Source organism: Arthrobacter sp. 05T442, assembly GCF_056395945.1.
In genome coordinates, this window is the sequence record NZ_JBFTKM010000001.1 from 1 (window position 1) to 56,665 (window position 56,665).

Sequence of the window (56,665 nt, forward strand, 5' to 3'; positions counted from 1 at the left end):
TGTCGCGCCGGACGGTCATGAGGGACACTCCGAGCATCCGGGCGAGGTCCGCGACCCGGACGATGCGTTCGCGCTGGACCTCCGCGAGGATGGCGGAGTGGCGGGCTGCGGCTAACATCTTTTCATCCTTCGTGGCCGGACTGGCGTGACAGGCGTGCAGGGGTGCGGGGGGGACCGGACGACGGCGACCGTCGAACTTTCCCTTTGAAGAGCCTAATCTTCCGCACGACTGTTCAAAACCACCGGATGATTGAATATGTGCTCTATTGTTTGAAAATGTTTTTTAGTGTAAAAATGAAGGCATGACACAAACCACGGCAACCCGGCTGGCCGACGGCCGGGAAATCCTCTACTTTGACGACGCCGGGTCGTCCCGGCGGCCGCCCGCGTCCCTGGTCGATCACCGCGTGCTCCCGGCCCGTGCCGGGTCCGGCCAGCTGCGCTTCGATGCGCTCAGCCGGGAATGGGTCGCCGTGGCCGCGCACCGGCAGCAACGCACCCACCTGCCGCCGGCCGACCAGTGCCCCATCTGCCCGACGACGCCGGCCAACCTCACGGAAATTCCGGCGTCGAACTACGACGTGGCCGTCTTCGAGAACCGCTTCCCCTCGCTCGGTCCGGACACGAACCCGATCCCCGACTCGCCAGCCTGGGGGACCACAGCCGCCGCGGCCGGCCGGTGCGAAGTGGTCGCGTTCACCACGGAGCACACCGGGTCCTTCGCCGACCTCGGCTGGCGCCGCACCCGGACAGTGATCGATGCCTGGGCCCACCGGACCGCGGCCCTCAGTTCCTTGCCCGGCATCCAACAGGTCTTCCCGTTCGAAAACCGCGGCGCTGAAATCGGCGTCACCCTGCACCACCCGCACGGGCAGATCTACGCCTACCCCTACGTGACACCCCGTGCCGCTGTCCTGGCTGCGGCGGCCGGCGAATTCTTCGACAACTCCGGCGGCACCGCGACGCTCGCCTCCTCCTTGCTGCGGGCAGAGCGCAGCGACGGCAGCCGCATGGTCATCGAAGGCGAGCACTTCAGCGCCTACGTCCCGTTTGCCTCGCGCTGGCCGCTGGAAGTCCACCTCGTCCCGCACCGCCAGGTCCCGGATCTTGCCGCCCTCGACGGGGCCGAGCGCGACGAGCTGGCGGAGCTCTACCCCGAACTCCTGAAGCGCTTCGACGCGCTGTACCCGACGCCGACCCCCTACATCGCGGCCTGGCACCAGGCTCCGGTGGAGCCGGGCATGCGGCAGGCCGGTCAGTTGCACCTGCAGCTGACCTCGCCCCGCCGCGCCGCCGACAAGCTCAAGTACCTGGCCGGCTCCGAAGCCGCCATGGGCGCCTTCATCAATGACACCACCCCCGAATCCGTCGCGGTCCGGCTGCGCGAAGCCGCCGGCGTCGGGACCCCCACCACCCTGACCCCTGCCACCCTGACCCCGGAAGGCGCCCGCGCATGAACACGACATCCCGCACCGACGCGGCCGCCGGCACCGATGCGGCGGCCCGCAGCCTGTCGGACCGCTTCCAGGCCACGTTCGGCGCGGCGCCGCACGGCGTCTGGGCCGCCCCCGGGCGGGTGAACCTGATCGGCGAGCATACCGACTACAACGAGGGCTTCGTCCTGCCCTTCGCCATCGACAAGCGGGCCCGGACCGCCGTCCGGCTCCGCACTGACAACACTGTGCGGCTGTTGTCGACCGTGGGCGACCAGGAACTCGTCGAAGCCGACGCCGCCGCCCTGGCACCGGGCACCGTCACCGGCTGGGCCAAGTACCCGCTGGGCGTGGTCTGGGCTTTGCGGCAGCACGGCATTGAGGTCCCCGGCTTCGACCTCCTCCTTGACTCCGACGTCCCGCCCGGCGCGGGGCTGTCCTCCTCGCACGCGATTGAATGCGCCGTCATCACGGCCCTGAACGATCTCACCGGGGCCGGTCTGGCCGCCGAGGAGATGGTCCGGCTGACCCAGCACGCGGAAAACGCCTTTGTCGGCGCCCCGACCGGCATCATGGACCAGTCGGCCTCGCTCCGCGGCGCCACCGGACATGCCGTCTTCCTCGATTGCAGGGACCAGGCCGTGCAACTCGTGCCGTTCGAGGCGCAGAAGGCAGGACTCGTGCTCCTGGTCATCGACACGAAGGTCTCGCACTCGCACGCCGACGGCGGCTACGCATCCCGCCGTGCCTCGTGCGAGCTCGGCGCCGGGGTCCTCAGCGTGAGCGCCCTGCGGGACGTCGCCGTCGCCGACCTTGAGAAAGCTCGCGGGCTGCTCGATCCGGTGACGTTCCGGCGCGTCCGCCACATCGTCACCGAAAACGACCGCGTGCTGCAGACGGTGGACACCCTCCGCAGCAAGGGCCCCGCCCACATCGGCAATTTCCTCGACGCCAGCCACGCCTCCATGCGGGACGACTTCGAGATCTCCTGCCCTGAGCTCGACCTCGCTGTGGACACGGCCCGAAGCCACGGCGCCATCGGCGCGCGCATGACCGGCGGCGGCTTCGGCGGCTCGGCCATCGCCCTGACGCCGGTACAGGACGAACGGCAGGTCCGCGACGCCGTCGTCCGTGCCTTCGAGGAAGCCGGCTTCACACGGCCGGACATTTTCACCGTCACGCCGGCGGCAGGAGCCGGACGCATCCGATGAGGACGTCCCGCATGAGTCCGGCGAGCGCCATCGCCGGGCAAGCGGTGCCGTGGTCAGGCTGCGGGGCGGCCGCATCCGCAGGACTGCCTGATCCGCAGCTGCGTCGGGAAGATCCGCTGCTCCGGCGCCTGGCCGCGGGACGAGCCCACCAGGGCACTGACCGCCGCCTCCGCCATGACCCGGACCGGCTGTTCCACCGTGGTCAGCGCCGGCCAGCAGTATTCGGCCTCGGCCGAGCCGTCGAAGGACGTCATGGCGATGTCACCAGGGACGTTGAGCCCGGCCTCGTGCAGGGCCCGCAAAATACCGATGCCCTGCATGTCCGAGCTGGAAAAGATCGCCGTCGGCCGGTTCGGTGAGGCGAGCAGCCGTTGCCCCGCCGCGTACCCGCCGGCGCGGGTGAAGTCCCCGCGCACAATGGGGCCCTCTGGCAGTCCGGCCTCGGTGAGCGCCTGGAGCCAGCCTTTTTCTCGGAGGTCGAAGTCGTTGGCTACGTTGGTGCCCATGGCCAGTGCGATATTCGTGTGTCCGTGCCCGATCAGATGCTCCACCGCGATTTTGGCCCCGGCGGCCAGGTCAACGCCCACGCTGTTGAAGCCGGGGGCGCTGCCGCTGTGGTTCAGGAGCACCGCGGGGATCTCGGCTGATTCGAGGGCCGCCAGATCCGGTTCGAAGAGAACGCTGGCGAGGACAACCCCGTCCACCTGGCGCGAGGCGAGGTTGCGGATGTTGCGGCGCTCCTTGGCCAGGTTGCCGTCCGAGTTGGTCAGCAGCAGGGCGTAGCCGAGTTCGGCGGCGGCGTCCTCCACGGCGTGGGCCAGCAGGGAGAAGAACGGGTTCGAGTTGTCCGGGATGACCAGGCCTATGGTCTCGCTGGAACCCAGCTTCAGCGCGCGGGCGGCCGCGTTCGGGCGGTACCCCAGCACGCGGATGGCATCCTGGACCTTGGCCTCGGTAGCCGGGGCCACCTTCTTCGGGCCGCCGTTGACGACATAACTGACGACGGCGGTGCTCACCCCGGCGTAGCGGGCAACGTCCTTGCGGGTCACCGGGCCGCGGGGGGTGTGCACTGCCGAAGTCGTCATGGAGTACATGCTAGCTAGCTGCCGGACGGTGCATCGCCAAAATCGTGGATCGGCAGGCGTTCCCCGTTGCGCTGGGCCGAGGCGTGCGCCACGATGCCGGGCAGGGTGAAGCGCGCGGCCACCCAGGCATTGACCGGCGGCAGTGCCCCGCTGTTGACCGCCGTCACGAAATCGTCCACCAGGAACTGGTGGCTTCCTTCGTGTCCGTTCGGTGCGCCGCGGAACTCATCGGGGAGACGGCCGGCGTCGTGCACTGGCGCCAGCCCGGAAATGAAGGCGTCCCGCAACTCGGGGGCGATACCGGCCAGGGACGGGTCGTCGAGGGGAATGCTGGGCCGGGTTTCCAGCTGCCCGGAGACATCCTGGACGTCCTTCTTGTCCTGCCAGACGCTCACGGTGGCGAGCTGTTCAAAACTGGCCTCGGTGCCGAAGAAGCGGAAGCGCGATTCGCGGATGTGCGAGGGGTAGCCCACCCGGCGCATCTCGTTGGTGCGCATCACTCCGCCGTCGTTCAGTTCAAAGAGCGCGCTGGCGTTGGAGAAATCGTTGCCGAAGAGACTGACGTCCTTGTCGAAGATGCCGTCCGGGCGGTCGTCCTTGACGCCGACGCAGCTGACGCTCACGGCGTGCGCGGGCACGGCGCCTAGCACGCCGCCGATCGCGTGGGTGGGGTAGAGCATGGGCGGGTAGCTGGCCGTTTCCTTCCAGCGCTCGCCCCCGCTGTACTGGTAGGCCTCGTAGAAGCCGAGATCCATGTCGTGGACGTAATCACCCTCGGTGTAGAAAATCCGCCCGAAGTTGCCGGCGGCGTGCCGGTCCCGCACGTACACCGTGGCCGGGTTGTAGTAGCTGGTCTCGCCCATGGCGTACACCAGTCCGGTCTCGCGGACTGCGTCAATGATCCGCCCGATCTCCTCCTCGGAAACGGCCATGGGGACCGCCGAATAGACGTGCTTTCCGGCCCGCAGTGCCCGGACAACGAGCGGGCCGTGGGTCCAGCGCTGGGTGAAAATGGCGACGGCGTCGACGTCGGAAGCCAGGAGTTCCTCGAAGCTGTCCATGGTGCCGTCCAGTGCCCACTGCTCCCGCGCGGCGGCCGCCCGTTCGGGACGCTCGTCGACGGCGTAGACCGCGCTGACGCCGGGATGGAGGTTGAAGAGATGGGCGAAATGGCCACCGAACTGGCCGACACCGACAACTCCGATTGAAAACGTCATTCTTGCCTCTTCCGATCTGCCCGGACAGCCGGACTCCGCGCCCGTGCGGGCTTCCGCAACAGCGTCCCACGGGAATCTACTCGAGTCAATAGTTACTGGTGAGTACCAGAAAAATACCGAAGACAAAGGAAATTAGGCTTGCACGCCAATATCTACTCGTGTAGATTCATGCCCAGCTGTTACCCACATCACATCATCAGGAAGGGTCAACGATGACCACCATCACCAAGCTCCCGGACCCCGTGGCCGGCGGAATAAAACCCGGACGCCGCGGAAGGTCCGAGAAGGCGGGCCGGGGCCGCCGCCTCGGCGACCTCCGGATCGCGCTGCTGTTCATCCTGCCGGCCCTGGTCGGCTTCGTCGCGTTCTTTCTGGTCCCTACGATCCGCGGCATCTACCTCAGCTTCACCGAGTACAGCATCCTGGGGGATCCCACCTGGATTGGTGCCAAGAACTACACGGCAATCTTCGGCGATGAGCTGTTCTGGAATGCCATGGGTGTCACCCTTCAGTACGTCGCCCTGAACATCGGCTTCCAGACCGTCATCGCCCTCGGGCTGGCGCTCCTGATGTACCGGGTGGCCAAGTCCACCTTCATCCGCGGCGCCCTGCTGCTGCCGTTCCTGGTGGCCAACGTGGTCGTGGCCCTGCTGTGGTTCTGGATGCTCGACTACCAGATCGGAATCGTCAACGAAATCATCAGCTGGCTGGGCCTGCCCCGCGTAGCCTTCTTCGGCAGCGAGCAGTGGGCGATTCCCACCATCGCCTTCGTCAACGTCTGGCGCCACATGGGCTACACGGCCCTGCTGATCTTCGCCGGACTGCAGTCCATCCCCAACCACGTCTACGAGGTCGCGTCCCTCGACGGCGCGTCTCCCACCCGGACCTTCTGGAGCATCACCATGCCGCTCCTGCGGCCCGTGCTGGTGCTGGTCCTGGTGGTCACCGTGATCGGGTCCTTCCAGGTCTTCGACACCGTCGCAGTGACCACCGGCGGCGGCCCCGTCAACGCCTCCCGTGTCATCCAGATGTACATCTACCAGAAGGCCTTCGGCGAATCCGATTTCGGCTACGCCTCCGCGCTGTCCGTCATTCTCTTCGTCATTCTCGCTCTTGTGGCCTTCATCCAGATGAAGTTCCTCAAGGGCAACGAGTCGGATCTGGACTAAGGAACCCACCGCCATGAGCACCTCCACCGTTTCCCGCAAAAAGCCCGTCAACTGGCGCCGCGTCGGCGCCTGGACCCTCGTCGCCGTCGCCGTCGCCGTAACAGTGGCGCCCTTCCTCTGGATGCTCCGCACTGCACTCTCCAGCAACCATTCCCTCGCCGCCAACGCCGGCAGCCTGCTGCCCGCAGACTTCAGCTGGGGCGCCTTCAAACGGGTGCTGGGGATGCAGAGCCCCGAAGAGGCAATCGCCGAGGGCGGCTCCGGTGCCGCCATCAACTTCTGGCTCTACCTGCGCAACTCGGTGGTCTTCGCAACCCTCACCACCGCCGGTCAGGTTTTCTTCAGCGCGATGGCCGCTTACGCCTTCGCCCGGCTCCGCTGGCCGGGCCGGAACCAGGTGTTCGGCCTGTTCCTGGCCACGATGATGGTTCCGCCGATCTTCACCGCGCTTCCGAACTTCCTCATGATCAAGAACCTGGGCCTGCTCAACACTTTCGCCGGCATGGCCCTTCCTTTCCTGTTCATGACGCCGTTCGCCATCTTCTTCCTCCGCCAGTTCTTCCTGAGCATGTCCCGGGAAGTGGAGGAGGCGGCCATGCTCGACGGCGCCAAGCACCTTCGGATCTTCTTCCAGATCGTGCTGCCCAATGCCGCCGCGCCGCTGGCCACCCTGGCCCTGCTGACGTTCATTGGCCAGTGGAACGAGTATTTCTGGCCGCTGCTCGTGGGGCAGGACGAGAACGTCCGCGTGCTCACCGTCGGCCTGGGCGTCTTCAAGTCCCAGTCCCCGCAGGGTGCCCCAGACTGGGCCGGCCTGATGGCCGCGACGCTCGTCGCCGCCCTGCCCGTACTCCTGCTCTTCATCGCCTTCGGCAAGCGGGTGGTCAATTCCATCGGCTTCTCCGGCATCAAATAGCTCCCCATCAACACGCACTTCGCCCCTGTCAAGCACGTCCACGAAAGGTCCACCATGAAGAAGCCCCTCGGCATCGCCGCTGCCGCCGCAGCCATCGCCCTCTCCCTCTCCGCCTGCGGCGGTTCCGCCCCGGTATCCTCGGAAGCCAAGGGCGAGATCAACTACTGGCTCTGGGACGCCAACCAGCTCCCGGCCTACCAGCAGTGCGCTGACGACTTCACCAAGGCAAACCCGGACATCAAGGTCAAGATCACCCAGCGCGGCTGGGACGACTACTGGACCACCCTGACCAACGGCTTCGTCGCCGGAACGGCGCCGGACGTCTTCACCGACCACCTGTCCAAGTTCCCCGAGTACGCCGCGAAAAAGCAGCTGCTGTCCCTGGACGACGCCGTGGCCAAAGACGGTATCAAGCTCGACAGCTACTCCAAGGGCCTCCCCGAGCTCTGGGTCGGCCAGGACGGGAAACGCTACGGCCTGCCCAAGGACTGGGACACCGTAGGCCTGTTCTACAACAAGGCGATGACGGACTCGGCCGGCCTCACGGCCGAGCAGATGGCCAACCTGGACTGGAACCCCAAGGACGGCGGAAGCTACGAGAAGGCCATCGCCCACCTGACCGTGGACAAGAGCGGCAAGCGCGGGGATGAAGCCGGGTTCGACAAGAACAACGTTGCCGTCTACGGACTCGGCCTGGCGGGCAGCGGCTCCGGCCAGGGCCAGACTGAGTGGAGCTTCCTGAGCGCCACCACCGGCTGGACCCACACCGACAAGAACCCGTGGGGGACCAAGTTCAACTACGACGATCCCAAATTCCAGGAGACGATTTCCTGGTGGGCCGGCCTGATCGACAAGGGCTACATGCCCAAGCTTGAGACCACCGTGGGCGCCAGCCTGGCGGACAACTTCGGTGCCGGCAAGGCCGCCATCAACACCACCGGAGACTGGCTGATCGGCCAGTACCAGAGCTACAAGGGCGTGCAGACGGGCATCGCCCCCACCCCGAAGGGCACGGACGGCAAGCGCGCCAGCATGTTCAACGGCCTGGCCGACTCCATCTGGGCGGGCACGAAGAACCCGGCCGCCTCGGTCAAGTGGGTCGAATACCTCGCATCCACCGCATGCCAGGACTCCGTGGCCAAGAAGGCAGTCGTCTTCCCGGCCATCACCAGCTCCGCCGACATTGCCGCCAAGGCCTTCACCGACAAGGGCACTGACGTCTCGGCCTTCACCACGCAGGTCAAGGACGGCACCACGTTCCTGTTCCCGATCGCGGACAAGGCGGCCAAGGTTGACGGCATCATGAAGCCGGCCATGGACGCCGTCCTCTCCGGCAGCAAGCCTGCCAGCTCACTGACCGAGGCTAACGACAAGGTCAACGCCCTCTTCAAGTAGGCACACACCGTGGCTGCAGGCGCCCCCGGCCGCCACACGCTCCGGATGCCGCCGCTGCCCCCGGCCGCGGCGGCATCCGGAGCCCTCCCTCCCCGTCCCAAGGAATCCCGCGTTCCTGAACACGCGCCGAACCACCGAAAGAGACCTGCCATGGATCCCCTTTACCTCCGCTCCGCCAACACCAGCCTGGTGATCAGCTTCGACAGGGGGGAGGCCGAGGTCATCCACTGGGGCGCCGACCTGGGCGAATCCCTTCCCGACCTCGCCATCCTCGGCGGGCCCGTCCCGCACTCGGCGGTCGACGTCGCCGTCCCCGCCGGGCTGCTGCCCCAGACCTCCTCGAGCTGGCAGGGCCGTCCTGCCCTGCGCGGACACAGGATCGCCGACGGCGTTCCCGGCCATGACTTCTCCGTCCGCCTTCGCGTGGCGGATGTGACGCGGGACGGTGACGGCGCCGTCGTGATCATCCAGGAAGATGCCGACGCGGGCATCAGTGTGGCATCCACCCTCAGGCTGCATGGCGGGGGCCTGCTGGAATTGCGGCACACCGTCACGAACACCGGCACCTCGCCGTACCAGCTCGATGAGCTGGCCACGGTGCTGCCGGTGGCGCCGGACGCCGTCGAACTCCTGGACCTCACCGGCCGGTGGTGCCGGGAACGCCACCCGCAGCGCCGGACGATCCAGCAGGGGACCTGGGTGCGGACGGGCCGACACGGCCGCACCGGACATGACTCCTCACTGCTTTTCGCGGCAGGCACCGCCGGCTTCGGCAACCGGCACGGCAAGGTCTGGGCCACCCATCTGGCCTGGAGCGGCAACCACGAACAGTTCGCGGACAGCCTGGCGGACGGGCGGACCATGATCGGGGGATCCGAGCTGCTTGGCCCGGCGGAGGTTCTCCTCCCGGCCGGCGGCAGCTACACCACGCCTGCGCTCTTCGCCGCGTACTCGGGCCGCGGACTCGATGGCGTCAGCGAAGCGTTCTACGCCTGGTTCCGGGACCGGCCGCACCACGTGCTGCCCGCGCCGGCAGCAAATGCCGGCCCCGGCAAATCCCGTCCGGTAGTGCTCAACACCTGGGAAGCCGTGTACTTCGACCACAACCTCACCACCCTGATCGAGCTCGCCGACTCCGCGGCCGAGCTCGGCGTCGAACGCTTCGTGCTCGACGACGGCTGGTTCCGCGGGCGCCGCGACGATCACGCAGGCCTGGGCGACTGGTACGTGGACGAGGCGCTCTGGCCGTCCGGGCTCACGCCGCTGATCGACGCCGTGACGTCCCGCGGGATGGAATTCGGGCTGTGGGTGGAGCCGGAAATGGTCAACCTGGACTCCGATGTTGTCCGCGCCCACCCGGACTGGATCGTCGGACCTTCCGTTGAGAGCTTCAAGGATGGCGGCCGCCTTCCGCTGGAATGGCGCCACCAGCACGTGATCGACCTCGTCAATCCGGACGCGTGGCGGTACATCTACGACCGGATCGACGCGCTGCTGCGTGCCAACGACATCAGCTACCTCAAGTGGGACCAGAACCGGGACCTGACGGAACACGGCCACGCCGGGCGCGCCTCCGTCCACGAACAGACCCTCGCCGCCTACCGGCTCTTCGATGAACTCCGTGCGGCCCATCCGGGCGTCGAGATTGAAAGCTGCTCTTCAGGCGGTGCACGGGTGGACCTCGGGATCCTGGAGCGCACCGACCGGATCTGGGCTTCGGACTGCAACGATGCCCTGGAGCGCCAGAGCATCCAGCGCTGGACAGGCCTGGTGGTTCCGCCGGAGCTTGTGGGCGGCCACATCGGCCCCACGACATCGCATACGACCGCCCGCACCCACGACCTCTCCTTCCGCGCCATCACAGCACTCTTCGGCCACTTCGGCATGGAATGGGACGTCCGGCAGGTGCAGGGCGCGGAACGTGAGGAGCTCAAGCGCTTCATCGGGCTGTACAAGGAGCACCGCGGGCTGATCCACAGCGGCCGGATGGTCCGCGCGGACGTGCCCGACGATTCCCTGATGCTGCACGGTGTGGTCGCCGCTGAAGGGCTTGGCGACGGTGCCGTGCCGGGCCCGGCGGCGGCGCTCTACGCCCTGGTGAGCACCAGGACCTCGTTCTCGGAGCAGCCTGGACGGATCACCCTTCCGGGCCTGGGCGCCGGCACGAGCTATCTGGTGGAGCCCATCTTCCCCGCGCCGGGCGATGCCGACTACGCCCGGACCTTTACGCAGGTCCAGCCTCCGGCCTGGCTGGAATCCGGGGCCAGGGCGAGCGGGCGCTTCCTGGCGGAGGTGGGGCTGCCCATGCCCGTACTCAACCCCGAGCACGCGCTGCTGCTCAAAGTGACAACCACCGGCGCCTAGCGGCTTCAGCCCGGAGCCGTGTTCCACGGGTCACGCGAGAAAGGTCATGCACATGCCACATCAGCCCACCAACCGTGCAGTCGCTGCTGCCGCCCGCGTCTCCACGGGAACCGTTTCCAACGTCCTTCACCGGCCGCACGCCGTCGCCGGTGAAACCCGGGAACGGGTGGAACGGGCCATGCTGGAGCTGGGCTTCCAGCAAGACGAGCGGCCTGCGCGAAGGCGCCGCTGGCACCCGGTGTCGGGCCAAGGCCGGACGGCACCGGAACATCCGGAAGCGTCGGACTCGGCGTCGGACAACCGCTCCCTGCATGACTTTCCGCTCCACGGGAAAGTCACAGTGCTCCGGCATGGGGCCGTCATGGCCTCGGGCCTGTTTGAGTGTTCGATGCAGGACGGTTCCGGGGCTTGGGTCCGGTTTGACGACGGACGGGGCCGGATTCTGCTGACCCGGGACGAAGGCTACGAGCTCCGGCCGGCAGCTGTGGCCCGCTAGCGGCCTTGGTGCGGAAGCGGTGTCGGCGGCGCTGGCACCGGCGCTACGCAAAATACCCTGCGCTACGCAAAGAATCCTGTGCTACGCAAAATACCCTGCGCAACAGGAATACCCCTAGCGCAGGGTATTTTGCGCCGCGAGGGCGCAGTTGCGCAGCGAAAACCACGCCGGTCAACCCCGGGGCAGCTGCAGCACAGCCGTGGCCGCCAGCAGATGCGGCACGGGGTCCGGCTCCGTCCCGGCCGCCCACTGCATCCAAGCCTCAAACGTCGCGCCCAGATAGGCCGCGCACAAGTACCGCGCGGAGTCTTTGCTGACCCCTTGCGCCAGGAGGTATCGCAGGGCCCGTTCGCGCTGGGGCGCCAGGGAGGCGTAACTCCGGCCTGCCAGTTCGGGGTGTTCGGCGATCAGGCGCAGGCGTCCGCGCGTCACGGCGAGATCCGGGATGGCCGCCACCCCGGCGATCGCGGCCGCGCGCAGGCCGGCCAGGATGCCGTCGTCGGGCGCGTCTTCCCGGCGGGTCTCCTCCAACACGCGTCCGGAGGCTTCCACCACGGCCTCCATGCCGCCCCAGACGAGGTCGGCCTTGCTGGCGAAGTAGCGGTACAGGCTCTTGCGCCCGATCCCTGCCGCACGCGCGATGTCCTCCATAGAGGTCTGTTCGTAGCCGTTCTCGGCAAACAGGCGCAGTGCGATGCCGGGGACAGCGTCCGGATCGATCGACGCCGGACGCCCGGCGGCACGGGCTGCGGGGGTGCCCTGGTCGTTCGCAGGCAGTCCACCAGTATTCACCCTTACATAATGACACAGGGTGTCATAAGGTGGGCCCTGTCACCGTTTTTCACCGTCTGGAAGGACATCATGGGCAACGACGCTTCATGGCAGGAAATCACCACCGCGGGCCGTTTCGCCGGCAAGACCGTCGTTGTCACCGGCGCGGGCTCGGGCGTCGGACTGGCCACGGCCCTCCGGGTCGCCCATGAGGGCGGCCGGGTCATCGCCGCCGACATGAGCAAGGAACGCCTCGATGCCCTTGTGGCGGAAAACGGCGGCCTGGACCTGGTCCCGGTAGCCGGTGACATCTCGGCCGAGGAAACAGTTGCCGCCGTCGTCGCTGCCGCGGGCGGCCGGGTGGATGCCCTCGCCAACGTCGCAGGCATCATGGACCACTTCGCCCCGGTCCATGAGGTGGACGACGCCACGTGGGAGCGGGTCTTCCGTACTAACGTCACCGCCCTCATGCGCCTGACCCGTGCCGTCGTGCCCCTCATGCTCGAGGCCGGCGCCGGATCCGTGGTCAACGTCTCCTCCGAGGCCGGGCTGCGCGGTTCCGCTGCCGGCGCAGCCTACACGGCGTCCAAGCACGCCGTCGTCGGTCTGACCAAGAACTCCGCCGTCATGTACGGGCCGAAGGGCCTGCGCTTCAATGCCGTCGCCCCCGGCGCCACCATCACCAACATCGTGGCGACGTGGGGGTCCGAGCTGGCCGCCGAGCGGCTCGGCCCGCTGATGGGAGCGAACATTCCGACCCCCGCCACAGCCGCGCAGTTGGCCGCTTCCATCACGTTCCTGCTCAGCGACGACGGCACCAACATCAACGGCGCCGTCCTCGCCTCCGACGGCGGCTGGTCCGCCCTCTAAGCACCCGTCTAACCACCCGTTGCGCTATCAGACCTAACGGCTGTCGTCGCCGACTGACGACTAGGACCGACAGCGCATCCAGGCAGGGCTGGTTTCCGGTGCTGCCGCCCGACAACCGCAGGACGACGACGGCGGGAGGCTCCCGCCGTCGTCGTCCGTGTGCGATCTAGTCAGGGCGTAATCTAGTAGGCTTTCACCCGCTGTTCGACGATGAGGTGGATTAGGGCGAACACGCCGTCCTTGTCGATGGCGGCCAGCGCGGCCTCGAGGGCGGCGGCCACGTCATTGTCCTCAGTGACAGTGATGCCGAAACCGCCGAAGGCCCGGGCCATCATGCCGAAATCGGGGTTCTTCAGCTGCGTCCCCGACACCCGGGACGGGTAGTGGCGTTCCTGATGGGTGCGGATGGTGCCGTATTCCTGGTTGTCCATCACGATGATGAGCGGCGTGGCCCCGTACTGGGCGGCCGTGGCCAGCTCCTGGCCGTTCATCAGGAATTCCCCGTCGCCGGCGATGGTGACCACCCTGCGCTTCGGGCTGGCCAGCGAGGCGGCGATGGCCGAGGGCACCGAGTACCCCATGGAGCCGTTCCGGGCGCTGATCATCGAGGCGTAGCGCCGAGTGGGGAAGTACCGGTGGGCCCAGTTGGTGTGCTCGCCCGCCCCGAACGTCACCATGGCGTCCTCCGGCAGCAGCGGGACGAGGTTCGCCATGAGGGTGTCCATCTTCGCGGGCCCCTCGTCCGGGGTCGACGGCGGAAGGCTGGCGAAGGACTGCTGCTCGGCACGCATCCGGGCCGTCCACGCCTTCCACTCCTCCTTGACCGGGAGGTCGATGTTCACCAGATCCCGGACGAACGCCTCCGGCTTGGCCAGGATCTGGCGGGAGACGGGGCCGGAGCGGCCGCGCAGCGAGGGATCGATGGTGACCAGGAAGTTCTTCTTGTTCCAGTCCTGCCTGCAGACAAAGCCGTCCGTGATCACGTCTCCCGGGACCGTCCCGACGAACACGAGCAAGTCGGTTTCCTCAAGCAGATCGTAGGTGGGGCGGGGCCGGCCGTAGCCGATCGGTCCCACATAGCTGGGGGAGTCGAAGGAGACGGTTCCCTGCGTGCGCCATTCCGCCGCGGCCGGGATGTGGTGCTCTTCCAGCCATTCCGTGAGTACCCGGGCCGCGTCTTGGGTCCAGTCGTTCCCGCCGGTGACAAAGAGCGGCTTATTGGATTGTGCGAGGGCTTCGGCGAGGGCGCCGGCATCCGTGCTGCTCATGCCGCCCGCGGCCACCGGAATGGCCGGATGCAGGGCCGGATCAATCCGGGCGCGGATGATGTCCTCCGGAAGGCCCACCACCACGGGGCCAGGGCGGCCGCTCATGGCGGCGAACATTGCCTCGGCGACGATCTCGGAGGCCCGCTCGGGGTGGTCCAGGACCATCACGCGCTTGGCTCCCGTGTCGAACCACGCCTTGATATCGAATTCCTGGAACGCCTCGCGGTCCCGGTGCGCGAATGGAATCAGCCCGACAAAGAGCAGCATCGGGGTGGAGTCCTGCCAGGCGGTGTGCAGGCCAACGTGGGCGTTGGCTGCCCCGGGCCCGCGGGTGACCATGGCGACGCCGGGACGCTGGTTCATTTTGCCGTCGGCCTCGGCCATATACGCGGCGCCGCCCTCGTGCCGGCAGACCACGGTCTCGATTTCAGAGCTGTGCAGCCCGTCGAGGACGTCCAGGAAGCTTTCCCCCGGGACGACGAAGGTGCGTTCAACCCCGTGCGCCACGAGCGAATCAACAATCACGTGGCCGGCGGACTTGAGCGTCCCGCTGCCGTTGATGCTATCCAAAATAGCCGCTGGGACCGTCTGTAGGGTGTCGCCTTCGACTGGGTGCGTATCGGTTTCGGTCATGGTGGATGCAGACTCCGTATTCATCACTACTTGTCTTCTTGGGTATGGTGGGCGGGCATGGCATGTCCTCTGAATCCAGCGGAGCGGTCGTGGGTGCCTAGTCTGTTTCCGGTCCGGTGCAGAAGAAGCAGCTGTCCTCGCAACTGTCGTTCGACGCCGGCGGGTTGCCTCTGTGTGCGGCCGACGGGCGGAGATCCTGCAGAGCAATGGGGTGGCTGGGACTCAGCCGGGTTCGTGGTTTCATGGGCGCCTTCAGGTTGTATGTCGGGTTGGAGGACGGGCCTGCATCAGGATGTTCCATTAGCGGATTGGGGTCCGGTTGGCCAGCACGGGCGCGGCGCCCGTGAAGCCGTCGCGGGTTTCGGCGATGTCGTGGATCTGTTTCCGGCAGGCGTACCAGCCGCCTACCATCAGCGCGCAGGCCACCAGGGTCACCAGCAGCGTGAGCGGGGAGTCGATGAAGACCATGACAAGCACGCCGAGCAGGAACACAAGGGAGAGATATCCGGTGTAGGGGGCGCCGAACATCCGGAAAGAGGGGCGTTCGAGCCAGCCTTTGTCTGCCCACCGTTTGAGCTGCATCTGGCAGAGCACGATGGTGGCCCAGGTGACAACGATGCCTACGGAGGCGACGTTCAGGACGATCTCGAACGCCTGGCCCGGTACAAGGTAGTTCAGCGGGACCCCGAGGAGGGAGACGCCGGCGGTGATGGCGATGCCCCCGTAAGGGACGCCGGCCTTGTTCATCCGCCGAGCAAACTTCGGGGCCGATCCGGCCACTGACATGGAGCGCAGGATGCGGCCGGTGGAGTACAGACCAGCGTTCAGCGAGGACAGGGCGGCCGTGAGGACGACGAGGTTCATGATGACGTCCACACCCTGGATGCCGATGGATCCGAAGAACGTCACAAAGGGGCTGACACCTTTTTGGTACGAGGTGTACGGCAGCAGCAGCGCGAGCAGGATGACGGAGCCGACGTAGAAGACGGCGATACGGAAGACCACGGAGTTGATGGCCTTGGGCATGATCCGCTCGGGGTTTTCGGTTTCGCCGGCGGCCGTACCGATCAGTTCGATCGAGGCGTAGGCGAACAGGACGCCCTGCATGAGGATGATCATGGGCAGCAGGCCGTTGGGAAAGATGCCGCCGTTGTCGGAGATAAGGCTGAAGCCGACTTCCTGGCCTTCCACGGGGGTGCCGAACATGACGAAGTAGGTGCCGACCAGCAGGAACGCGACGAGGGCTGCGACTTTGATCAAGGCGAACCAGAACTCGAGTTCGCCGAACACCTTGACGGAGACGAGGTTCAGGCAAAGGACCACGATGAGGGCGATCAGCGCCCACGCCCACTGCGGTACGGCCCCCATCCAGGGGACGTACTTGCCGAAGAAGTTCATGTAAAGGGCCGCAGCGGTGATGTCCACGATGGTGGTGGTGGCCCAGTTGATCCAGTAGAACCACCCGGAGATGAACGCTGCTTTCTCTCCGTAGAATTCGCGGGCGTAGGACACAAACGATCCTGACGAGGGCCGGTGCAGGACCAGTTCCCCCAGGGCGCGCAGGATCAGGAACGCGAAGAAGCCGCAGACGGCGTAGGCGATGACCAGTGACGGGCCGGCAGCGTTGAGCCGGCCGCCGGCGCCCAGGAACAGGCCGGTTCCGATGGCGCCGCCGATCGCGATCATCTGGATCTGCCGGGGTTTAAGGCTCTTGTGGTAGCCCGAGTCCTCAGCGTGGATTAGGACATCCGAAGCGTGGGCGTGGCCACCATCGGCCTGGTACAAGCCAACCTCGTCATTGGGGTTGTTAGACATGGGGAATCCTTTCGACCTGTCAGAGATCTAAATGGGTTATGGGAAAGATGTGGGGGACAGCCAGGCGTCAGATCAGAAGATCGACCACCCGGTCCGGTCCGACAGGTCAGCGAGAGCCGCCGTGCCTGCCAGGGAATTTCCTTTGGAATCCAACCGCGGGCTCCAGACGCAGATGGTGCACTCGCCGGGGACGATGGCCAGGATGCCGCCGCCCACGCCGCTTTTCCCCGGAAGTCCGACGCGGTAGGCAAACTCGCCGGCTGCGTCATACATGCCGCAGGTCAGCATGATGGAGCCGATGCGCTTGGCCTCGCTCCTGGAGATCACCGCGCCTTGCGCTCCGCGGCCATCCCGTGCAAGAAAAAGGGCCGCCTTGGCCACCTCCACGCAGCTCATCATGATGGAGCACTGCCTGACGTAGTTCTCTACGACGGCCTGTGCGGGCCGCCGCAGGTTGCCGAATTCCTTCAGGAAGTGGGCGAGGGCCAGGTTACGGCTGCTGCTGGAGAGTTCACTCGTTGCGGCGATCTCGTCGATGAAAGGACCCTGTCTTCCATGCTGGTGCCCCACCTGGCCGGCGAGGAAGCGCAGGACCTGAGTGGCGGCGTCGGGAGAGCTTTCCATCAGATGGTCGGTGACCACCAGTGCGCCCGAATTGATGAAGGGGTTCCGTGGGATCCCGTGCTCGACTTCAAGCTGGACCAGGGAGTTGAAGGACGTCCCCGACGGCTCGCGGAGGACCCTGGACCACAACGAGCCGGAGTCATCGGCGCCGAGCGCCATCGCCAGGGTGAAGACCTTGGAGATGCTCTGGATCGAGAACGAAAGGTCCGCGTCGCCGGAACTGAATACTTCCCCGGACGTCGTGGCAACCGCGATGCCGAAGCGGTCGAACGGCAGGGACCGTAGGTGCGGAATATTTGCGGGAGCTGAGCCCGCCTCCGTCCGGGGCCGGTGGCGTCGGACAATGTCATCCAATACCGGGCCAAGCGGCGGCGAATCGAGTGCTGTCTTCATTTTCTGCCCAGGTGCTCCTTCTGCGTGCCTGCCCACTCCTGAACATGAAGCAGGGCGACCAACGAATCGCGGGGATTGCTGAAGGTCAGACCGGTGACCCGGCTGACCTTTCCGATCCGGTAGTAGACGGTGTTCTTATGCAGCTGCATCCGCTTCGCACACTCGGCCACGTCCAGAGACGCGTCGAAAAATGCACGCAGGGTTTCGGCCAGTTCTGCGTCGTCACGAAGCAGGGCCCACAGGCTGCGGTGCCGGAAGGCCGCCGTCGTGAAGTTCTCCACGGCGTCGTGGAAGAGGATCTCTGCCTCGAAGTCGTCCACCGTGGCCACCGGCGCTTCGCCGGACCGGCGCATGCACCCCAGCAGGGCTTCGGATATTCCGGTCGCGGAATGGAGCGAGAGCAGGTCGGGAACAACGGGTCCTACGGCGGCAAAGGGGCTGATGCCGAGGTGCCTGTTGGCGTCCTTGACGATTGCCTCGGCCAGGCTCCGCAGCCCGGCGTCGGCATTGGAGGACTGGAGCCCGGGAACGACCACGGCGGTGTCGCCGTGAAACTGTCCAACGATGGCGGACGGTTTGTAGGCGGCCGCGTGGATCGAGGCGAGGTTGGCCAGCTCCCCATGCTTGAGCGCCGCGTCGTCTTCCTGGGCTTCAGTGGCTGACAGACCAATCAGGATCAGGGCCGAGGGACGGTCCGCGGGGATCTTCTCGCTGTGCGCGCTCGCCGCAGCTTCCGCCGGACCCGAAAGGAGGCGCGCAATCCGGTCCTCGCGCATTTGCACGGACTGCTGGTTGCGGTAGCGGATCAGCTCGGCTGAGGCCCGCGCGGCGGATCCTGTGAGCACGTAGTCGACGTCGTCGCCGAAGCCGGCGCCGGTTTCCTGGAGCCAGATGTAGCCCATGATGCGGTTGCCGGCGAACAAGGTGATGGCGACGCGTTCCCGCAGACCATCTTGGGGCCGCGCGGGAACCCGGACCGGCAGCCGGGTCCGGTGCAGCTCGCGGTAGGCGCCAAGGTCCTTGAGCAGGAGTTCGTATTTGCGCGGACCGCGCCGGGCCAGGATCGACGCCTTGCGTAGTTCGTCAATGGCGTTTGAGACCGTGGAGTAAGCCAGGACCTTGTTGGCTGCGTCCTCTATCACCACGTGGCTGGAGGTCAGGCGGGCCGTGGTCTGGGCGATGGCGAAGAGATCTTCTTCTAGCAGCGTCAGCACTTCGCGCTGGTAGCTGGGCGGCTGGATCCGGTCTTTGGCGATGGACAGCAGGCGGTCCCAGTCCGCGGCCGGATCCACCAGCAGCAGACCGGTTCCGGCGGCGCGCAGCAGCTCTTCGGCTTCCGCCAGTTCCTCCGGACTGCCCTTGACGGCCAGGACCAGGGGCGGGTTCTTCAAGAGGCGCCGCACTGCCGGCAACGCGGAGCGTCCGCGAACGCCTATCAGCAGGACAAAAGCAGCCGCGCCGTCGGAGATCTCGTCGTCAGCGTCGACGATCACGAAGCGTTCGATCGCCACATCCGTGCGGGAAGGCCGGAGCGCAAGGCTGGCGAAACCCAGAGGGAGATCCGCGAGGATGTCGTCCACCGTAGCTGCGGGCATGGGCTTCCTTCTGACATTGGCACCCGCCCGGACGGCTCTGTCCGGACACTTCATGCTACCGAGCTGGCATCCCCAAAAGTATGGAAGCTAGCCTAAATTACGTGGCCCGCCTTAGGTCTGCGAACCAAAAGCAGTGCCGACGCCGCGGCCCATTAGCTCTGACTGCACTCGAATGACGTTGCGGCTCTCTGACCGGTCTGAGCGCCCCGCGATGATGTCGGTGAGGCGCTCGTGGCATTTGATCTGGTGCTGCCAGCCGCGCCTCCCAGCCAAGGCGTCTGCGAGGACACAGTCATGGTGTCCAAACGCCATGGTATTGAGGCTGCACGCGGCGTAACCTGACCCCTAAGCGGGTGACTCGGCCACCCCTCCCCCTTCATTCGTGAGCAGGAAGTTGGGAGCGTCCATGAAGAAGAGCCGGACAGGCCACGGCGGTTCGCGGTACCCGGCCGCTTCGGTGCGGGCAGAGCGCCCGCCGATTGAGGGAAACCAGCTTCGCCTCGCAGCGACGCTGCTTTTCGCCGGCGTCGTGGTGTCGCTGGGGGCGGGCCTGTTCCATGCCGACTCTGCCGACGCGAACGACCACCCGGCGACCTTCGCCGAATACGCCCGCAGCAGCATCTGGATCGGCGTCCACCTCGGCCAGTTCGCCGGGATGGCGCTGCTTATCGCCGGACTGCTGGCCTTGTGGTTCGCCCTCGACGTCCGGCACGGGGCGCTGGCGTGGACAGCCAGGTTCGCCGCGGTGTCCTCAATGGTGGCCCTCGCCCTCTACGGCGGGCTTCAGGCCGTGGACGGCGTGGCGCTCAAGCATGCCGTGGATGCGTGGGCGGCAGCAGCCGGCCCCGAGAAGACCCTCCGGTTCGCCGCCGCAGAGGACATCAGGTGGCTGGAGTGGGGAATGCGGAGCTACCAGAGCCTGGTGCTGGGCACTGCCCTTGTCCTGTTCGGCATTGTCATCGCGGCCACCCGCCGCCTCTCCCGCGTGATCGGCGCCCTCATGGGATTGTCCGGGCTCGCGTACATGGCGCAGGGTTGGATCATCGGGGCAGAAGGCTTCGCACCCTCAAACGCCCTGCCGACGCTGGCGGGGATCGCACTGATAGCCGTGTGGACAGTGTGGCTCCTCATCAGCGCGTGGCGAACGGCTCCCGGGACGTCGGCCTCAGGCGGGGGCCTGCCGCCAGGCACCTGATTCGCCCCGGCCGCCACTTCGCGAAATGATGTGACCATGGCGAACACTGACTTGCAGCCCTGGGTGAAGAATTACCAGCCGGGCGTCCCGGCCGAGATCGAGGCGCCCACGGAGTCGCTCGTCGCGATGCTGGAGCGGTCCGTGGCCGAGGCCGGCAGCGCGCCCGCACTGGAGTTCTTCGGCCGACGGACCAGCTACACCGAGCTCGGCGAAAAGGTGGACCGGGCCGCTGAAGGCCTTCGCCGGCTTGGTGTGCGCGCGGGGGACCGGGTGGCCCTCGTCCTGCCGAACTGCCCTCAGCACGTCGTGGCGTTCTACGCTGTGCTGCGCTTGGGCGCCGTCGTCGTCGAACACAACCCGCTGTACACCTCACGGGAGCTCCGCCACCAGTTCGAGGACCATCAGGCGAGGATCGTCATCGCCTGGGACAAGGCCGCAGCCGCCATCCGCGGTTTCCCGGCCGACGTCGAGATTGACCACGTCGTCTCGGTCAACCTCCTCGAGGCGTTCCCCGCCCTCAAACGTCTTGCCCTGACGCTGCCGGTGAAGAAGCTTCGTGCGACGCGGGATTCGCTGACCGTCCCGGCGCCTGGCACCATGCCCTGGAAGGAGCTCCTCAGCCACGGCCGGATCAGGCCGGACCACGCGCGGCCGTCGGTGCAGGACCTCGCCGCCATCCAGTACACCTCCGGCACCACCGGTCGCCCCAAGGGCGTCATGCTGACGCACTACAATCTGTATTCCAATGCGCTGCAGGGCGAGGCCTGGATGGAAGGGGCCGAGTACCGCAAGGAGATCTTCTACGCGATCCTGCCGATGTTCCATGCGTTCGGCATGACGCTGTACCTCACCTACGGCGTCCTCAAGCAGGGGCTGCTGGTGCTTTTCCCGAAGTTCGATCCCGACCTCGTGCTCCGAGCCATGAAGAAGTCTCCCGCCACGGTCTACTGCGCCGTCCCGCCGATCTACGAGCGCACCGCGATGGCCGCGAAGGAGAAGGGCATCTCGCTGCGGTCCTGCAAGTACTGCATCTCAGGCGCCATGAACCTGCCGCGCCACGTGGTGGAGCTGTGGGAATCCGTGTCAGGCGGGCTGCTGGTGGAAGGCTACGGAATGACCGAGTCCTCCCCGGTGGCCCTTGGCAACCCCTTCCACCCCACCCGCCGCACCGGGACCATCGGTGTGCCGTTCCCTTCGACCCTGATGAAGGTCGTGGATCTGGACGACCCCACTGCCGAGGTGCCGCAGGGCCAGCCGGGGGAGCTGCTGATCAAGGGCCCGCAGGTGTTCCAGGGGTACTGGAACAACCCGGAGGAAACCGCTAAAGCCCTGACGCCCGACGGTTGGCTGCGCACAGGCGACGTCGTCACCGTGGATGAGGACGGCTTCGCCACGATCGTTGACCGGGCCAAGGAACTCATCATCACGGGCGGATTCAACGTCTCGCCTACCGAGGTCGAGGCGGCCCTGCGCCTGCACCCGGACGTCCGCGACGCCGCCGTGATCGGCAAGCCGCTGGAACGGGGCGGCGAGATGGTGGCGGCCGCCGTCGAGCTTGAACCGGGCGTTTCATTGGATGAAGAGGCGCTGCGCGTGCACTGCCGCGAGCATCTCGCCGGCTACAAGGTCCCTCGCCGGATCGTGGCCGTCGAGGACATGCCGCGCTCGATGCTCGGCAAGATCCTGCGGAAGAAAGTTCGGGAGCAGGTCCTGCCGGGGCTGTAGCGGGGCCCCGGATGCGAGGACTGCAACATCATCCGTGTAGCCCGCCCCCCGGCATCTTCGACATTCCTGGCGCGCCGTATGACCCCGTAGTAGCTGGTCGCATAGGCTCCTGCAACGGGCGCTAGCCACCCCCCAGCCTTAGAAGAGGAGGGCGTTCGTGTCGCCCAAGAGCTTGGCTTCGCGGCGTCGACGACCCCCCGGACGAACGACCGCTGAGTCTTCTTCGACTGGCAGACATCCTCGTTCGGGCGCCGGATCCAATCCAGTCGCATTGATCCCACTCTAACGGTCGCGTGTTCCGAGCACAGAGGACGACGGCCGGAACATCCGCCGCCGTCCACTCTCCGTGTATGAACGCCATCAGCAACCGGAATCCCGCGCATCAATCTTCGGGGTCGGTCTCGGTTCTGGTGCTCATAGATAGCTCGTCACGGTCGCGCGGAGGACTTCGGTGTGCTCATAGATTTCTTCCAAAGAGCTGATTGGAACCCGGGTTTCTTCCTTATTGGCATCAAACACGCCGATGTACTTTTGTGTGCGGTTGAAATGGAGCCTAGCGATGGGCTTGCGGTTGTTGTCGTCCAGCAGCACAGCACAATAGGACTTGGCATCACGCTGAACGACGCGGGCGGGCTTCACTTCGCTGCAGACAATGGCACGCACGATTTGGTAGCCCTCGATCTCCTCTAGCGTTGTTTCGATGCCGTCAGCCTCCGCCAGATCGGCTTCGGCGACCGGCGCGCTGGTAACGGTGGCCGCCGCGGCTGAGTCGTCGGCCTGCGGAAAGCCCGGTGCACCGAGAGCTTTCTTGAGCCGCTCATTGACCTGGTCGTTGAGGAACTGTTTGGTCGCTTTGGCTACCAGTGCCGTGAACTGTTCGCGGACCTTCTGCGTGTACGCGCCTGTGTAAACGCGGCTGGTGAGGAATTTGACCCATTCGTCTTCAGGTTCCCTGAACTGCGCCGCCAGCGTCCGCTTGAGTTCGCCGACGTATTTCAGTTCCCCCGCTGCGTTGATGATGGAATCGAGATCAAAGACGTCCTTTGTCAGTTTCTGCAGTTCAGGAACGAGCGAATCGTCGATGTCATTCAGATCCAGAACCAGGAACGGCTTTGCATCCATACGGTTGGGCGCGTCCAAATCGGTAAAGAACTGGTACACCTCACCGTTAGTGAGAATGGCGATCCGCGCGTTGGTCACTGCGAAGTACCGGAACAACTGAGAGGCATGCTCAATCGTGACGGGCTCTGATGATTTTTTGCACTCGATCAGGATCTGGACTTCGCCGTCCTTCACGATGGCGTAGTCGATCTTTTCGCCTTTCTTGAGCCCTACGTCGGCGATGAATTCCGGGACGACTTCGAGCGGGTTGAAGACGTCATAGCCGAGAATCGTAGAAATGAAAGGCATCACGAAAGCATTCTTCGTGGCCTCCTCGGTCTGAATCAAACCACTTTGCTGGCGCACCTTTGCAGCCATCGCGCTGAGCCGTTCTGAAAATTCCATGGATCCCCCCGGAGTCGAAATACGGTCGTGTGGCCAACGGTAACGGAGGCGACCGACAATTATGACCATTTTCGCTCCCGAGGACCGGGTCATTCGCCGCGAGGTGACGGTTCGCGGAAGTGATTGCCCTCAATATCCGCTGCAGGGAAAGCGCCATCTCGACGGCGGGGTGCCCGGGAAGACTGCCGCCAATGGCCGCGCTAGTGCGGCGCGACTTCCTCCGCTTCGTCGGGGGCCACGAATGCGCACGAGCCGTGGTGGCGCTCCGCCAGCGTGCAGGTGCGTCCGGTGGGGAGGTGGACGTTGCCGCAGCGGCCCGCCTTGGCCACGTCCTCCCGCACGTGGGTACTGTGGGTGCTGCTCAGATCCGGCCGCTCCTCGGCGTCCCGGCGCGGGCGGGTGTTCTCGGGCCTGCTGTTCGCTGGGCTGTTCACGTCTGCAACTCCTCAAGGCCTGCAGTGCAGGCGGGATGGGCCGTGCCGGGTTCTACCCAAGCCCCAGCCTCGCACAGGCAGGTTAACTTCGCGTTACCGTCACGTTAGGTTCCGGTCTCGGGTCCGACCGCCGCGGAGCTGGACCTATGCTGCAGAAAGAACGGTCTGCATACTGGAAGACAGGTCGGCCGTTTCGGGCAGGCGAGGACGGTGAATGATGAGCAGCGGGGCAGGCGGGGCATTCCGGCGCCGGGTGGAACGGGCCGCGGAGCTCCGTATGGTCCGGAGCAGCGGCAGCACCGCCCAGGAACACGAGGCGGTGGACGCCGCCGAGCAGGAGCTCCGGCAGAAACGCGCCGGGATTGACGACGCCGCCAAGGCCGAATACCTGATCCGTGACGCCATGGCGCAGGGGAAGTTCGACAACCTCAAGTACGCGGGGAAACCGGTCCCTGGGCTTGGGGAGGCGTACGACCCCGACTGGTGGGTCAAGGGCCTGATCCAGCGTGAGCACATCTCGGGCCTGGGCCCGAAAGCCATTCTCCTCCGAATGGAGGACGCCGGCCTTGACGCCCTGATCGACGCCCAGCACACCGAGAAACAGGTCCGCGACCTCCTGTCGGACTTCAACGCGCGGGTGATTGATGCGCGGCGGCAACTCCAGGGCGGTCCGCCCGTCATCACGAAAACCCGGGACGTCGACGTCGAGCTGGTGCGCTGGAGCGAGCGCCGGACGGCTGCCGCCGACGCGTCCCCGCAGCCGGAGCCGGAACCCGGGAAGCCCTGGTGGCAGCGGATCTGGCGGTAGGCGCCCCCCGGTGCTGTGACTCTGCCGGCAGCCACCGACCGGAGCTTAAGTCATATTTAGACGCCATGTTGTCTGGAATGCCGGACAGCGAATGGAATTTTGCGGTGATGCAGCTCACCCCCGCCGTGCTCAGATGTACGGACAGTGTTCCGACATCAGGAACCATTCGCAATGTGAGGAAGAGGCATGCAGGCAGCGACAAGAACGGGAAGAGCCGAGCCGCGCATTGAGCGCCGCTCCATCGACTTCGTCCCGGAAAACGAACGCCACGGCTCACCGGCGCACCAATTCACCCTATGGTTCGGCGCGAATATGCAGATCACGGCGATCGTAGATGGCGCGCTCGCGGTGCTTTTCGGCGCAGATGCCCTCTGGGCGATCCTCGGGTTGCTCATCGGCAACCTCCTCGGCGGCGCGGTCATGGCGCTGCACGCGGCCCAGGGCCCGAAGCTCGGGCTCCCGCAGATGATCTCCAGCCGCGCGCAATTCGGCGTCCTTGGCGCGGTGATCCCCCTGGTGCTGGTCGTCATCATGTACCTGGGATTTGCCGCGACCGGAACCGTCCTGGCAGGGCAGGCCGTGGACCAGATCACGCACACCGGCACGCCGGCCGTCGGCATGGTCCTCTTCGGGGCATTAACGGTCCTCGTGGCGACCCTGGGCTACAAGTACATCCACCTGATGGGCCGGATCTCGACCGTCGTGGGTGTCCTCGGCTTCACCTACCTGGGCATCCGGCTGCTCTCCAGCCAGGACGTCGGGGCGCTGCTGGGTTCCGGCCATTTCGAGTTCCCCACCTTCCTTCTTGCCGTCTCCCTGGGCGCCGGCTGGCAGCTGACCTATGGCCCCTACGTCGCCGACTACTCCCGCTACCTGCCGTCGGACACCCCGGCCCGCAAGACGTTCCTGGCCGCTTTTTTCGGCACGGTGCTGGGCTCCCAGTGGTCCATGACGCTCGGCGCCCTGTTCGCGGCCCTTGCGCTGCCCAAGGGCCAGAGGTTCCTCGACGGTCAAGTCGCATTCCTCGGCAACCTTAGCGGCGGCGGACTGATCGCCGTCGTCATCTATTTGGTGATCGTGACGGGGAAACTGACGGTCAATACCCTCAATGCCTACGGCGGTTACATGACCATGCTGACGTCCGTGACGGCTTTCACGCGCAAATCCACGGCACATTCCCGGACCCGGTTTGTCTACGTGATCGGTTTCATCGGCCTCTCGGTCCTTATCGCGGTGCTGGCTTCGCCGGACTTCATCGCCAACTTCAAGAACTTCGTCCTGCTCCTGCTCATGGTTTTTATCCCGTGGAGTTCAATCAACCTGGTGGACTACTACCTCGTCTCGAAAGAGAAAGTGGATATTCCGGCGCTGTACGACCCCAACGGGCGCTACGGTCGGTGGAACAAGACCGCGCTCGGTTCCTACGCGGTCGGAATCGTCGTTCAGATTCCATTTCTCGCGCAGACGCTCTACACAGGGCCGATGACCGAGCTGCTGGGCGGAGCCGACATCTCATGGCTGGTGGGCCTGGCGGTCACCGCCCTGGTGTTCTACCCGCTGGCCAAGCGGAACTCCAACGCCCCGGCGCAGATGATCTACCCGGCCGACGGCGGCCCGCTGGACGGCGTCTCGGACGGCGGACGGCTGGAGGCCAGCCCGGTGGCCTGATCCGGACGGGCGCCAAATGAAGAGGGCGGCGGCGGGATCTTCCCGCCGCCGCCCTCTTCGGTCTGCGCCCCTCACGAAGGGCTCAAGGCGCCGTCAGATGCAGGGTCCGGATATTTCCCCTCCGTGATCCGTCAGAAGCTGGCGACCTCGGTCAGGTAGCCGTAGTAGTGCCCGGCAATCGGATGGACGGGGTCGCCGTTGAACCCGAAGTCGTGGTTCTTCTTGCTGTATCCCGCGGTCAGGTCCAGGTATTTGTCCATCACATCCTTCCCAGAGCCCTTGCAGGCATTCCGGCTGATGCACAGGGCCACCGAACCCGCCACCGCGGGGCTCGCGAAGCTGGTCCCGTGCATGACGTTGTAGCCCCCCGGCACCGTGGACAGGATGCAGGCCCCTGGGCCGGCGACGGTGTGGGCCTTGTCCGAGGCCAAGGTGGCGAAGTTGGAGAAGAACGCAGGCGCGTCATCATGTTGCCCGAACTTGGTCCAGTCCACGGCGCCGCAGACGGGGGCCGCCAGGCCGCCCGGCTGCCCGTCGAAGTCCCCGATCGCCGTGGCGGTGATCACTTGGTCATAAGTGGCCGGGACAGTTCCGGCGAAGTCCACACTCGAATTACCGGCCGCGACAGTGTAGGTCACGCCCGCCTTGACCGAACGGCAGATGGCGTAGTGCATCGGGTCCGTGCCCTTGCCGCAGTTTGCAGTATCGGCGCCGGGACCCGCGATGCTGATGTTGGCCACGGCGATGTCGTTGGTCTTGTCCTTGTCCTTGTGCGTCGAGGTCACCCAGTCGATGGCGCAGATCAGGCTCGCTTCGGAGATTCCCTCGGCGTCGTCAACAACCCGGACGGACCACAGCGGTGTGCCCGGGGCCGTGCCCACCACGCCGAAGCCGTTGTTCCGGGCGCCGATCACGCCCGCGACGAACGTGCCGTGGCCAAGAACGTCAATAGGGGTCACGGCGACCGGCGAGCCGGACGTGCAGTCAATGCCGCCGCGAACGTTGAGGTCGGGGTGGGTGGAATCGATTCCGCTGTCAATGACCGCGACGTTGACGTCCACAGGCTCGCTGCCACCGCCGTCCCGGATGAGGGAATTCTTGGCGTCGGGTCCCGTGCCGGAGATGCGCTGCCGCCACAACGGCTTCACTTGAGTGCTGGGTGCTTCGGAGTCCGGCGGTTTGTGGAACTTCCGTCCCTGGGTGACGAATTCGACGCCGGGATCAGCCTGGAGGCGCTGTGCCTGGGACGCGGTCATGGTGGCTGCGTAGCCGTTCACCGCGCTGCTGTACAGCTGGGACGTCGCGAATCCGTACGCGCCCTGCTGGGCCGCGGCCGTGGCTCCCACGTCCACCACCGTGTCCTTCAGCACCACGATGTAGCTTTCTTCCGGCTCGGCCCCGGAAGAGGGGGCGGCGGCTGCGATTCCCCCTCCGACGCTCAGCGCAACGACGGCGAAGGTGCCGATCACCCGGCGGACGAAGGGTCTGTCGGCTGAAAGGAGAGCGGCAAGCGGCCTGCGCCTGCGCGGTCCCGCGGCCATGGATGTTAGCTGCGGTTTTGATGCCTGGCGGCGGACTTGGCTGAACATCGTGGCCTCCCATTAAGCGACGTCGCTATTCGAGTGCCCCCCGCCCAACATCTTAAGCCTCCGGCCGCATTTTAAGCCCGTACCTTGGGAAAATCTTGGAACGTGGAAACCGAAGAGAGTTCACCTTCAGGACCCCTCCTGTTCGGATCAGCACCCTAGCCTTGGCCCGGAACCGGAAGCCCAGACTGAGGAGAACGAGATGCGCCCCATGAACCGTGTGATGATGACTGCCGCGGCGGCGGCCGCGATGTCGGCGTCGCTGCTGGCGGCCCCGGCGCTGGCAGCGGATGACGGCAGTGCCGGCGACCACGGACAGGCGGCCCAGGCACGCCAGGACCAGCGCGGAAATGCCGGAGAAAACGGCTCCCGGCCGCAGCTCAGCTTTGCCGTGATTGGCGATGTCCCGTACGGCGAGGCGGAAATCCAGGCGTTCCCGTCCTACATCCAGGACCTGAACTCCCACAAGGAACTGTCCTTCGTCGGGCACGTGGGGGATATCAAGAACGGCTCCTCCCAGTGCACGGACGGCTACTTCGCCGGGATCCGCAAGAACTTCGATTCCTTTGCCCTGCCGCTCGTCTACACCCCGGGGGACAACGAGTGGACCGACTGCCACCGCCCGAACAACGGCGCCTACAACCCGCTCGAACGGCTGGCGAAGGTCCGGGCCACCTTCTTCCCGCAGCCCGGCACCACTCTCGGGCAGCCGATGAAGGTCAAGTCGCAGGCCCGCCAGGGGTATCCCGAAAACGTCAACTTCCAGAAGCAGGACATCGCTTTCACCGCCGTCAACATCCCGGGCAGCGACAACTCCCTGCTGCCCTGGTCCGGACTTGGCAAGACGGCGCCAACCGCGGACCAGGCCAGCGAAGTCCGCGAGCGGACGGCTGCGGACATCCGCGAACTGAAGGACGCCTTCGGGAAAGCCCGCGAGGACGGCAGCCGGGCCGTCGTCATCATGACGCAGGCCGACATGTTCGACCCGACCGTCGCCCACCCGTCCCAGGCGGACTTCGGGGCGTACAAACCGCTGGTCCAGGCCCTCGTCGAGGAGTCGAACGCTTTCGGCGGCCCCGTCTACCTGATCAACGGCGACAGCCACGTCTACAACCAGGACCACCCGCTGGCGGCCGGTTCCTCCTGGCTCCCGTTCTACGGACAGGGGGTCGCGGCCACGAACCTCACCCGGGTCACGGTGGACGGCTCCAGCAACGCCCAGGACTGGCTCAAGGTCACCAGCAACCCGGCCGGAACCCCGGACGTGCTCTCCTTCGAGCGGATCGCGTACACGCACCCGGCATCCTGAGCGGGGCCGCAGCCGCCTGGGGGCGACCCGGAACAACGAACCGGCGCGACGAGCCGGAACAACAACGACGGAGGACGACGGCGGGAGGCCCCGCCGTCGTCCCCGGCATTCCGTCGGGGTCGTCAGACCATGCTGTCTTCCTTCTCGCGCTGTGCTGCGCGGACTGCCTGGGCGGGCGCCGCCGTGTGCGTGGAGTGCGGGGCGTGGGCGTGGTGCCCGAAGGGGTTGAAGCGACTGAGGGCGAGCTCGGCGAAGGCATAGGCGCTTTCGGCGTGTTCGGAGCGGTCCACGCCGGCGACCTCGTCTTCGTGGCTGACCCGGAATCCGACTGTCTTGTGGATGGCGAGGCCGATCACGGCCGTTCCGAGTCCGGACAATGCAACGGTGATGAGCACCGCGACAATCTGCGCGATGAGCTGGTGAAGGCCGCCGCCGTAGAAGAGGCCCCCGCCTTCGCCGTTGACCGGAAGGGCGATGAAGCCCAATGCCAGGGTGCCGAGGAGGCCGCCGCCAAGGTGGACCCCGACGACGTCGAGCGAGTCGTCGAAACCGAACTTGTACTTCAAGTCCACGAACACGGCGCAGGCCGCGCCGGCCAGCAGGCCCAGTCCCAGGGCGGCGAGGGGGCTGATGTTGGCGCACGACGGGGTGATCGCGACCAGGCCGGCGACGGCACCGGACGCCGCGCCGAGGGAGGTGGGGTGGCCGTGCCGGATCTTCTCGACCACGAGCCAGCTGATCACGGCTGCGGCGGGAGCGGCCAGGGTGTTGATCCAGATCAGGCCCGCCTGCTGCACGGTGGCGGCCGCGCCGGCGTTGAAGCCGAACCAGCCGAACCACAGGATGCCGGCGCCAAGCATGACGAACGGGATGTTGTGCGGGCGGTGGGCCGGGTCCTTGCCGAAGCCGTGCCGGTTGCCCAGGATCAGGACCAGGACGAGTGCCGCGGTGCCGGAGCTGATCTCTACGACGGTGCCGCCGGCGAAGTCGATGACCTGTCCGAAGAGGGAACTGACCGCACCGCCCGCGCTCATCAGGCCGCCACCCCAGACCATGAAGGCGAGGGGGCAGTACACGGCCGTGATCCAGATGGGGACGAAGATGGCCCAGGAGGTGAACTTGGTCCGGTCCGCGATGGCGCCGCTGATGAGGGCCACGGTGATGATGGCGAAGGTGGCGCTGTAGCCTGCCTTGATCAGGTCCGGTGAGCCGATGAGGTTGCTCAGTCCAAAGCTGGTGAACGGGTCGCCGACCACGCCGAGGATGCCCTTGCCGGTGGTCATGGAGTAGCCCCACAGGACCCAGACGACGCCGACGATCCCGACCGAGACAAAGCTCATCATCATCATGTTGAGCGCAGCCTTGGCCCGCGTCATGCCGCCGTAGAAGAGGCCCAGAGCCGGGGTCATGAGCAGCACGAGTGCCGCCGAGACCATCATCCAGATGCTTCCCGCAGTGAGTTCCACCTGCGTGTCCCTTCCTGTCGTACCGCCATACCGGGACATGTCGCCGCCGGCCCCCCGATCCGGATTCAATCCTCTCGGAGGCATGTTTCGGTTAAGGGGGAGAAAAGTTGCGGGCACGTTACAGGAATTGCCGCGGCGTGAAGATCACGTGACAGCCATGTTTCGGGGATGTTACCGGGGCCTCTCGGCCGGCCCGTCCGGAGGCGGTGGCGCGGGGCCGGATCCCCGGAATGGCGCGGGCCTGCGGGGGAGCGGGAGAACGTGTGCGGTGAACCGCGGAATTTCGAGTCCTGGCGGAGGAATGAAATTAATTGCTTGAATGTTCAATAAATATGGACTTTGGCATCTTCACCTTTGGCGAGCTCTCCCGGAACGTCAGCACCGGCAACGCGGTGTCCCCTCAGCAACGGCTGAAGGAAATCATCGAGCTCGCGAAGCTGGCCGACCAGGCGGGCCTCAGCTTCCTCGGGCTGGGGGAGCACCACCGGCGCGACTTCGCCCTGTCCGCCCCGGAAATCGTCCTGGCCGCGATCGCACGCGAAACCACCAACCTCCGGCTCAGTTCGGCCGTCACCGTGCTCTCCACCCAGGACCCCGTGCGGCTGTTCGAGCAGTTCGCGACCTTGGACCTGATCTCCGACGGCCGGGCCGAGATCATCGTGGGCCGCGGCGCCTTCGTGGAGTCCTACCCGCTGTTCGGCTATGAGCTTGACGATTACGACGCGCTCTTCGATGAGAAGCTGCGCCTGCTGCTGGAACTCCGGGACAACGCCGTCGTGAACTGGCGCGGAGACCTGACGCAGAGCATCCACGGCATGGACATTGTTCCCCGCCCGGTGCAGGACAAGCTGCCTCTCTGGGTGGGCGTGGGCGGCACCCCGGCGAGCTTTGCCCGTGCCGGGCGGCTGGGGCTGCCGCTGTTCGTCGCCCTGCTCTCCGGGCCGGAGCGCTTCCGCCGTCTCGTGGAGGTCTACCGCCAGGCCGCTGCCGACGCCGGCCACGACCCCGGCGGCTTGCAGCTCGGAGCAGGCGGACACTTCTATGTGGCGCCGACCTCGCAGCAGGCGCGGGAGACCTTCTCTCCCCCTACTACCGGGCTTATTTCGAGCAGAATATGCCGCGGCCGGTGGAGCACTTCCCGCGCTCCACCTTCAATGAATGGACCGAACCCGGCGGCGGGCTGCTGGTCGGGAGCCCACAGCAGGTTACCGAGAAGCTGCTGGAAATCCACCAGACCCTTGGCAACAGCCGGTACATGGCCCAGATCGGACTGGGCGGACTGCCGTTCGCGGAGACGGCGCGGTCCATCGAACTGCTGGCCACCGAAATTATGCCTGCCGTGAGCCGCGGGATTGGTGGTGCCGGAACCGGTGTTCCCCGCAGCTAGTGGACGGCGACATCCTCCGCATCCTGCGGCGCCACGAACTCGCACGAGCCCCCGTGGCGCTCAGGCTGGACGCAGGTGCGGCCGGTGGGAAGGTGGACATTTGCGCAGCGGCCGGCCATCGCGACGTCCTCGCGGACATGGAGGCTGCTCAGGTCGGGACGATCTTCGTGGTGTTCGTGCGCTCCGGTATCGCCGGACGCGCCGTGGTGGGGACTGTTCATGCCTGCGTGACTCCTTGGAGTGCCTGCGTTGCAGCAGGGGGATAGACAGTCTCAGTTGAGTCCGATGCCCAAGTGTCACACATCCCGGCCGCTACAGGAGGGGCAGCAGGGAAGTTTCTTGCGGGCTACGTCTGATCGATCGGGATCTCCAGGAAACCGCTGGCCTGCCGCCACGTGCTCTGGGTTCCAAGTTGCGTGCTGAGCTGCTGCATCCGGCTGGCGATGACGGGCGAACTTGCACCTGCCAGACGGGCCTGGAAATCGGTGATGACGGTCGGGTACAGCCGCAGCACGCGGGGCTGGCTTCCATCAGTCTCGAGCATGAAGATGAATGACCGGTCATTGCGTTCAACGGGATCCACGGCGTAGTCGTCCACGAAGTCCCCGGCGCTGTAGATGATCGGCCGGGTCCGGTGGATCCCGACGCCGCGGAAGATGTGCGGAGAGTGTCCGAACACGACGTCGGCCCCGGCGTCGATCAGCGCGCGTGCCAGGTCCTGGTGCTCGGGCGGGGCTTCGGAGCCCCAGTTGCCGCCCCAGTGTGCTGAAACGATGAGCAGCTGCGCGTGTGCCTTAGTCCGCCGGACCAAGTCCAATAGATTGGCCACCCTTTGTTCGTCCTCCACGGGGACATAGTGGATCCCGGGCGACGTATCGCTTGCCTCCCAGTCGGGCTCGTTGTCCGTGAAGGCAAGGAAGCCGACGGCGGCACCGGTCACCCGCCGCACGGCGGGCCGGTGGGCTGCGTCCCTATCCGTGCCGGCCCCCGCATGGAGGATGCCGGCGTCGTCGAGGGCCGGCAGCATTTCCCGGAACGCTTCTTCCCCGTAGTCCAGCACGTGGTTGTTGGCCAGTGACACGGCGTCGATTCCCGCAGCGAGGAGGCTCGCCACGTTCTTCAGGTCCGAGCGGAAGTGGAATACCTTTCCTGGCTCCGGTCTTCCGCCGTCCGCCAGAACGCATTCGAGGTTGGCGAACCGGATGTCGGCCCGCCGGAGGACGGCAACGGTGTCCCCCCACGGGTACGCCGGGGCGGCGGTCCTCAGGTGCTGGTTGACCAGCCGGCCGAGCATGACGTCGCCAATCAATGCAACCTGCATGGCCCACCCGCCTTCTGAGAGGTGCCGACGTTAGCTTTGGTAGCCTTCCACCTCGCTGACAGGGCGGGTCGCCGCCTCGTCCGGGTTCTCGCCGTAGTCCTTCTTCGCCCGCCGCTGCCGGAGCAGGTCCCAGCACTGGTCGAGCTGTTCCTCAATTTGCTGGAGCCTGAGCGGGTTGGGAACCTGGCCGGCCTTGACCTCGTTGGACGACTCCGCGTCTTCACGGAGTCCGTGCTCTTCCGCCACCAGTGCCCTGATGCGTTCCAGGATGTCTTCGTTGTCCACGGTGTCCTCTTCTCGTCCGGCGGTCATCCCTCCCCAGCGTACGGACGGGAATCGGCCCTGACCAGAGCTCAGCCCAGGAGCTCGTCCGCATAGCACCAGCGCCAGTCTTCGCCGGGTTCGATGCTCCGCATGACCGGGTGGCCGCTGGCCTGGAAGTGCTTGAAGGCATGGGTTGCGGGTGAGGAGTCACAGCAGGCCACGTTGCCGCACGCCACGCACATGCGCAGGTGCACCGGCGTCGTACCTTCCCGTGCGCAAGCAGCGCAGAAGGGGTCCTGCGGGGCCGAAGGGTTCCGGGCGGCCTCAAGGTGTTCACAGATGCCGCCCGGGCGTGCGATCCCCTCGCCGCCGCCACCGCCGGCAAGATCCGGTTCCTCCAGCGTGACATCGAGCATGGACTCCTCGACGTCGAGCCGGTCGAGCACCTCGCTCAGGACCTCGTGGGCGTACGCGCCGCCGCGCCGCAACTCCAGGACTTTAGCGCGCTCGGCCTCCAGCATGGCAAGCCGGAGCTGCGCGTAGCGCTGGCTGGGCGTGGTGGCCTCGGCTGAGGGGCGGCCGAGCCGCTCCCAGGCCGCCAGCCCGCGTTCCTGGGTGCGCCGCTTGAGCATCGCCACGACTTCCGGGGGATCGTTGTCCGTGCGAATCTCCTGCAGGCGTTGCACTCCGGCGGCCGTTGCCAGCTGCATGAGCGAGGCCTGGTTCAGGGCGTCCTCGCGCCGATCCGGCCCCTGGACCCTCAGCATCCGGACCAGGGCCGGCAGCGTGAAGCCCTGCAGCGCGAGGGTGCCGCCCACCACCACGAGCGCTGCAAGGATCAGCACCGAGCGGTGTTCCAGATCGGCCGGCAGAACCAGCACGGCGGCAAGAGTCACCACACCGCGCATACCGGCCCAGGACACGATCGCCGGGAACTGCCACGGGGGTGCGGGGTCGTTGCGCCGGACGGCCGGAATCAGCCGGGGCAGGTAAGTGGCCGGGAACACCCATAGCGGGCGCAGTACAAGCACCGCCAGGAGAACCACCGCGCAGCCGATCCAGATCCGGGCTGGCCCCAGCGAATCATCCTGGACGCCTTCGATGATGGTGCGGACCTGCAGCCCAATGAGGAGGAAGACGGAATTCTCCAGCAGGAACTGGACCGTGTTCCAGTTGCTGCGCTGGCTGAGCCGCGCCGCCCCGTTCGGCATTGAGGGCGCCTTGGTCCCCATGATCAGCCCGGTCACGACGACGGCGAGAACGCCCGAGGCATGGATGGCCTCGGCCGGCAGGTAGGCGACCAGGGGTGCTATCAGGGAGGTGGAGGTGTTGATGGCCACGTTGCGGATGCGTTTGCGCAGCTCGGTGAGGACGAAGGCTGCGGCAACGCCGACTACGAGGCCGCCGCCGGCCGCGAGCACGAACCCGCCGCCGATTTCCGCCGCGGAGACCGTGCCCGAAATCGCGGCGATGGCAGCGCGGAGGCAGACGAGCGCTGTGGCATCGTTGACCAGCGATTCACCCTCCAGGATGCTGACGATCCGGCGGGGCATGCCCACCTTCCGCGCGATGGCGGTCGCGGCCACGGCGTCCGGCGGTGCGACGACGGCACCGAGGGCCAAGGCGGCGGCCAGCGGAATTTCGGGAAACAGCCACTCGACCACGAATCCGACGCTGACGGTGCTGAAGATGACGTAGCCGACCGAGAGCAGGCCGATGGAACGGCGGTTCGAGCTGAAATCGAACAGCGAGGTCTGCAGCGCGGCGGCGTAGAGCAGGGGCGGCAGGAGACCTACAAGCACCAGCTCCGGATTCAGCTCGATCCTGGGGACAAACGGCAGGAAGGAACAGGCAACCCCGGCCAGCACCAGCAGCAGCGGGACGGAGACGTTGATCTTGCGGCCCAACGCACTGCCGGCGCACACGATGGCAACGAGGGCCAGCAGTCCCAAAGCGACGTCCATTGAGCCATTGTGTCAGTTGCCCGATCCTGGCGGTCCCCGCGCATCATCAGCTTGCTTATTATTTTGCAGCTTCCTAGAGTTGTTCCTGTAAGCCATCACAGTCTCCGCGTGGGAACCATGGACGGCGAAGCGCCCCTCGTGGATCCTCGCCCAGCAAGAGGAGGACACATGTCAGGACACAACATTGCAGGTAAGAAAGTCGCTTTCCTGTTGACCGACGGCGTGGAGCAGGTGGAGCTGACCAGCCCGTGGAACGCCGTGAAGGAAGCCGGCGGGGAACCAACCCTGGTGGCTCCCAAGAGCGGAAAACTGCAAGGCTACGACGGCACCGAAAAAGGCAGCACGTTCGCCGTCGACATCACCGCCGCGGACGCCAACGCGGCCGACTTCCACGCACTCGTGATTCCCGGTGGGGTCGTGAATGCCGACCACCTCCGCGTCGACAAGGACGCCCAGGCTTTCACCCGGGCCTTCTTTGAACAACACAAGCCTGTGGCCTCCATCTGCCACGGACCCTGGCTGCTCATCGATGCCGGCGTCATCAGCGGCCGGAATGTGACGTCCTACCACACGCTGCGGACGGACCTCACGAATGCCGGCGCCCATTGGACCGATGAGGAAGTGGTGGTGGACCAAGGTCTGGTCACGAGCCGCAACCCGCATGACCTTCCTGCCTTCAACGACAAACTGCTCGAGGAAATCGAAGAAGGCGAGCACGCGGGCCAGACTTCCTGACCCGGGGTCCCGCGCTCCTTCCCGGTTGCTCTGCGACCCGGCCGCGGCGAGTCCCGGGTTTCCGGCCTTTCCACGGCCCGGCGCCAAGCCCGGCCCCGAGTAACCGGGCAGGAGCGCAGACCCACCCCGCCCGTGGCCTCGTGGGCGCCGCAGCCGGGTGAAGACACCTACCCGCGGCAGCGCCTTTGGGGCAGGATATGCGCTGTAAACAAGTACCGAATCGCTGCAAGGAGTCCGGACATGACCACGCTCAACCCCTACCTCGGCTTCCGCGACAACGCCAAGGAAGCCATGGCCTTCTATCATTCGGTGTTCGGCGGTGAGCTGAATATGAGCACGTTCGCCGAGTACCACGCCAGCGAGGACCCTGCGGAGCAGGACAAGATCATGCACGCCATGCTGACCACCGAACACGGCATGGTGCTGATGGGTGCGGACACACCCAATAGCATGGATTACACCCCCGGCAACAACTTCTCCGTGTCGCTCAGCGGCTCCGACGAGGCCGAGCTCCGGAGCTACTTCGACAAGCTCGCCGACGGCGGCGCCGTGGCCATGCCCTTGGAGAAGGCGCCCTGGGGCGACACTTTCGGCATGTGCAAGGACAAGTTCGGCGTGGACTGGCTGGTCAACATCGCCCCTGCCGCAACGTAGGGCGCGCAACGTCGCGGGCGACGCGGCCGCACGGCGGGTGTCCGCGCGAAGCCGCAACATAGCGCGCGCAAGAGTTTATCCCGGCCTGCCCCCGCTGCCGCCGTCCTCTGGCGCGCTGCCGGAGGCCGGGCGTATGCTCGCGCCCATGGGACACGATCCAGTGGTGGCGAATCCGAAACTCTACCGGGTGGCCTTCGAAAACGAGCGGGTGCGGGTTCTCGAGTACAAGGACGAGCCGGGCGACAGGACCGTTCCGCACAGCCATCCCGACAGCGTCATGGTCACGCTCAGCAGCTTCCGGCGGCGGCTGTCCGGGCACGGCGAGAACGTCGACGTCGAACTGCCCGCCGGCCTGGCGCGCTGGCTCCCGGCCCAGGACCACGCCGGAGAGAACATCGGGGACACCGGAACGCACACCCTGTTCATCGAGCTTAAGGGGGACGGGCACGCCGGCCCGGCCCCCGCCGGCTCTCCAGGGCCCCTCGGGCCGGCCTCCGGCTGACTGAACTCTTCCGCCGTATCGGCGGTTCCCTGAGTGTTCCCCGGCCCGGCGGCCGCGGCTATCCTTAAGCTGGCCGGGACACCGCATGATCGGGTCTATCCTGCCTGGCCGAGAGAGGCATGCCATGACCGAGAAACTGCACCTCACCCCCGAGGACCAATTCCCCGAAGACCTGAGCAAGGTGGCGGACAAGGAGCTGCAGGTCCTCGACAGCCAGGTCCAGCGCCAGCTGGACTACGAATATGTGGTCGAAGGCGAGCCCAACCCGGAGACCGAGTTCCGGCACTATGACCTCGACGAGGAATTCACCGAGCGGGACAAGCGCGGGAACTGACCGCCCCTAACGCGATTGGTAGCTGGGCAGCGGGCCTGTCGCGTTCGGTACTTCGTCAGCATGCTTACTATACTGGGCTGATAACTCCGTATAGAAACGAGCATCGCATGACTTCGGCCGCTGCCACGCGTTCCCTTCCGTATCCGCTGGGCGTCACGCTGAGGGACGGCGGCGCCAATGTTGCCATCTACTCCCAGACGGCCGACGCAGTGGAAATCTGCACCTTCGACGGCGACGGCGCCGAGACCCGCATTGCATTGCCGGAGCGGACCGGACACGTGTTCCATGGCATGGTCCCCGGGATCGAAGTCGGCACCCGCTACGGCATCCGCGTCGACGGCGCCTGGAACCCCGACGCCGGGTTGCGGCACAACGTCAACAAGCTGCTGCTGGATCCCCACGCCACCGCGATCGAGGGCGGCTATGACTGGGGCCAGGCCGTCTTCGCCCACGATCTGAACAACCCGGCCGAGTTCGACGCCACGGACTCGGCCGCTTCGGCGCCCCGCTGCGTGGTCACGGACCCGTCCTTCGATTGGGACGAAGGTGCCGCGGACGTCCCGCCGCGCATACCGCTCGCCGAGACTGTGGTCTACGAGGTCCACGTCAAGGGCTTCACGCAGCAGCACCCGGACGTCCCGGAGGACGTCCGCGGCACCTATGCCGGCCTGGCGCACCCCGCAGCCATCAAACACCTCACGGACCTTGGCGTGACCGCCGTCGAACTGCTGCCGGTGCACCAGTTCGTCCAGGACAGCCACCTGGAAGAGAAAGGCCTGCGCAACTACTGGGGCTACAACAGCATCGGATTCTTCGCCCCGCACGGCGACTACAGCTCCGCCGGCGACGGCGGCGGCCAGGTCGCGGAGTTCAAGGCCATGGTCAAGGCCCTCCACGCGGCCGGGCTGGAAGTCATCCTCGACGTCGTCTACAACCACACCGCCGAGGGCAACCACATGGGCCCCATGCTGTCCTTCAAGGGCATCGACAACGCCGCCTACTACCGCCTGGTGGAGGGGGAGGAGTCCGCGTACTTCGATACGACCGGAACGGGAAACAGCCTCAACGTGGGCCACCCGGCGGCGCTCGGTCTCATCATGGACTCGCTGCGCTACTGGGTCACGGAAATGCACGTGGACGGGTTCCGCTTCGACCTGGCCACCACACTGACCAGACAGGACGGCAGCGCCGAGTTGCACAGCGCCTTCCTCACCCTGATCCAGCAGGACCCGGTCCTGGCCCCGGTCAAGATGATCGCCGAACCCTGGGACACCGCCGGCTACCAGGTGGGCGGGTTCCCGGCCGACTGGTCCGAGTGGAACGGCAAGTTCCGCGACGACGCCCGCGAGTTCTGGCACGGCGGCGAGAATTTGCTTGGAGACTTCGCCCAGCGCTTCCTCGGCAGCCCGGACGTCTACGAAGGCAGCCGCCGTGCCCCGGTATCCAGCGTCAACTTCATCACCGCGCATGACGGTTTTACGTTGGCGGACCTCACGGCCTACGACGAGAAGCACAACGAAGCGAATGGTGAGGACAACAACGACGGCGAGAGTGACAACCGCTCGGCCAACCACGGCATCGAGGGCCCCACCGATGATCCCGCCGTCACCGAACTCCGCGGCCGCCAGCGCCGGAACTTCCTGGCGACCCTGCTCCTGTCCACCGGCGTGCCCATGATCCTGGGCGGCGACGAAATGGGTCGGACCCAGGGCGGGAACAACAACGCGTACTGCCAGGACGACGAGATCTCCTGGTTTGACTGGAACAAAGTCGACGCCGGACTCCTCGAGTTCACCACGGAACTGATCACGCTCCGCCGCGAGAACCCCGCACTCCGCCCGGACTGGTTCCGCCACGCACCGGAGGCTGGCAGTGCCGACTCAGTCCGGGTGCTCCGCGCCGACGCCGAGGGCTTCAGCGAAGAGGACTGGACGGCAGACCACCGCGCCATCGCGTTCGTGCTGGAGCACGAGGGCGCCGACGCATTCGCCGTACTGTTCAACGCCGCCGAAAACGGCGTCGAATTCACCGTCCCGGCAGCCCCGCAGCAGGAGTGGGAGCTGGTGCTCTCGACCGACCCGGAACAGCAGGCACACCCGCCGGTGAGCACCCTGATCGTGCGCGACCGCTCAGTCACTGTCCTGCGGTCCCGCGCATAGCGGCCCTTCCGTGGCGCAGCCGCAATGCTGCGCCACGGAACCTTCCGCCCTTTGGGGGGAGATATTCAACGTCGGAAGGTACTGTCAGTCAATGCCCCGTTCAATTCCCAATGACCCTGTGTGCCACGAGATCGAGGTCAGCGGACACATCGGCCAGGTGTTCGCCTCCCGGCGGGAGGCCGGCAGCGGTCCAGGCGCGGCGGCACAAAGCGGGACCGGCGACCAGCCGGGCGCCGCACCCGCCGTCGTCCTCATCCACGGGATCGGCGCCTCGCACCGCTACCTGCGGCGGCTCCACGGGCTGCTGGCGGCATCAGCCGACACCTACTCGATCGACCTGCCCGGCTTCGGGGCCACGCCCCGGCCCGAGCATCCCCTGACAGTGGCCGACCACGCCACCTACATCGTGGGTGCCATGGAACAGCTCGGCGTCCGGGAGTTCGTGGCCGTGGGGCACTCGATGGGGGCACAGTTCGCCGTCGAGGCGGCGATCCAGCAGCCGGAACGGATCCCGCACGTGGTCCTGATGGGGCCGGTGGTCGATTCCAGGCGCCGGACAGTGCCGCAGCAGGCCCTGGCCCTCGGCCTGGACTGCCTGTTCTTCGAGAGCCCCTCCTCGAACATCCTCGTCTTCACTGACTACCTGCGCTGCGGTCCGTCCTGGTACCTCGAGACCCTGCAGGTCATGATGAACTACCCCACGGAAGAGCGCATCACCGGCGTGAAATCGCCGGTCCTGGTGCTGCGGGGCGCCCACGATCCGGTCGCCACCGCCGGCTGGTGCCGCCGGCTGGCCGGGCGGGCCACAGCGGGGCGGTTCCTCGAAATCCAGGGAACCGGGCACGTCGTGCAGCACAACCGTGCCGTTGAGGTCGCCGGGGCCATCGCGTCCTTCGCCGGCCTTGTCCCGGCCAGGGAGACCCCGCAGGAGTTCACGGCGTAGGAGCGCCGCAAGAGGGCGTTCAGGCGTCGAAATGGTTATATACAGCCGAATCCGGACCTTTTGGACGGGCAATCCGGCATCCGCCCTGTGACGCATTCGGGGACGCGTTCAGCATGAAGACGTACGCTGACGGTAACTTAACTTTTCCGAACGGATGCAGCATGTCAGAGCTCGACGTCCAGGAGTCGCACTCCCTCGCGCTGGCAATCGCCGACGCCGCCGGGATCCCCGCCGGTACCGTGCTGGACCAGCTGGGATCCGGCGTGAACGGACTCACCGCCGCGGAGGCGGATAAACGGCTCGTGGAGCTCGGGCCGAACGCTGTTCGCACCCATGAGGCCAGCGGCTGGGCGGTGCTGGGCCGGCAGTTGCGCAGCCCCATCCTGATCCTCCTGCTCATCACGGCCGCCCTCTCCCTGTTCCTCGGGGACGCTACGAACTCGATCGTGATCGGGGTGATCCTGCTGGTCAGCATCGGCTTGGGATTCAGCAACGAATTCCGGGCCGAACGCGCTGCCGAGGCCCTGCATTCGCGTGTCACCCACCGCGCTGTCGTCGTCCGCGACGGGACCGTCCGCGAAGTCGACGTTACCGATCTCGTGCCCGGCGACATCGTGCATCTGGGGATCGGCGCGATCATCCCCGCCGACATCCGGCTGCTGAGCGCGAAGGACCTTCTGTGCGATGAAAGCATCCTGACCGGGGAATCGCTGCCCGTCGCCAAGGACCCCGCGCCGGTACCCGGAGGCGCGGCGCTGGCGGACCTGACCTGCTGCCTCTTTATGGGAACCATAGTCCAGTCCGGCAGCTGCACCGGGGTGGTGGTCGCCACCGGCGGACGGGCCGAATTCGGCAGGATCGCCCTTGGCCTCGGTGAGCGACAGCCCCAGACTGAGTTCCAGCTGGGCCTCAAACGCTTCTCGTTCCTCTTGCTGCAGGTGGCGATCGGACTCACGTCGCTCATTTTCGTCGCGAACCTGCTGCTGCAACGGCCCGTGATCGAGTCGCTGCTGTTCTCGCTGGCAATCGCCGTGGGGATCACCCCGCAGCTGCTGCCTGCGGTGGTCAGTACCAGCCTGGCGACGGGAACCCGCCAACTGGCGAAACGGAAGGTCCTGGTCAAACGCCTGGTCTGCATCGAGGACCTCGGCGACATGGACATCCTGGTCACGGACAAGACCGGGACGCTGACCGAGGGCAGGATCAGCTTCACCGCTGCGCTGCCCGCGGGCGCCAAGTCCACTCCCGGCGAACTGCTCACCCAGGGACTGCTCGCGACCGAGGCCGAATACGCCGAAGCAAAACTGTCCACCGTGGGATTGAACCCGCTGGACGCCGCGCTGTGGGCGTCAGCTGACGCGGCAGCCTTCGACCCGTCGCGCTACGACCGCGTGGACGTCATCGACTTCGATCATCAGCGGCGCCGGACCAGCGTGCTGGTCCGGGAGGACGGCGGTGCCGCCCGCCTGGTCACGAAGGGCTCGCCGGAAGAGGTCCTCGCGCTGTGCGTGGACACCCCGCCCGGGGTTCAGCGGATGCTGGATGAACAGTTCGACGCCGGGTCCCGGGTGGTGGCCGTCGCGAGCCGCCCGGCCGGGGGACTGGTGGATCTGACGCCGGCTGACGAGAAGGATCTGACCCTGTCCGGATTCCTCATCTTCCTGGACCGGCCCAAGGCCAATGCCCGGGAGTCGCTGGATCAGCTGGCGGCGCTCGGCATCACGGTCAAGATCGCCACGGGCGATAACGCCAAGGTTGCCGAAAAGGTCTGCGACGAACTCGGCGTGCTCTCTGGCGGAACGCTCAGCGGTGCGGTGGTGGAGGCGATGTCGGACGAGGAGCTCAGTGCCGCGGCCCGGGAGGCGAGCATTTTCGCGCGCGTCTCGCCTGAGCAGAAGGCGCGGATCATCCGGCTGCTGCGGCAGAGCGGGGGCGCAGTCGGTTTCATGGGCGACGGCGTCAACGACGCGCTGGCGCTGCATGCCGCGGACATCGGCATCTCCGTGGACAGCGCCACCGACGTGGCGAAGGACGCTGCCGACGTCGTGCTGATGGACAAGGACCTGGGCGTGCTGGCCGAGGGCGTCATGGAAGGGCGGCGGATCTTCGCCAACACCATCAAGTACGTCCTCATGGGGACGTCCAGCAACTTCGGCAACATGTTCAGCGCCGCCACGGCCTCGGTGGTCCTGAGCTTCCTGCCCATGCTGCCGGGGCAGATCCTGTTGAACAACCTGCTTTACGACACAGGCCAGCTCGCCATCCCCGGTGACCGCGTGGACAAGGAGCAGCTGGTAGCGCCCTCGCACTGGAACATCGCCTTCATCCGGCGGTTCATGTTCCTCTTTGGCCCCATCAGCTCGCTCTTTGACTTCGCCACGTTTGCCCTGATGCTGTTCGCGTTCAACGCCGTCCCCGGGGAATTCCGGGCAGGATGGTTCATCGAGTCCATCGCGACGCAGACGCTGATCATTTTCGCCATCCGGACCCGGCGCGTCCCGTTCTTCCGCAGCCGGCCGTCCATCGGCCTGCTCAGCGCCTCCCTGGGCGTGGTGGCACTGGGCGTGTTCCTCCCGCTTTCTCCGCTGGCCGGAGTACTCGGGTTCGACCCGTTGCCCGTGCCGTTCTTCCTGGCCCTGCTCGGAATGACCGTGGTGTATCTGGTCCTGGTGGAAACGGCCAAACGCTGGTTCTTCGCCCGTGCCGCACAGCAGCCTGCCGCCGCCCGGCCCGCCGCTGTCCGGCGCCGCGGCCCGAGCCACCACATCAGCCGCCGGGCCGCACGCTTCAGCATCCCGGAGGCCAGGCCGCTGCTCGTCAACCGGGGCCCGGGCCGGCGCCGCCGACGCAAAACCGGGCATAAAGGCCCTCACCCGTCCAAGGTGATGGGCGGATAGTTGGAGGGAGCGGCCGCCCGGTCCGTTCCCCGGCTTAAGGAACAAGTGACTGATGAGGCCGACGGCCGAGGTTTCGACTGGAAAGCCAAACTGATGAGCATCTTTGCAGACAGGGTCGACGCCGGCCGGCAACTGGGCAGGCGTCTGGCGGAACTCCGCGGCCAGGACATCGTGGTCCTGGGCCTACCCCGAGGCGGCGTCCCCGTCGCCTTCGAGGTGGCCGCGGCCCTGGACGCGCCCCTGGACGTGATCGTGGTGCGGAAGCTGGGACTTCCCTACCAGCCCGAGCTCGCGATGGGGGCGATCGGAGAAGGCGGCGCGCGGGTCCTGGATCAAGAGGTCCTGGCGCACGCGAGGGTGGACGAGAACGAACTCCAGGCTGTCGAGGACCACGAGCGGGCGGTGCTGGAAAACAGGGTGGTCCAGTTCCGGAAGGGCCGGACCCGCCAGGACCTCACCGGACGGATCGCGATCATTGTCGACGACGGGATCGCCACCGGCTCGACGGCCCGGGTGGCGTGCCGGGTGGCCCGGACGCTGGGCGCCGCACGGGTAATCCTTGCCGTCCCCGTGGCCCCCGCCGAGACCCTCGCGAACCTGACGGAACCGGACGAGGTGATCTGCCTGGCCACGCCCCGGCAGTTCACCGCCGTCGGCTACCACTACCGTGACTTCTCGCCGACCGAAGACGACGAGGTGGTCCAGCTGCTCGACCTCGCGGCCAAACGCCTGCAGGACGCGCCCCCGACTTCCCGGAACGCCCGCGCCGCCCAGGCCCACAGTGCCGCGGATATAGACGAAGAAGTGGAAATCCCGTCACGCGGGGTGCGGCTCCAGGGCCAGCTGCACCTGCCGGTTCCGGCCAAGGGGGTGGTGCTGTTCGCCCACGGAAGCGGCAGCGGCCGCCACAGCCCGCGGAACCGCTACGTGGCCGGCGTGCTCCAGCAGGCCGGGCTTGGCACGTTACTGCTGGATCTGCTGACCCCGGTGGAGGAGCGCTACCGTGCCAACGTCTTCGACATCGAACTCCTGGCCCGCAGGCTGTCTTCGGCCACGGACTGGCTCGCGGCAAGGGCGGACACCGCCCACTCCAAGGTGGGCTACTTCGGTGCAAGCACGGGCGCCGGAGCCGCGCTGTGGGCAGCTTCCGAACCGTCCGCCCGGATCGCCGCCGTCGTATCCCGCGGCGGCCGGCCCGACCTCGCGGGCCCCCGTCTCTCAGCCGTGACCGCACCGACGCTCCTGATAGTCGGCAACTTCGATTACGAGGTCCTGGAGCTCAACCGCAAGGCCAAGGCGATGCTGCGGTGCCCCAACCAGCTGGCCGTGGTGCAGGGCGCCACCCACCTGTTCGAAGAGCCGGGCACGTTGGCAGCGGCCGCCATCCTCGCGAGGGACTGGTTCGCTCAATACCTACTGGCGCCGGACACCAGGTCTCGGGCGTAACCCCGTCCCGGGCCAACCATGCGGCACACCCGGACGGCCGCCGTTGTCCGAACCGGGACGCCTGAACCCTCAGGCGCCGTGCGCTTTCCCGTGGCTGCCATGACGGGAGTGATAGGCGCTGGCGCGATAGGCGTAAACAAGCAGCGCCACGCCTGCCGCCACCAGCAGTACCGGGACCACGAAGTCCACCGCCGATAGAAGTGCCGTCGCCTGAAGGGCAAAAACCAGGCCCATCAGGCCTAGGACGGCTGCCGGAATCAGCGGCCACCTCATCCGCGTTGCCGGCACTGGTTCATTCGTCGCGGACCACCCTGAAGCGGCGGGGCCGGGCTGCGCCGACCACGGCAGGGGGGACTGGGGTCCAGGCCTACCCGGCACTGGCCCCGCTGCGGGACTGCCGGGGTGGACGGGAACATGGACCGGCACCAAGGCGAGCACCGCGAACGTGGCGGCCAGGCCCAGGAACAGGACGGCGGCCACCGGCATGCCCTGCAGCTCCGGCGGGAGTAGCACGATCAGCGCCAGGGTGAGCATGACCCCGCAGGGAATCAACGCCCACCAGTTGGCGCGCTCGCGGAGGTACACTGCGCCGAATCCGGCCCCCATGAACAGGAACAGGAAGGCCCCGGCACGGTCAGCGGCCGGGCCGGCCCAGAACCGGGAGACCAGGATGACCGCGGAGAGTCCAAGGAAGACAGAACCGGGGATGGCCGCCCACCAGTTGCTCCTGCTGCGCACGAACTGCCCGAGGAACACGACGCCGGCCGCGCCGAAGATCAGCGGCCACACCAGGGCGGCGCTGTCCAGAACCCCGAGCAGGTCCAGAAGCATCAGGATGCCTGCCACCATCAGGACGATGCCTGCGACGATGCTGCTTCTTGACGATTTCACCGTCTGCCTCCCGGTCCCGCGGGGCGGTTGTCCGCCCCCCTTATCTAGTCAGGTTAGGTCCGCGGATCGGGACGGTGTAGGGCCCAAAGTCATGCAGGCCGAGAGGCGCGGTGCGGCCCAGCTGCAGCCCGGCCCTTGGTCCGGCGGCCCTCTGCCCGGGACCGTATCCCCAAGAGCATGCGGCGTTCCATCAGGAACTGCACGGGTTCCAGGAGCGGGCGGAGGGCAACGCCCCAAACGATGGGGGCATAGTCGTACCGGGTCCGCGACAGGAGCCGGGTGGTGTGGGTGTTGACCGGCCGCAAGACAAAGGTCCAGCCGAGCTCCAGCCGCGGGGACGTCATCGGGCCGCCCGACGCCGAGATCTTCCCGCTGCGCGGATCCATCACCCCGCCGAGGCCCAGCGCCGCCTCGGCATCCAGCAGCCGCACGGGCAGTCCGACGTCGGGCGCCAGCGGAATGCTGTCGCCAACGCGCAGCTGCTGGAATTCCGGGAGGATCCGGTCGGCGCTGCAAATACCGAGGCCCACGGCGTCTTCGAGCCAATCGTAGGAGTACATGCCGCCCCGGCCGGCGCCCAGCTGGATGAGCCAGGGCCAGACGTGCGAGACTGGCGCCGCGATGGTGACGGCGCGGGTGCTTTGCATGCGCGGTACGGGAACGAGATCGTCCCCCGGCAGCGGACCTGCCGCTTCCTGTGTGGTCGCGCCCCAGCGGAGGAGCCAAGGCCGGAGGGCGAGGACGTACGTTGCTCCTGCTGCCGCCGCGGCCAGTGCCGCCAGCGGACCGCGCAGCCGGACGGGGGCGTGCAGGCTGGTCATCGGATGTCCCCTTTGTGATGCCGGTTCTGATACGGCCAGCGCGCACGGCGGGACGGGACCCGGACGCCGGTGCACGCCAAGCGCCGCTATGTCAGGCTTGCTGCCCGCCGGATTCCTGGCCAACCACCAGCACGGGGCAGTGGGCGTGCGCCGCGCAGGCAGAGCTGACCGACCCCATGACCTGCGACAGGAAACCGCCCTGCCCGCGTCTTCCCACCACGAGCATCTGGGCATCCTGGCTTTCATCAACGAGAACCTTGGCCGGCGGCCCGAACTTCACCGACCGGGTGAGCCCCTCCGGACGCGAGTCCCCGAAGGCACGCTCAAGGGCCTGGTCCACGAGGCGTTTGGCGGTCTCCTCCAGCTGCGTGGTGGTGGGGGTGCTCTCCTCCGGGAGATGGGACGCCAGGAAGAAATCCGAGGTGCCCAGGCACGTGACCACCTCCAGCGGAGCGTTCAAACTGCTGGCCACGCGCCCGGCGAGCCGGAGGGCCGTCGTGGAAAACTCGGAACCGTCCACGCCCACGACTATGCGCTGATCACCGTTCATGGCCCCAGCCTGCCCCTCGCGGTCCGGAGGCGCCTAGGGCCAAAAGTCACCGTGCCGCTGTCCCGCGGCCGGGTCCGGACTCGCCGGGCCGGGGCTGCGCAGGACCCGCGGCCACCTTTAGGGTGGTACAACGACCACCCTAAGGAGATCCTGATGAGAGTTGCTGTTACCGGAGGAAGCGGAAAGCTGGGCCGGAGCGTCGTCCGGCGGCTGAGCGAGGACGGCCATGAAGTCACCAACCTGGACCGCGCCGGAGAGCGCGGGCGCGGCTACACCGAAGTGGACCTGCGCAACTACGGCCAGGTGGTGGACGTGTTCCTGGGCCTGGAGGACCGGCACGCCGGCTTCGATGCCGTGGTGCACCTGGCTGCTATCCCGGCGCCCGGCCATGCCCCCGACGCCGCCACGTTCGAGAACAACATGCAGGCCACCTACAACGTGTTCCAGGCGGCCCGCCGGGCCGGGATCAAGAAGATTGTGTATGCCTCCAGCGAGACGGTGCTGGGACTGCCGTTCGACGTCGACCCTCCCTACATCCCCGTCGACGAGGACTACCCCGCCCGGCCGGAAAGCACGTACTCGCTGGTCAAGCACCTTGAAGAACAGATGGCCATCCAGCTCACGCGCTGGGACCCGGAGCTGAGCATCACAGGCCTGCGGTTCTCCAACGTGATGGATCCGGAGGACTACGAGGCCTTCCCCGCCTTCGATGCCGACGCGACGCTGCGCAAGTGGAACCTGTGGGGCTACATCGACGGCCGCGACGGCGGGCAGGCCGTGGCACGGGCGCTGGAGAACGCCAAGCCCGGCTTCGAGGCTTTCATCATCGCCAACGAGGACACCGTGATGAGCCGCTCAAGCGCCAGCCTGGCAGCCGAGGTGTTCCCGAACGTCAAGGTGGTCAAGGATCTTGGCGAGCACGAGACCATGCTCTCGATCGACAAGGCCAAGCGCCTCCTGGGCTACGCCCCCGAGCACAGCTGGCGGGCCTACCACTCGAACCGCACTTCCCCCACGGAAGACTGACCCCCTAAGACTAAGGAGCTCCATGCAATACCGCACATTGGGCAACAGCGGCGCCATCGTCTCCAACTATGCGCTGGGCACCATGACCTTCGGCGCTGAAGCCACCGAAGAGCAGTCCCGCGCCATCCTCGACGACTACCTCACGGCCGGCGGCAACTTCATCGACACCGCCGATGTCTACAGTTCCGGCGTCTCCGAGGAGATCATCGGGCGCTGGCTGGCCGAACGGCCGGAGGCCCGGGACAACGTGGTGCTCGCCACCAAGGGCCGGTTCCCCATGGGGACGGCCCCGAATGACGTCGGCACCTCCCGCCGGCACCTGACCCGGGCGCTCGATGACTCACTGCGCCGGCTGGGGGTCGAGCAGATCGACCTCTACCAGCTCCACGCCTGGGACCCGATCACGCCGCTTGAGGAGACCCTGCGTTTCCTGCACGACGCCGTCAGCAGCGGAAAGATTGCCTACTACGGGTTCTCCAACTTCCTGGGCTGGCAACTGACCAAGGCCGTCCACCTGGCGAAAGCCCACGGCTGGAGCGCCCCGGTGACCCTGCAGCCGCAATACAGCCTGCTGGTTCGCGAGATCGAATCCGAGATCGTGCCGGCCTCGCTCGACGCCGGAATCGGGTTGCTGCCCTGGTCGCCGCTGGGCGGCGGCTGGCTCTCGGGCAAGTACAAACGCGACGAGCCGCCCACCGGCGCCACACGCCTGGGCGAAAACCCGGACCGCGGCATGGAGGCGTGGAAGGCCCGGAACGCTGACGCCCGCACCTGGGAGGTCATTGAGGAAGTGGAGGAAATCGCCGGCCGCCACGGCGTGAGCGCGTCGCAGGTGGCGCTGGCCTGGCTGGCCGACCGACCTGCCGTGACGTCGGTGATCCTGGGCGCCCGGACGACTGCCCAGCTCGCCGACAACCTCGCGGCAGCGGATCTCGTCCTCACCCCGGGGGAGACGGAGCGGCTGACCGAGGCCAGCCGCCCGCGCGTCGGGGTGTACCCGTACGGGCCGATGGCGCACGAGCAGCGCAGCAGGAAACTCGAAGGCGGCCGCTAAACCGGCAACGCGGGGTCACTTAGCGCGCCTGTCCCACCGCGGATGGGCGCGGAGTGATCCCGCGTTGGCCGTGAGGGCAAAAAAGGTCCCGGGCGGCGAGTCAAAGCTCAGCTGCCCGGGACCTGGCTTGTTGCGGCTCTCCCGGTGTCGGCCCTAGTGAAGGAGCTCTCGGGTCGTGCCGAAGGGCACCTGGTCCGAAAGCGCCGCGGTGTAGTGGCCCGGCTTGTGGCGCGTCAGCAGGATGCCGTGGGTGCCGGTGGCCATCGCGATCTGCTGCAGGCCCCGTACGGCGTCGTTGAGACGCTCGTCCAGGATCCGCCGGTTGTCGACTTGGATCTCAATGCACTCGGTAGCTGTGGTCATAGCACGATCTTTCTTGGAGTTTCTATCTCTGGCCCCAATAGCTGCAGGAACACTAACGTCATATTTATGGGGCCGTCAAATCCGGGTCAGGCCCCGGTGCGGGGCAAAATCTCCCCGGCAGCACGGCGCACCGCCTCGACCTGCGGATACACAGATTTCCGACACCTGCAGGCCGGACCGGCACCCGCAAGACCGCAGAACGGGGATAATCTTCAGCGGGGGATATCCATAGAGTGCAGAGGCGGGACGGGACCATGGCAGAGGATCAAACAGGGAAGCCGCAGGGCTGGTGGGCGACGTTCCACGAGAAGTTCGTCGTGGAGGAGCGCTTCATGAGCGGACCGGCACGCAGGAACCTCTACCGCATCGCCATTGCCCTCATGATGGCCGGCGCCGTGTTGTTCGCCGTGATCCTCACCGGCGTGCTCCAGCACGGCGGTATTTCGGCGGGCGATGAGCCCGTACGGAGCTGGCTCGTGACCCTCCGCGGGGAACCCACCACCACCATCATGATCCTTCTCGCGATCGTCTTTGGCCCCATCGGCCTGCCGATCATTGTGCTCGTGGTCACCGTGGCCTGGGGGATCCTGGCCAAGCACGCCTGGCGGCCGATGCTGCTGGCCGGCGCCATGCTGACCGGCGTCATCCTCGCCCAGGTCATCGGCCACATCGTCGAACGCCACCGTCCCCCGGAGAATCTGATGCTCTTCGGCGCCGACTCCACGTTCTCTTTCCCGTCCGGCCACGTGCTGGGCGCCTGCGATTTCCTGCTCGTCACGACGTTCCTCGTCTTTTCGCGCAGGAAGAACCCCAAGTCCGCCGTCGTCGCGTTCATTGTGGCAGGGATCGGTATCTTCTTCGCCGCCGTCAGTAGGCTCTACCTCGGCTACCACTGGATGACCGATGCCCTGGCGTCGTTCTCCATCTCACTGGTGGTGCTGGGCGCGGCCATGGCGCTGGACACCTGGCGGACCGCCCGCATAGCGGGGGAGCAGATCACGGGTACTCTCTCCAAAGCCGACACCAGCCACGACTGACCACGCCAGGACTTGCCGGCCGGGTTCGCTGGGCGTGTCAGCGGTTCCGGGGGCCGGGAATGCGAAGCGTGCCCAGGCCTGCCGGGTCCGCGAGGAACTGGGTGAAGGCCAGTTCTGCGGCTCCGGCTGCTGGCTGGTGGAGGGCGTCATCGGGACACTATCAGTTGCCGAACACGGTGCGGTCCAGGAAGGGGTTGCGGAACTTTCCCGCCGGGTCCAGCCGGTCCGCGAGTTCGGTGAAGTCCCCGAAGCGCGGGTACAGGGGCGCGAGGGCGGAAGCGCCGCCGTCGAACAGCTTTCCCCAGTGCGGCCGGGCTGCGAAGGGGGCCAGCTCCGCTTCAACCAGGGGCAGGATGGCCTCGACGGCCGGCTGGTCGGGGCGCCAGGTGAAGTGCAGGCCTATGCCGTCGCGTCCGTAGTTCGGGCTCAGCCACAGCTCATCAGCCGCCACGGTGCGAATTTCGCCGACCAGCAGCAGCGGGGTCACCACGTCCGAGAGCTTGCGCATGGTGCGCAGGGCGTCCCCGGCATGTTCGCGCGGAATCAGGTATTCACTTTGCAGTTCATCGCCCCGGCTTGGTGTGAATTCCATCCGGAAGTGGGCCAGCCGGTCCGACCAGGGGCCCGCGATGCCAAGTTGCTGCGTGCAGTTGCTGCCGGATACTCCCGGTAGGGGATGCATGGCCGCCATGGCGGGAGTGCCGCCGAAGAAGGCTGACGCGCCGTCCGGCGCGGCGTCCCCGGAGCGGCTCTTGAGCCACGCCTGGCCAACCGTTGATCCGCTCCAGTCGGTGAACAGGCTGACGCTGTACGCGGCGGACGTCACCAGGTCGAAGTCTTCCAGCACCTGTTCCCAGTCCAGGCGCTCAAAGACACGCTGGCTGACCTGGAAGGTTGGTTCGATGTCCAGGGTCAAGCGGGTGACTATGCCCAAGGCTCCCAATCCCACGACCATGCCGTCGAAGGAGGCGTCGCCCCGGTGGGCGGAGAGAATCGTTCCATCTGCGGTGACCATCTCCAGACCCGCGACGGCGGTAGCCAGATTGCCGTTGGAATCTCCGGAACCGTGCGTCGCCGTCGCTACCGCCCCCGCCACGGAAATGTGGGGCAGGGAGGCCAGGTTGTGCAGGGCGAAGCCCTGGTGCTGGAGTTCGGCCGCGAGGGTCCCGTAACGCGTGCCCCCGCTGACGGTCACTGTCCTGTTGTGCGTGTCCATCTCGATGCCGGCATCCAGCCTGTCAAGAACGACCAGGGTTCCGGACGAGTCCGCAATGTCGTTGAACGAATGGCGGGATCCCAGCGCCCGGATCCGGCTGGCGCCGGCAACCAGGTCCTGCAGTTTGTCCACGCTGGCCGGGTGGGCGATCAGCGGGGCCCGGTAGGTGTGGTTTCCGGCCCAGTTGCGTTCTGTCACGAGCTGCTCCATCGCGCTTTCATCCTTAGGGTGTGGCTGTTGCGGGTGATTTGATGTTCTAAACAACATAAAAACGGAGGGATCCAGGCTCCAGCAATTATGGATTATTCTTTCCGCTACAGTGCGGCTGACGATCCAGAAAACATGGATAACGTCACAAAGATTCGTAATATGTTTGTGTAATCAACAAATCACGCGTGCTGTGTCGCCGCGGCCAGCGGCACAGTTTTCGCCGTCGCGACCAGGTGGCACACCGGTTCCCGAACGGGAGTGTCCCGTAGCAAAGGCCGAGGTGACGGCTGCGCTGTCCGGCGCCGCCGTCACCACCGTCTTCCCAGGTCGCGGCGACCCTACGCAGTGATCCCCTGCACCTGTTCGTCCACCGCAGTGCCCGGCAAGATGGTCAATTCCACGAGAGCCGGCCGCGATACGGTGCTCTGGATCGAGACAGCGGATCCGTTGCGGGCCGATTCGAGCACCGATTCCATCACGTCGAGCACGTGGTAGGCCAGCAGGCCGCCCGCGCGCGGTTCCTCGCCGGCGGGCGTCGCCGCAAGATCCGCGATGCCGAACCCCCGGCCGGAGTCAACGTACCCGGCCGCAACCGGAAGAGTCACCCAGGCGTCGGCGCCCAGCGTGAAGACTTCAACGTCGCCGTCGAAGTGGTTCGGGTCCGGGACGATCAGGGACCCCAGCTCACCATGGACTTCGATATTTGAGGATTTCGTCTGCACCGCATCGAAGCTCATGACCAGCGTCGACAACGCGCCACTGGCATGGACCAGGACCCCCGTCACGTGCGAGTCGGTGTTGACCGGAACCACCTCGCCCTCGCGCGGACCCGATCCGATGGTGCGCTGGCTCCGGGTGTGGCTGGCGGCACCGATCACCGAGACTACCGGCCCAAGCAGGGTAACCAGGGCGCTGACATAGTAGGGTCCCATGTCCAGGAGCGGTCCGCCGCCTGGCTGATAGTAGAAGTCAGGGTTCGGGTGCCAACGTTCGTGGCCGGGCGTCATCATCGTGGCTGTCGCAGATACGGGTGCGCCGATCAGGCCGTCGTCGATCGCCTTGCGGGCCGTCTGTACACCGGTCCCCAGAACGGTATCCGGGGCGCAGCCGACGGCGACCCCGGCGACCCGCGCTGCCTCCAGTACCTGCCGGGCCTCGGCGGTCGTGGCCGCCAGCGGCTTTTCGCCGTAGACGCTCTTGCCGGCGGCGATCGCCTTGAGGGCCACTTCGGCGTGCGCGGCCGGGATGGTCAAGTTCAGGACCAGGTCCACGTCAGCGGCGGCCAGCAGCCCATCGACGGACATCGCTCGTACTCCGTCGTAGCCGTCGGCGACGGCCTGCGCCCGTGCCGGATCGAGGTCGGCGACGGCCACCAGGCTGATGTCCTCGAGTCGCCGGAAGTTGGCCAGATACTGGGCGATGATCGCCCCGCAGCCGATGATTCCTACATTTAACGGCTTGCCCACAGCAGGCCCCTTTCGATGATGGTTCGGACGTTGCTGTCCTGGAGGATTTCGATGTTGTGCCCCGGGGTAGCGACGAAGATCCTGCCCTGGCCCCACTGCCGGGTCCAGATGGCGGGCGAGGTCACTTCACGGTGCCAGGGGTCCCATTCACGGACCTTCTGTGTCGTGGTGGCCAGGACGTCGATGTAGTCATCGGTCAGCACCCAGTACTGTTCGGTGACCAGGTCGAAGTCTCCGATGCCCCGGGTGATTGGATGGTCCGCGGCGGCCGGGAGCATGTTGACGGTGTAGGGAACATAGTTGTCCGGCTGTTCGCCCGTGAGCTCGTCCGGGTGTTTTCCGGGGTGGCAGGCAAACTGGCCGCCGATCAGGTGGAGGTAGTCCGAGGTGTTGCGGTAGGAGTCCGCGATGCCGCCGTGCCAGCCGGCCAGGCCGGTACCGTTCCGGACAGCGGTGCGCAGCCCCTCGAACTCGTCTTTCTCGATGGTCGACATGGTCATGCATTGCATAATCAGGTCCACGCCTGCCATGTACTCGGCGTCAGCATAGATTTTAGGGGACTCCTCCACCCGGACGGCGTAGCCGTGGTCCTTGAGGAACGGGATGAAGAGCCCGGTGGCCTCCACGGGCTGATGGCCGTCCCATCCGCCCCGGACCACCAGTGCGGTCTTCTGCTCTGTCATGAGATTTCCTTTGCTTGGGTCACGGCACTGGGCCGCAAGGCGTGCTGGTCAGTGGCTTGAGAACGCCGAGTCGAAGGCGGCCAGGGGAGGGGCGATGCGTGCGAGTTCCCTGACCGTGGCAAGGGCCTGGGGTGCTCCGACCATGCGGTCCATGCCTGCGTCCTCCCATTCGATGCTTGTGGGGCCCTGGTAGCCGATCGCGTTCAGGGTGCGGAAGATCGGCTCCCATTTCACGTCACCGTGTCCCGCCGTGACGAAGTCCCAGCCCCGGCGGGGATCGGCCCATGGCAGATGGGAGCCCAGCCTGCCGTTGCGGCCATCGAGTTGGCGGACGGAGTCCTTGACGTGGACGTGGAAGATTTTCGAGGCGAAATCCTGCAGGAACATGACCGGGTCCAGGTCCTGCCAGATGAAGTGGGAGGGGTCGAAGTTCAAACCGAAGTTGTCCCTATGGCCAAGGGCCTCCAGCGTGCGCTTGGCGGTCCAGTAGTCATAGGCAATTTCGGAAGGGTGGACCTCCAGCGCGAAACGGACTCCGGCGTCGTCGAAGACGTCCATGATGGGGTTCCAGCGTTCCGCGAAATCCTGATAGCCGCGTTCGATCATGGCCGCGGAGGCGGGAGGGAACATGGCCACGGTCTTCCAGATGGAGGAGCCCGTAAATCCGGTGACGGTTTTGACCCCCAGACGGGCCGCAGCCCTGGCGGTATCCTTCATGGTCTCGGCCGCCCGCTGCCGGACTCCCTCCGGATCGCCGTCGCCCCAGACGCCGTCCGAGAGGATGGCCCGGTGGCGTTCGTCGATGGGGTTGTCGCAGACAGCCTGCCCGGTGAGGTGGTTGGCGATGGCGAAGACCTTGAGGTTGTTCTTTTCCAGGATGTCCAACCGGCCCTGGAGGTAACTGTCGTCTTCTGCGGCGCGGCGCGGATCAAGGTGGTCACCCCAGCAGGCAATTTCCAGGCCGTCGAAACCCCACTCTCCCGCGAGGCGCGCCACCTCCTCGAAAGGCAGGTCAGCCCATTGGCCGGTGAATAAGGTGATGGGTCGTGTCATCGGGCGTCCTTCGTGCTCGGATTCGGGGCTGTTCAGGGTTCCAGCATTGTTGGTCAGACCTTTTGCCACCGGCTGGAGTCGGCGGCGCTGGTCTCGACGGCGGCCAGTACGCGCTGGACCTGGAGGGCATCGGCAAACGACGGCTCCGGCTGGCGTTCTCCTGCGAGGGCGTTGACCAGGTCAACGACCTGGTGTGTGAAGCCGTGCTCGTAACCCAGGCCATGGCCGGTGGGCCACCAATTGCCTGCGTAGGGGTGCTCTGGCTCGGTGACCAGGATCCGGCGGAACCCTGCATCGGGGCCGTCTGCGGCGTCGTAGAAGGACAGGACGTTCATCTCTTCGAAGTCGAAGGCCAATGAACCCTTGGTTCCATTGACCTCCAGGCGCATGGCGTTTTTGCGGCCCAGTGCGTACCGGGTGGCTTCAAACACGCCGATGGGTCCGCCATCGAATCTGGCGGTGAAAATCGCGGCGTCATCGACCGTGACTGTGCCGAGCGGAGCCCCTACGCCGACGGCGCCGTGCCCGCCGAGGCCTACCAGGTCGCCGGCAAGCGGCCGTTGCTGGACGAAGGTTTCAAGCAGGGCAGAGACGCCGGTGATTTTCTGGCCCGTGATCCATTGGGCCGCATCGATGATGTGCGCACCTATGTCACCCAGCGAGCCTGACCCGGATTTGGACTTGTCCAGCCGCCACGTCATGGGGGCGTTTTCGTCGCTGAGCCAGTCCTGAAGGTA

At 66.5% G+C, this 56,665-nt stretch carries 50 protein-coding genes (1 of these 50 cut by a window edge); 25 read left to right on the forward strand and 25 right to left on the reverse strand.

The genetic code is table 11. The annotated features are described in order from the left end of the window. A partial coding sequence (locus tag AC1DES_RS00005) for a DeoR family transcriptional regulator (protein ID WP_476894196.1) occupies window positions 1-118 on the reverse strand: 118 nt, incomplete at its 3' end. 184 nt (window positions 119-302) lie between these two features. Here AC1DES_RS00005 and galT point away from each other — a divergent pair. Then, complete coding sequence (gene galT / locus AC1DES_RS00010) at window positions 303-1,457, forward strand: galactose-1-phosphate uridylyltransferase (protein WP_476893652.1); 1,155 nt, start codon at window positions 303-305, stop codon at window positions 1,455-1,457. After that, window positions 1,454-2,644 carry a galactokinase gene (galK, locus tag AC1DES_RS00015; RefSeq protein WP_476893653.1) on the forward strand — a complete coding sequence of 397 codons (1,191 nt, stop codon included), beginning with the start codon at window positions 1,454-1,456 and terminating at the stop codon, window positions 2,642-2,644. Before galT ends, galK begins: the two co-directional genes overlap by 4 nt. A gap of 53 nt (window positions 2,645-2,697) precedes the next feature. Here the strand turns inward: galK and AC1DES_RS00020 are convergent, their stop codons facing one another. Both AC1DES_RS00020 and AC1DES_RS00025 read right to left on the reverse strand, forming a co-directional pair. After that, complete coding sequence (locus AC1DES_RS00020; RefSeq protein WP_476893654.1) at window positions 2,698-3,738, reverse strand: LacI family DNA-binding transcriptional regulator; 1,041 nt, start codon at window positions 3,736-3,738, stop codon at window positions 2,698-2,700. A 5-nt stretch (window positions 3,739-3,743) separates the two neighbouring features. Then, window positions 3,744-4,946, reverse strand: a complete 1,203-nt coding sequence (locus AC1DES_RS00025; RefSeq protein ID WP_476893655.1) for a Gfo/Idh/MocA family protein — start codon at window positions 4,944-4,946, stop codon at window positions 3,744-3,746. Between the two features lie 212 nt (window positions 4,947-5,158). Between AC1DES_RS00025 and AC1DES_RS00030 the strand changes: the two genes are divergently transcribed. The 5 genes from AC1DES_RS00030 to AC1DES_RS00050 all read left to right on the forward strand — a co-directional run bounded on the left by AC1DES_RS00030 (window position 5,159) and on the right by AC1DES_RS00050 (window position 11,286). Next, the gene (locus AC1DES_RS00030) at window positions 5,159-6,115 is read left to right on the forward strand and encodes a carbohydrate ABC transporter permease (RefSeq protein ID WP_476893656.1); all 957 of its coding nucleotides are present in this window, start codon (window positions 5,159-5,161) and stop codon (window positions 6,113-6,115) included. 13 nt (window positions 6,116-6,128) lie between these two features. Beyond that, on the forward strand, window positions 6,129-7,031 hold the full coding sequence (locus tag AC1DES_RS00035) for a carbohydrate ABC transporter permease (RefSeq protein WP_476893657.1): 903 nt from the start codon (window positions 6,129-6,131) through the stop codon (window positions 7,029-7,031). 54 nt (window positions 7,032-7,085) lie between these two features. After that, on the forward strand, window positions 7,086-8,426 hold the full coding sequence (locus tag AC1DES_RS00040; RefSeq protein ID WP_476893658.1) for an ABC transporter substrate-binding protein: 1,341 nt from the start codon (window positions 7,086-7,088) through the stop codon (window positions 8,424-8,426). A 150-nt stretch (window positions 8,427-8,576) separates the two neighbouring features. Continuing rightward, window positions 8,577-10,790: an alpha-galactosidase gene (locus AC1DES_RS00045; protein ID WP_476893659.1), complete on the forward strand. Its 2,214-nt coding sequence runs from the start codon at window positions 8,577-8,579 to the stop codon at window positions 10,788-10,790. Window positions 10,791-10,842: 52 nt separating this feature from the next. Next, window positions 10,843-11,286 (forward strand): LacI family DNA-binding transcriptional regulator, encoded by a 444-nt coding sequence (locus AC1DES_RS00050; protein WP_476893660.1) that lies wholly within the window; start codon window positions 10,843-10,845, stop codon window positions 11,284-11,286. 171 nt (window positions 11,287-11,457) lie between these two features. On the opposite strand, the gene AC1DES_RS00055 is transcribed toward AC1DES_RS00050, so the two are convergent. Beyond that, window positions 11,458-12,078, reverse strand: coding sequence for a TetR family transcriptional regulator (locus AC1DES_RS00055; RefSeq protein ID WP_476893661.1), 621 nt, complete (start codon window positions 12,076-12,078; stop codon window positions 11,458-11,460). Between the two features lie 69 nt (window positions 12,079-12,147). Between AC1DES_RS00055 and AC1DES_RS00060 the strand changes: the two genes are divergently transcribed. After that, complete coding sequence (locus tag AC1DES_RS00060) at window positions 12,148-12,927, forward strand: SDR family NAD(P)-dependent oxidoreductase (protein WP_476894197.1); 780 nt, start codon at window positions 12,148-12,150, stop codon at window positions 12,925-12,927. A gap of 182 nt (window positions 12,928-13,109) precedes the next feature. Here the strand turns inward: AC1DES_RS00060 and AC1DES_RS00065 are convergent, their stop codons facing one another. The 4 genes from AC1DES_RS00065 to AC1DES_RS00080 all read right to left on the reverse strand — a co-directional run bounded on the left by AC1DES_RS00065 (window position 13,110) and on the right by AC1DES_RS00080 (window position 19,255). After that, window positions 13,110-14,828 (reverse strand): thiamine pyrophosphate-dependent enzyme, encoded by a 1,719-nt coding sequence (locus AC1DES_RS00065; RefSeq protein ID WP_476893662.1) that lies wholly within the window; start codon window positions 14,826-14,828, stop codon window positions 13,110-13,112. A 300-nt stretch (window positions 14,829-15,128) separates the two neighbouring features. After that, the gene (locus AC1DES_RS00070) at window positions 15,129-16,643 is read right to left on the reverse strand and encodes an amino acid permease (RefSeq protein WP_476893663.1); all 1,515 of its coding nucleotides are present in this window, start codon (window positions 16,641-16,643) and stop codon (window positions 15,129-15,131) included. A gap of 72 nt (window positions 16,644-16,715) precedes the next feature. Next, window positions 16,716-17,660 carry a glutaminase gene (locus tag AC1DES_RS00075; RefSeq protein ID WP_476893664.1) on the reverse strand — a complete coding sequence of 315 codons (945 nt, stop codon included), beginning with the start codon at window positions 17,658-17,660 and terminating at the stop codon, window positions 16,716-16,718. Further along, window positions 17,657-19,255, reverse strand: a complete 1,599-nt coding sequence (locus AC1DES_RS00080; protein WP_476893665.1) for a PucR family transcriptional regulator — start codon at window positions 19,253-19,255, stop codon at window positions 17,657-17,659. Before AC1DES_RS00080 ends, AC1DES_RS00075 begins: the two co-directional genes overlap by 4 nt. A 406-nt stretch (window positions 19,256-19,661) precedes the next feature. On the opposite strand from AC1DES_RS00080, the gene AC1DES_RS00085 reads away from it, so the two are divergent. Next, complete coding sequence (locus tag AC1DES_RS00085) at window positions 19,662-20,450, forward strand: hypothetical protein (RefSeq protein ID WP_476893666.1); 789 nt, start codon at window positions 19,662-19,664, stop codon at window positions 20,448-20,450. 36 nt (window positions 20,451-20,486) lie between these two features. Next, on the forward strand, window positions 20,487-22,175 hold the full coding sequence (locus tag AC1DES_RS00090; RefSeq protein ID WP_476893667.1) for a long-chain-fatty-acid--CoA ligase: 1,689 nt from the start codon (window positions 20,487-20,489) through the stop codon (window positions 22,173-22,175). A gap of 414 nt (window positions 22,176-22,589) precedes the next feature. On the opposite strand, the gene AC1DES_RS00095 is transcribed toward AC1DES_RS00090, so the two are convergent. Then, complete coding sequence (locus AC1DES_RS00095) at window positions 22,590-23,681, reverse strand: type I restriction endonuclease (protein WP_476893668.1); 1,092 nt, start codon at window positions 23,679-23,681, stop codon at window positions 22,590-22,592. Window positions 23,682-23,881: 200 nt separating this feature from the next. Then, the gene (locus AC1DES_RS00100; protein WP_476893669.1) at window positions 23,882-24,115 is read right to left on the reverse strand and encodes a hypothetical protein; all 234 of its coding nucleotides are present in this window, start codon (window positions 24,113-24,115) and stop codon (window positions 23,882-23,884) included. Window positions 24,116-24,329: 214 nt separating this feature from the next. On the opposite strand from AC1DES_RS00100, the gene AC1DES_RS00105 reads away from it, so the two are divergent. Beyond that, entirely contained in the window at window positions 24,330-24,923 is a 594-nt protein-coding gene (locus tag AC1DES_RS00105) for a DnaJ family domain-containing protein (RefSeq protein ID WP_476893670.1), read from the forward strand. Between the two features lie 186 nt (window positions 24,924-25,109). Beyond that, window positions 25,110-26,591 carry a purine-cytosine permease family protein gene (locus AC1DES_RS00110; RefSeq protein WP_476893671.1) on the forward strand — a complete coding sequence of 494 codons (1,482 nt, stop codon included), beginning with the start codon at window positions 25,110-25,112 and terminating at the stop codon, window positions 26,589-26,591. A 131-nt stretch (window positions 26,592-26,722) separates the two neighbouring features. On the opposite strand, the gene AC1DES_RS00115 is transcribed toward AC1DES_RS00110, so the two are convergent. Further along, entirely contained in the window at window positions 26,723-28,132 is a 1,410-nt protein-coding gene (locus AC1DES_RS00115; RefSeq protein ID WP_476893672.1) for a S8 family serine peptidase, read from the reverse strand. Between the two features lie 247 nt (window positions 28,133-28,379). On the opposite strand from AC1DES_RS00115, the gene AC1DES_RS00120 reads away from it, so the two are divergent. Then, a complete protein-coding gene (locus tag AC1DES_RS00120) occupies window positions 28,380-29,486 on the forward strand; it encodes a hypothetical protein (protein WP_476893673.1) in 1,107 nt (368 codons plus the stop codon). A gap of 122 nt (window positions 29,487-29,608) precedes the next feature. Here AC1DES_RS00120 and AC1DES_RS00125 read toward each other — a convergent pair whose 3' ends face one another. Further along, window positions 29,609-30,925 carry an ammonium transporter gene (locus AC1DES_RS00125; RefSeq protein WP_476894198.1) on the reverse strand — a complete coding sequence of 439 codons (1,317 nt, stop codon included), beginning with the start codon at window positions 30,923-30,925 and terminating at the stop codon, window positions 29,609-29,611. Window positions 30,926-31,284: 359 nt separating this feature from the next. On the opposite strand from AC1DES_RS00125, the gene AC1DES_RS00130 reads away from it, so the two are divergent. Beyond that, window positions 31,285-32,295 carry an LLM class flavin-dependent oxidoreductase gene (locus AC1DES_RS00130; protein WP_476893674.1) on the forward strand — a complete coding sequence of 337 codons (1,011 nt, stop codon included), beginning with the start codon at window positions 31,285-31,287 and terminating at the stop codon, window positions 32,293-32,295. Between the two features lie 40 nt (window positions 32,296-32,335). On the opposite strand, the gene AC1DES_RS00135 is transcribed toward AC1DES_RS00130, so the two are convergent. The 4 genes from AC1DES_RS00135 to AC1DES_RS00150 all read right to left on the reverse strand — a co-directional run bounded on the left by AC1DES_RS00135 (window position 32,336) and on the right by AC1DES_RS00150 (window position 35,888). Further along, window positions 32,336-32,560: a hypothetical protein gene (locus AC1DES_RS00135; protein WP_476893675.1), complete on the reverse strand. Its 225-nt coding sequence runs from the start codon at window positions 32,558-32,560 to the stop codon at window positions 32,336-32,338. A 125-nt stretch (window positions 32,561-32,685) separates the two neighbouring features. Next, window positions 32,686-33,660 carry a CapA family protein gene (locus AC1DES_RS00140; protein WP_476893676.1) on the reverse strand — a complete coding sequence of 325 codons (975 nt, stop codon included), beginning with the start codon at window positions 33,658-33,660 and terminating at the stop codon, window positions 32,686-32,688. Between the two features lie 30 nt (window positions 33,661-33,690). Then, a complete protein-coding gene (locus AC1DES_RS00145) occupies window positions 33,691-33,945 on the reverse strand; it encodes a DUF2630 family protein (protein ID WP_476894199.1) in 255 nt (84 codons plus the stop codon). A 68-nt stretch (window positions 33,946-34,013) separates the two neighbouring features. Then, window positions 34,014-35,888: a Na+/H+ antiporter gene (locus AC1DES_RS00150; RefSeq protein ID WP_476893677.1), complete on the reverse strand. Its 1,875-nt coding sequence runs from the start codon at window positions 35,886-35,888 to the stop codon at window positions 34,014-34,016. 168 nt (window positions 35,889-36,056) lie between these two features. Here AC1DES_RS00150 and AC1DES_RS00155 point away from each other — a divergent pair, with 168 nt between their 5' ends. The 8 genes from AC1DES_RS00155 (at window position 36,057) to AC1DES_RS00190 (ending at window position 45,558) form a co-directional block, all read left to right on the forward strand. After that, window positions 36,057-36,623 carry a type 1 glutamine amidotransferase domain-containing protein gene (locus tag AC1DES_RS00155; RefSeq protein ID WP_476893678.1) on the forward strand — a complete coding sequence of 189 codons (567 nt, stop codon included), beginning with the start codon at window positions 36,057-36,059 and terminating at the stop codon, window positions 36,621-36,623. A 240-nt stretch (window positions 36,624-36,863) separates the two neighbouring features. Continuing rightward, window positions 36,864-37,277, forward strand: coding sequence for a VOC family protein (locus AC1DES_RS00160; RefSeq protein ID WP_476893679.1), 414 nt, complete (start codon window positions 36,864-36,866; stop codon window positions 37,275-37,277). Between the two features lie 145 nt (window positions 37,278-37,422). Then, a complete protein-coding gene (locus AC1DES_RS00165) occupies window positions 37,423-37,779 on the forward strand; it encodes a cytoplasmic protein (RefSeq protein ID WP_476893680.1) in 357 nt (118 codons plus the stop codon). Window positions 37,780-37,903: 124 nt separating this feature from the next. Continuing rightward, a complete protein-coding gene (locus AC1DES_RS00170; RefSeq protein WP_476893681.1) occupies window positions 37,904-38,113 on the forward strand; it encodes a hypothetical protein in 210 nt (69 codons plus the stop codon). Between the two features lie 107 nt (window positions 38,114-38,220). Beyond that, on the forward strand, window positions 38,221-40,272 hold the full coding sequence (gene glgX, locus AC1DES_RS00175) for a glycogen debranching protein GlgX (protein WP_476893682.1): 2,052 nt from the start codon (window positions 38,221-38,223) through the stop codon (window positions 40,270-40,272). 91 nt (window positions 40,273-40,363) lie between these two features. Beyond that, the gene (locus AC1DES_RS00180) at window positions 40,364-41,215 is read left to right on the forward strand and encodes an alpha/beta fold hydrolase (RefSeq protein ID WP_476893683.1); all 852 of its coding nucleotides are present in this window, start codon (window positions 40,364-40,366) and stop codon (window positions 41,213-41,215) included. 161 nt (window positions 41,216-41,376) lie between these two features. After that, window positions 41,377-44,112, forward strand: coding sequence for a magnesium-translocating P-type ATPase (gene mgtA, locus AC1DES_RS00185; protein WP_476893684.1), 2,736 nt, complete (start codon window positions 41,377-41,379; stop codon window positions 44,110-44,112). Between the two features lie 93 nt (window positions 44,113-44,205). Beyond that, on the forward strand, window positions 44,206-45,558 hold the full coding sequence (locus tag AC1DES_RS00190) for a phosphoribosyltransferase family protein (RefSeq protein ID WP_476894200.1): 1,353 nt from the start codon (window positions 44,206-44,208) through the stop codon (window positions 45,556-45,558). Between the two features lie 69 nt (window positions 45,559-45,627). Here the strand turns inward: AC1DES_RS00190 and AC1DES_RS00195 are convergent, their stop codons facing one another. The 3 genes from AC1DES_RS00195 to AC1DES_RS00205 all read right to left on the reverse strand — a co-directional run bounded on the left by AC1DES_RS00195 (window position 45,628) and on the right by AC1DES_RS00205 (window position 47,820). Continuing rightward, the gene (locus AC1DES_RS00195; protein ID WP_476893685.1) at window positions 45,628-46,449 is read right to left on the reverse strand and encodes a hypothetical protein; all 822 of its coding nucleotides are present in this window, start codon (window positions 46,447-46,449) and stop codon (window positions 45,628-45,630) included. Window positions 46,450-46,538: 89 nt separating this feature from the next. Beyond that, entirely contained in the window at window positions 46,539-47,270 is a 732-nt protein-coding gene (locus AC1DES_RS00200; protein WP_476893686.1) for an SRPBCC family protein, read from the reverse strand. A gap of 91 nt (window positions 47,271-47,361) precedes the next feature. Further along, a complete protein-coding gene (locus AC1DES_RS00205) occupies window positions 47,362-47,820 on the reverse strand; it encodes a universal stress protein (protein ID WP_476893687.1) in 459 nt (152 codons plus the stop codon). 153 nt (window positions 47,821-47,973) lie between these two features. Between AC1DES_RS00205 and AC1DES_RS00210 the strand changes: the two genes are divergently transcribed. Together AC1DES_RS00210 and AC1DES_RS00215 are read left to right on the forward strand one after the other, a co-directional pair. Next, window positions 47,974-48,846, forward strand: coding sequence for an NAD-dependent epimerase/dehydratase family protein (locus AC1DES_RS00210; protein WP_476893688.1), 873 nt, complete (start codon window positions 47,974-47,976; stop codon window positions 48,844-48,846). Between the two features lie 22 nt (window positions 48,847-48,868). Next, window positions 48,869-49,900, forward strand: coding sequence for an aldo/keto reductase (locus AC1DES_RS00215; RefSeq protein WP_476893689.1), 1,032 nt, complete (start codon window positions 48,869-48,871; stop codon window positions 49,898-49,900). Window positions 49,901-50,053: 153 nt separating this feature from the next. On the opposite strand, the gene AC1DES_RS00220 is transcribed toward AC1DES_RS00215, so the two are convergent. Further along, a complete protein-coding gene (locus tag AC1DES_RS00220) occupies window positions 50,054-50,263 on the reverse strand; it encodes a hypothetical protein (protein ID WP_476893690.1) in 210 nt (69 codons plus the stop codon). 254 nt (window positions 50,264-50,517) lie between these two features. Between AC1DES_RS00220 and AC1DES_RS00225 the strand changes: the two genes are divergently transcribed. After that, window positions 50,518-51,300, forward strand: a complete 783-nt coding sequence (locus AC1DES_RS00225) for a phosphatase PAP2 family protein (protein ID WP_476893691.1) — start codon at window positions 50,518-50,520, stop codon at window positions 51,298-51,300. Between the two features lie 160 nt (window positions 51,301-51,460). Here AC1DES_RS00225 and AC1DES_RS00230 read toward each other — a convergent pair whose 3' ends face one another. The 5 genes from AC1DES_RS00230 to AC1DES_RS00250 all read right to left on the reverse strand — a co-directional run. After that, window positions 51,461-52,726 carry an FAD-binding protein gene (locus tag AC1DES_RS00230; protein WP_476893692.1) on the reverse strand — a complete coding sequence of 422 codons (1,266 nt, stop codon included), beginning with the start codon at window positions 52,724-52,726 and terminating at the stop codon, window positions 51,461-51,463. A 338-nt stretch (window positions 52,727-53,064) separates the two neighbouring features. Further along, complete coding sequence (locus tag AC1DES_RS00235; protein ID WP_476893693.1) at window positions 53,065-54,192, reverse strand: Gfo/Idh/MocA family protein; 1,128 nt, start codon at window positions 54,190-54,192, stop codon at window positions 53,065-53,067. Beyond that, on the reverse strand, window positions 54,177-54,875 hold the full coding sequence (locus AC1DES_RS00240) for a ThuA domain-containing protein (protein WP_476893694.1): 699 nt from the start codon (window positions 54,873-54,875) through the stop codon (window positions 54,177-54,179). The genes AC1DES_RS00235 and AC1DES_RS00240 overlap by 16 nt, the downstream gene beginning before the upstream one ends. 48 nt (window positions 54,876-54,923) lie before the next feature. Further along, entirely contained in the window at window positions 54,924-55,928 is a 1,005-nt protein-coding gene (locus AC1DES_RS00245) for a sugar phosphate isomerase/epimerase family protein (protein WP_476893695.1), read from the reverse strand. 53 nt (window positions 55,929-55,981) lie between these two features. Then, window positions 55,982-56,665 carry the 3' portion of a Gfo/Idh/MocA family protein gene (locus AC1DES_RS00250; protein WP_476893696.1) on the reverse strand. Its footprint extends 495 nt past the window's final position, so only the last 684 of its 1,179 coding nucleotides appear in the window; its start codon lies off the right edge, out of view; it ends in the stop codon at window positions 55,982-55,984.

What these genes read in the sequence shown, in the direction of transcription:
- galT (WP_476893652.1), top strand. Translation starts at nt 303, where the DNA reads ATGACACAAACCACGGCAACCCGGCTGGCCGACGGCCGGGAAATCCTC.
- galK (WP_476893653.1), top strand. Translation starts at nt 1,454, where the DNA reads ATGAACACGACATCCCGCACCGACGCGGCCGCCGGCACCGATGCGGCG.
- AC1DES_RS00020 (WP_476893654.1), bottom strand. Translation starts at nt 3,738, where the DNA reads ATGTACTCCATGACGACTTCGGCAGTGCACACCCCCCGCGGCCCGGTG.
- AC1DES_RS00025 (WP_476893655.1), bottom strand. Translation starts at nt 4,946, where the DNA reads ATGACGTTTTCAATCGGAGTTGTCGGTGTCGGCCAGTTCGGTGGCCAT.
- AC1DES_RS00030 (WP_476893656.1), top strand. Translation starts at nt 5,159, where the DNA reads ATGACCACCATCACCAAGCTCCCGGACCCCGTGGCCGGCGGAATAAAA.
- AC1DES_RS00035 (WP_476893657.1), top strand. Translation starts at nt 6,129, where the DNA reads ATGAGCACCTCCACCGTTTCCCGCAAAAAGCCCGTCAACTGGCGCCGC.
- AC1DES_RS00040 (WP_476893658.1), top strand. Translation starts at nt 7,086, where the DNA reads ATGAAGAAGCCCCTCGGCATCGCCGCTGCCGCCGCAGCCATCGCCCTC.
- AC1DES_RS00045 (WP_476893659.1), top strand. Translation starts at nt 8,577, where the DNA reads ATGGATCCCCTTTACCTCCGCTCCGCCAACACCAGCCTGGTGATCAGC.
- AC1DES_RS00050 (WP_476893660.1), top strand. Translation starts at nt 10,843, where the DNA reads ATGCCACATCAGCCCACCAACCGTGCAGTCGCTGCTGCCGCCCGCGTC.
- AC1DES_RS00060 (WP_476894197.1), top strand. Translation starts at nt 12,148, where the DNA reads ATGGGCAACGACGCTTCATGGCAGGAAATCACCACCGCGGGCCGTTTC.
- AC1DES_RS00065 (WP_476893662.1), bottom strand. Translation starts at nt 14,828, where the DNA reads ATGACCGAAACCGATACGCACCCAGTCGAAGGCGACACCCTACAGACG.
- AC1DES_RS00070 (WP_476893663.1), bottom strand. Translation starts at nt 16,643, where the DNA reads ATGTCTAACAACCCCAATGACGAGGTTGGCTTGTACCAGGCCGATGGT.
- AC1DES_RS00075 (WP_476893664.1), bottom strand. Translation starts at nt 17,660, where the DNA reads ATGAAGACAGCACTCGATTCGCCGCCGCTTGGCCCGGTATTGGATGAC.
- AC1DES_RS00080 (WP_476893665.1), bottom strand. Translation starts at nt 19,255, where the DNA reads ATGCCCGCAGCTACGGTGGACGACATCCTCGCGGATCTCCCTCTGGGT.
- AC1DES_RS00085 (WP_476893666.1), top strand. Translation starts at nt 19,662, where the DNA reads ATGAAGAAGAGCCGGACAGGCCACGGCGGTTCGCGGTACCCGGCCGCT.
- AC1DES_RS00090 (WP_476893667.1), top strand. Translation starts at nt 20,487, where the DNA reads ATGGCGAACACTGACTTGCAGCCCTGGGTGAAGAATTACCAGCCGGGC.
- AC1DES_RS00095 (WP_476893668.1), bottom strand. Translation starts at nt 23,681, where the DNA reads ATGGAATTTTCAGAACGGCTCAGCGCGATGGCTGCAAAGGTGCGCCAG.
- AC1DES_RS00105 (WP_476893670.1), top strand. Translation starts at nt 24,330, where the DNA reads ATGATGAGCAGCGGGGCAGGCGGGGCATTCCGGCGCCGGGTGGAACGG.
- AC1DES_RS00110 (WP_476893671.1), top strand. Translation starts at nt 25,110, where the DNA reads ATGCAGGCAGCGACAAGAACGGGAAGAGCCGAGCCGCGCATTGAGCGC.
- AC1DES_RS00115 (WP_476893672.1), bottom strand. Translation starts at nt 28,132, where the DNA reads ATGGCCGCGGGACCGCGCAGGCGCAGGCCGCTTGCCGCTCTCCTTTCA.
- AC1DES_RS00120 (WP_476893673.1), top strand. Translation starts at nt 28,380, where the DNA reads ATGCGCCCCATGAACCGTGTGATGATGACTGCCGCGGCGGCGGCCGCG.
- AC1DES_RS00125 (WP_476894198.1), bottom strand. Translation starts at nt 30,925, where the DNA reads ATGATGGTCTCGGCGGCACTCGTGCTGCTCATGACCCCGGCTCTGGGC.
- AC1DES_RS00130 (WP_476893674.1), top strand. Translation starts at nt 31,285, where the DNA reads ATGGACTTTGGCATCTTCACCTTTGGCGAGCTCTCCCGGAACGTCAGC.
- AC1DES_RS00135 (WP_476893675.1), bottom strand. Translation starts at nt 32,560, where the DNA reads ATGAACAGTCCCCACCACGGCGCGTCCGGCGATACCGGAGCGCACGAA.
- AC1DES_RS00140 (WP_476893676.1), bottom strand. Translation starts at nt 33,660, where the DNA reads ATGCAGGTTGCATTGATTGGCGACGTCATGCTCGGCCGGCTGGTCAAC.
- AC1DES_RS00150 (WP_476893677.1), bottom strand. Translation starts at nt 35,888, where the DNA reads ATGGACGTCGCTTTGGGACTGCTGGCCCTCGTTGCCATCGTGTGCGCC.
- AC1DES_RS00155 (WP_476893678.1), top strand. Translation starts at nt 36,057, where the DNA reads ATGTCAGGACACAACATTGCAGGTAAGAAAGTCGCTTTCCTGTTGACC.
- AC1DES_RS00160 (WP_476893679.1), top strand. Translation starts at nt 36,864, where the DNA reads ATGACCACGCTCAACCCCTACCTCGGCTTCCGCGACAACGCCAAGGAA.
- AC1DES_RS00165 (WP_476893680.1), top strand. Translation starts at nt 37,423, where the DNA reads ATGGGACACGATCCAGTGGTGGCGAATCCGAAACTCTACCGGGTGGCC.
- AC1DES_RS00170 (WP_476893681.1), top strand. Translation starts at nt 37,904, where the DNA reads ATGACCGAGAAACTGCACCTCACCCCCGAGGACCAATTCCCCGAAGAC.
- glgX (WP_476893682.1), top strand. Translation starts at nt 38,221, where the DNA reads ATGACTTCGGCCGCTGCCACGCGTTCCCTTCCGTATCCGCTGGGCGTC.
- AC1DES_RS00180 (WP_476893683.1), top strand. Translation starts at nt 40,364, where the DNA reads ATGCCCCGTTCAATTCCCAATGACCCTGTGTGCCACGAGATCGAGGTC.
- mgtA (WP_476893684.1), top strand. Translation starts at nt 41,377, where the DNA reads ATGTCAGAGCTCGACGTCCAGGAGTCGCACTCCCTCGCGCTGGCAATC.
- AC1DES_RS00190 (WP_476894200.1), top strand. Translation starts at nt 44,206, where the DNA reads ATGAGCATCTTTGCAGACAGGGTCGACGCCGGCCGGCAACTGGGCAGG.
- AC1DES_RS00200 (WP_476893686.1), bottom strand. Translation starts at nt 47,270, where the DNA reads ATGACCAGCCTGCACGCCCCCGTCCGGCTGCGCGGTCCGCTGGCGGCA.
- AC1DES_RS00205 (WP_476893687.1), bottom strand. Translation starts at nt 47,820, where the DNA reads ATGAACGGTGATCAGCGCATAGTCGTGGGCGTGGACGGTTCCGAGTTT.
- AC1DES_RS00210 (WP_476893688.1), top strand. Translation starts at nt 47,974, where the DNA reads ATGAGAGTTGCTGTTACCGGAGGAAGCGGAAAGCTGGGCCGGAGCGTC.
- AC1DES_RS00215 (WP_476893689.1), top strand. Translation starts at nt 48,869, where the DNA reads ATGCAATACCGCACATTGGGCAACAGCGGCGCCATCGTCTCCAACTAT.
- AC1DES_RS00220 (WP_476893690.1), bottom strand. Translation starts at nt 50,263, where the DNA reads ATGACCACAGCTACCGAGTGCATTGAGATCCAAGTCGACAACCGGCGG.
- AC1DES_RS00225 (WP_476893691.1), top strand. Translation starts at nt 50,518, where the DNA reads ATGGCAGAGGATCAAACAGGGAAGCCGCAGGGCTGGTGGGCGACGTTC.
- AC1DES_RS00230 (WP_476893692.1), bottom strand. Translation starts at nt 52,726, where the DNA reads ATGGAGCAGCTCGTGACAGAACGCAACTGGGCCGGAAACCACACCTAC.
- AC1DES_RS00240 (WP_476893694.1), bottom strand. Translation starts at nt 54,875, where the DNA reads ATGACAGAGCAGAAGACCGCACTGGTGGTCCGGGGCGGATGGGACGGC.
- AC1DES_RS00245 (WP_476893695.1), bottom strand. Translation starts at nt 55,928, where the DNA reads ATGACACGACCCATCACCTTATTCACCGGCCAATGGGCTGACCTGCCT.